This is a genomic window from Candidatus Kryptoniota bacterium (genome assembly GCA_036567965.1).
Classification (GTDB): Bacteria; Bacteroidota; Ignavibacteria; order Kryptoniales; family JAKASW01; genus JAKASW01.
Genome location: DATCTN010000021.1, coordinates 1 through 57,671, shown reverse-complemented (window position 1 = coordinate 57,671; position 57,671 = coordinate 1). Strand labels below are relative to the sequence as shown.

Here is a 57,671-nt window from a genome sequence, read left to right as displayed (position 1 = left end):
AGGGAGCTCGATCATCGTCGGAACGGTGTACCACATCTTCCATGAAGAGTTCGTAACCGACGAACAATTCTTCAAGCGGGCCGACAGGGACATCGAGCTTATGACGGCAGCGGGGATAAGTCATGTCATGATTTTCCCGATGAGCCAATGGGATCCCGATACCAAAGAGCTTGTGTGGACGCGCACCGATTACATCGTACGGAGGATCGAATCATGCGGAATGAAATTTGTTCCGTTGCTTCTCAAGGAGGAACAGTGCAGTCACTATTTCCCCATCTGGAAATTCAGTGAGATCGAAGGTCTGTGGCAGCAGTACAATCTGAAGAATGGAAATAAGAACAATAGAGAAAACGTGGACTTCGCGGACCCGAGGGTGTACCCGCTCGTCGAAGAATACTTCAAAGCTGTGATTGGGAGATACGGCAGCAGCCCCGCACTCGCGTTCTACAACATATGGAACGAACCTCATTACAGCTCCAACGCCGAACATGTCATGGAGCGGTACCGGAACTGGCTGAAGAAGAGGTATGGAACCTTGCCGGCGCTCCGGCGTTCGTGGGGGAAAGAATACAACAACTGGCTTCAAGTATCACCTTTCCTGAATGACAACTGGGACTCCTCAATGCCGCAGATAGATTGGAAAATATTCAGGAACGAACTGAATGGAATTCTTCTCGGTGAATTGATTCAGACATTGAGAAGATACGACAAAACTCACGCGGTCAATGCAAACTCCGTCGGGACGACCTGGATGAGCTTCAAGGATTTCGGGTCTTACGATGTCGACGACTTACCACTTGCCGACAAGAATGATATACATGGAATTTCTTACTACCCCGACATTTGGGAACGCGAGCATGGAAATGAGGAGGTCCCATTTTGGCTGCACAACCTTGCATTCAACGCAGTCAGGTGTTCGGCGGGTAACAAGGACTACATCCTAACGGAGCTCTTCACGAACGCCCAGAATGGTCTCGCGCTCAACGGTTACCTGACGAAGGACGCGGTAACACTTTTAGCGTGGACAGCTCTATCCAATGATTGCAAAGGGTTAGTCTACTGGAAATGGCGGCCATTTACGCGGGGCCGCCAGTCGCTCGGAAGGGGACTATGTCGCGTCGATGGAGAGCTGGCACCCCGAGGTGAAGCGGTCCGCGATCTCGGAGCTGTGGTCCAAAGGTATGGTGAAGTGCTCAGTCGCGCCCACCTTCGAAAGGCTGAGGTCGCCGTCCTTGTGGATGTCGTAGGTTTGATCAAGACACTCGAGCAAACCACTGAAATGGCTACCAACAAATTTATGTATGAAAGTTATGCGGGCATCTTCAAAGCATTCCATGAAGCGAATATCGTGACGGACATTGTCAGGATGGACCGTGGTATCGACCTGAAATCTCTTGGACAATACAAAATTATTTTTCTTCCGTTCCAGATCGTCATGCGGCGCGAGTGCGCTGAGATTCTCAAGGAGTATGTGAAGCTTGGCGGTTGGATCGTGGCTGATGCACGGACTGCGACGATTGACGAGCTAGATTTTGCCTACACTACGAGTCCAGGCGCGGGGCTCGATGATGTGTTTGGAGCGACACGGACCGACTGGATCGCATCTGATAAGAACTCCAGAATTCGCATAAATGCTGCCGTGAAGAAAGAGGCTTTTCAATTCGAGGGAAGATATTTCAGAGAGCATCTCCACCCGAGAAGCAGCGTGAATATTCTTGGCTCCTTTGTAGACAACGGAGAGGTCGCCGTGACTCAGAACCGTTACGGCAAAGGGAGGGCGATCCTTTGCGCGGTGCCGCTTGGCGCGAGTTACTTCAAGAGAACGGACAATCCAGTGAACAGGCTAGTCCTGAGCTTTGCATCGGTTGCGGGCGTTACTCTCGGAACTAAGTTCAATTCCAACGATCACTCATACCTAGATATAAAAGTTCACGAGACCGAAACCGCGCGAATCGTATATGTCATCAATTCGCAAGACACTCCGAAATCCGGTTCGCTTGAGCTGGACTGCGACGGTCTTGAAGTGCGCTCGGTGAAGGATATCATCTCCGACACTGAACTCCAGTTCGCGCGACAAACGTCGACAATCTCGGTCCCGCTCAAAATCCGTCAGTATCAGGTGGTCGTCCTCCTTGTCGAGTAAAGAATCATCCGCCGCAATACCTCCACTGATCAGACTTCTTCCTAATCGAGTTTGGAGAAGCTATCTGGGCGGCAAGCTTCTCGACCAGCTCGAGGGCAAAGTTGACGCGGATGATTCTCATTTTCCAGAAGACTGGGTTTGCTCAACAACTGCGGCGATAAATCCGGGGCGCAATGAATCCGTTAATGAGGGAATCTCAAGGGTGGCACTCGGTGAAAAAGAGATCTCACTGAAGAATCTCCTTCAGAAATTCCCCGCAGAAATTCTCGGGCCGACTCATTTCGCAAAGTACGGATCGGAAGCTCAATTTCTCGTTAAGCTCCTGGACTCGAATATCAGGCTTCACATCCAGGCACATCCTACGCTCCAGTTCGCGAAGAAGCATCTGAATAGCAATTCAGGGAAAACAGAAGCGTACGTCATTCTCGGAGTCCGAAAGGAGATCAGCGAACCTTACATCTATCTCGGATTTCAACATGCACCATCAAAAGGAAGATTCCGGGAAATCGTACTGAAGCAGGAGACAAGCGAATTGCTGTCGTGCTTTGAAAAAGTTCCAGTTCATGCCGGGGACGTATTTCTAATTCCAGGCGGAATGCCTCACGCAATCGGCGAAGGCATCTTCATGATAGAGATCATGGAGCCAACGGACTTCGTAGTAAGACTCGAGTTTGAGCGAGGAGGTTACATCCTGCCGGAGCCATCACGGTTCATGGGTCGGGACGTGAATTTCGCGATCGAAATGATCGACTTCACCCAAACTTCCGGAGAGGATGTGCGGCGAAAACATTTTTGTCCTCCAAGGATAACGAGAAGCGGCAAAGGCGGAATCGAGTACATACTCATTGATGAAAAGCAGACCCGGTGTTTTGAAGTGTTACAGCTTGATGTCACAAACAAATTCCGGAGGAGATCCGACTCGTTTCATGTGGGAATCGTGAAGTCAGGGATCGGTTCGATGGCAGCAGGAGGCCATCGTGAAGGTCTCAAGTTGGGCGACAGATTTCTCATTCCCTTTTCAACAAAAGAAGTCGAGTATAAAACAGACGAAGGCATGAAGATGATCTTTGCTTACCCTCCGAAATAGAAGTCTCTCCTCCGTGCCTCCCCGGGATTTTTTACATTGATTTAGTCCACATCCATCGTTCTTCCCGGTCAAATGAACAAATCTTTCCTTGAAACGGACGAAATTTGTTCTGATTTTATCTATTGCAATTAATTTTGAAGGTCAACTTGGGCAAGCGGTCAGGAACATGATCTCCAGAGAAAGAGTCCTCACCTCGTTGGACCACAAGGAACCTGACATGGTTCCATTCGACATGGGCGGGTCTGCGGTTACGGGGATTCACGCGAGCACACTATATAAACTCCGACAGGCTCTTGCACTCGATTCACCCGGCACTCCGGTGAAAGTGACAGAACCGTACCAAATGCTCGGAGAAGTCGGAAGCGATCTCATGGACTCGATCGGGATCGACGTTGTTGGATTAATCTCACGCAAGACTATGTTCGGATTCCCCAACAAAGGCTGGAAGGAGTGGTGCCTCTTCGACGGCACCCCGGTACTCGTCCCTGAAGGATTCAATACGGCGCCCGAGCCCAATGGCGACATTCTCCTCTACCCCGAAGGTGACAAGAGCGTGTCTCCGAGCGGGAGGATGCCGAATGGAGGATTCTACTTCGACGCTATTGTTAGACAGGAAGAGATTGACGAAAGTCGCCTGGATGTCCGCGACAATCTCGAGGAGTTCGTTCCTATATCGGACGAGGACCTGAATCATTTCAAAATGGGAGCGGATCGCCTTTATGCGGAAACAGATAAAGCGATCTTCGCAACATTCGGCGGTACCGCTTTCGGTGACATCGCGATGGTCCCCGCACCCTGGCTTAAGAATCCCAAAGGCATCCGCGGTATAGAAGACTGGTACATCAGCACAATCTCCCGCAGGGATTTCGTGTACAAAATATTCGAGAGACAATGTGAGATAGGAATACAAAACCTCGAGAAACTATTTACACAGGTCGGAAACAAGGTAACTGCCGTTTTCATAAGCGGCACAGACTTCGGAACGCAGAGGGGACCATTCATTTCCGTGGAAGCATACCGCGATCTGTATCAACCCTTCCATAGAGAAGTGAACAACTGGATCCACAAGAATACAGGCTGGAAATCCTTCATTCATTCTTGCGGGTCGGTATACCGTCTCCTGCCCGAGTTTGCGAATTCTGGTTTTGACATATTGAATCCCGTTCAGTGTTCTGCAGCCGAGATGGAACCCGCCCGACTGAAGTCCGAGTTCGGAGATAAGTTCACATTCTGGGGAGGCGCAGTTGACACACAGAAGACACTCCCCTTCGGTAAGCCGGCAGAGGTGGCATCCGAAGTACGTTCAAGGATAGAGACGTTCGCGCAGGGTGGAGGCTTTGTATTCAACACAGTCCATAATATTCAGGCCAGAGTTCCGATAGAGAATCTCATGGCCGTGATCGACACTTTTAATAAGTACAGGAAATACTGAATTTACAAATCGACTTCTTTCTCAAAGGACTACTAGATGAACCAGATTCTTGAACAACTGACCACCTGCATCGAGTTCGGGAAAATCAATAAAGCGTCGCCGTTTCCGCCGGCGATGAAAGGTCAGGATGGAGCGGATGAACTTTGTAAAGCTGCCCTGGACATCGGGATCAATCCGGAGGAAATCCTTAACGACGCACTGATTCCCGGGATGTCGAGGATCGGCGACAAATTTTCTCAAGGAAAAGCATTCGTGCCCGAAATGTTGATCGCGGCCAAAGCGATGACGGCAGCGATGAAGCACCTGAAACCCTATTTCGCGTCGGGCGAAATAAAACGGAAGGGCGTGTTTGTAGTCGGAACTGTGATGGGCGACCTTCACGACATCGGCAAGAATATTGTCGCAATGACTGTTGAAGGTGCAGGTTGGGAGGTAATCGATCTCGGAGTCGACGTCAGGAGCGAGAAATTTCTCGACGCGATCGGGAAATATCCGGACTGTGTCGTCGGGATGTCCGCCCTTCTGACAACCACGATGGCAAACATGGGATCGATCGTTAGAGGAATACGCGACAAATATCCTGAGAAGGTAATACTTGTCGGTGGTGCTCCCCTGTCCGCTGATTTCTGCGCGAGCATCGGCGCGAACTTTTACTCTCCGGATCCTCAGGGAGCAGTCAAGTATTTGAACCAGCTCTCAACCTGAAAGAAGATGCCGAGATGTTGAACCGCAACATGGAAGAATGGGTTAAGTCCATTCGCAATTCCCCGAAGAGGCTTGCTATACCGATAATGACGCATCCCGGAATCGAGATTATTCGGAAGCGAACAATCGATGCAGTCAAATCTCATGAAGTACAATACTCGGCGATTATCGCGATTCAAAAGCGATTCGCCCCCGATGCTGCAACAATGATGATGGATTTGACGCTCGAAGCAGAAGCATTCGGATCCGACGTGGATTTTCATGAAAACGAAATACCTTCCTTGTCAGGTAAGCTTCTCGAGGATTCGGCAGCCATTGAAAAACTTGTCGTCCCTTCTCTCAATATGGCGCGCATCCGGCAGCAACTGAGTTCCCTACAGAATGTGACAAAGACAATAACTGACAAGCCTGTGTTTGCAGTCTGCATCGGCCCCTTCTCACTCGCTGGGAGACTTTTCGGGCTATCCGAAATCATGACCTCCATCCTTATCGAACCGGAGGCGATATCAGTTCTTGTTAGAAAATGCTCACTGTTTCTCGCCCAATATATCCTGGAAACAAAAAAGGTTGGGGCCGACGGAATAATCATGGCTGAACCAGCTGCAGGATTGTTGTCTGCCGATTTATGCGACGATTTCTCTTCTCATTATATCAGAGAAATTGTATCTCAAGTACAAGACGGCAGCTTTCTATTCATTCTCCATAATTGTGGAAATACCGGGCACGTAACCCGATCGATGATCTCAACCGGAGCGGGAGGACTTCACTTTGGGAATAAGGTCGACTTGCTCGACGTGCTCTCGATTGTCCCTTCCAATGTTCTCGTGATGGGAAACTTGGATCCCGTCGGAGTCTTCAAATCCTCCACCCCCGACAGAGTTCACGAGTCAACCGCCCAGCTCTTGTCGGCAACCATTTCGAAGGGGAATTTCATAATATCTTCCGGATGCGATCTCCCGCCAGGCACGCCGGCAGAAAATGTAGCGGCCTTCTTCAAGGCAGTCAGGGAATTCAACGCCAAACATGAGAGGAGAGTAATTGACGCCTTCAGATATTGAGACATATTCAATCGAATCGAAAGACATTATCGTTTCAAAATCAGAGATCGCTATTGTAATCGGATACGGGCCTGCAGCCGCTCCTCCTCAGGTGAACGAGACAATCGAAGAAGTCCTCGAGGACGCCGGGATGTTATGCAAAGTGGTCGGCGGCTACAGGTTAGTCGGTGGTCTAGAATTCGACGACGAGCAAGGCATGCTTATTGCCGAAAAAAAACATTTCGAGACCAGAAAAGTCGTCTTTCAACAACTCAGAAGATCGGAGCAAATCGCCATTTTTGTCTGCACTGCGGGAAACGAAATCATCGAAAAATCCAGAGCGCTCATGAAGGAAGGAGATTTTCTCAAAGGATATATCTACGATGTTTACGGTTCCCTGGCGGTCGAAAGCGGGATGGATTATGTCCAGGAATCACTGAAGCAGTATGTTGGGAAGCTTGGCTTGAAAATCACGAACCGCTATAGCCCCGGCTATTGCGGATGGGACGTATCGGAGCAAAAGAAACTATTCAGTCTCCTTCCCGACAGGTTCTGTGGAATTGAGTTGACAGATTCTTGTCTTATGCGCCCCGTAAAATCAGTGAGCGGTATAATCGGGATCGGAACATCGGTTAAATTCAACCCTTATACTTGCAGCCTCTGCGAGGATTCAGATTGTCTCTACAGGAATCTGAGACGACGGGATGACTCTGTTGAGTAATTGTGAAAGGTGCTCCAGGTGAACAGCCTTGAACGATACCTCGGGATGTTAAAGGGCGAACGAGTCGACCATGTACCACGCATCCCGATAGTGATGCAGTATGCCGCCGAGCGTATCGGATCCAATTACGGAGAGTTCGCCTCTGATTTCCAAGTACTTGTTGAGGCGAACCGCAGGTGTGCGCGTGAATTCGGTTTCGACCAGCTCAGCGCGATATCGGATCCATACCGGGAGACGGAGGGATTTGGCGGGAAGATAACTTATGTTCGCGATGGTGTACCGCGCTGCACTCACCCACTTGAAAATTCCAAAGACCTGTCATTCCTTTTAAAGCCCGACAGCAAAACATCGACGAGGATGGCGGACCGGATTCGGGCCATTGAGGATTACAGACGACTGGATTCCAAAGATTTCTCGATTATGGGCTGGGTCGAGGGACCTGCAGCCGAAGCAGCCGACCTGCGCGACGTGGCGAATTTCATGATGGACACGATAGAAGACAGCGGCTTCGTCGCAGACCTGATGGACATTTGCACGCAAGCCGGAATAAGTTTTGCGAAAGCACAGGTAGCTGCAGGCGCCGACACAATAGGGATCGGAGACGCCGTAGCGAGCCAGCTTCCGCCCGAGACTTACGAAACTCTGATACAACAGAGAGAGAAGTTGCTTGTCGATGCGATACACTCGTCCGGAGCATTAGTCAGACTTCACATCTGCGGGAATATCACCCACCTTCTACCGGGCATCGCCGGACTCGACGTCGACATTCTTGATGTGGACCATATGGTGGATCTCGCGGCGGTTCGTGAGGCCGTGGGCCCGCGAGTTGCGATCAGCGGGAACATCGACCCCGTCTCAGGTGTCTTGAGAGGGACACCGGCATCGATCCGGTCACACGTCGTGAACTCGTACAGGATCGTGGGGAACCCGTTCATGGTCAATGCCGGATGCGAGATTCCCGCGGGCACGCCGAGTAAGAACCTTCTTGCGCTTTGCGAACCTTTAGATTACATGGAGACAACTCGTTGAACCCTAAGAATAAAATAAAGGCAAGAATCCTGGCCGGAGAAATCCTCATTTCGGACGGCGCATGGGGTACCGAGCTCCACAAGAAGGGTCTCAAGTTGAACGAGTGCCCCGAACTGTGGAACCTTGAACACAGATCTGAAGTCCTGGACATAGCGCGAAGCTATGTGAGTGCCGGTGCCGACATGATCGAGACCAACAGCTTCGGCGGAAGCCGAGTAAAGCTCCACTCTTACGGGCTGGCAGACAAGACTGTCTTGATAAACAAGACCGCGGCAGAAATTTCGCGCGAAGCGGCCGGCGACCATGTGTATGTCCTCGGTTCAGTCGGACCCACAGGAAAAATTCTAATGATGGAAGACATAACAACCGAAGAATTGTACAAATGTTTTGCTGAGCAGGCAGAGGCGCTTGCATCCGGAGGCGCCGACGCTATCGTGGTGGAGACCATGTTTGATATCGAAGAGGCGCGCTGCGCGATACAAGCAGCGCGTGACAGTACTACATGCGAAGTGATCTGTACAATGACGTTTGACGGGAATAAAGAAGCAGGATTCCACACGATGATGGGCACAACACCGGAAGCTGCAGCAGATGCGCTCATCGCCTCAGGTGCAGACATCATCGGAGCTAATTGCGGAAACGGAATCGAGGCAATGGTCGACATAACGAAGGAACTGCGGCGCGTCGACGGCACCATACCGGTACTCATCCAGGCGAACGCCGGTTTGCCACTAACGATGAACGGGAAGACGGTCTATCCTCAATCACCGGAGGACATTGTGTTGTGGATAAATCCGCTCATTGAAGCAGGCGCAAACATAATCGGCGGATGCTGCGGTACAACGCCTGAGCATATCAGGAAGATCGCGGAAGTCGTCCGATCGAGAAAGTGAAGATCGTTCCACGTCGAATCGAGGGGGAAATCGAATCTGCCGATTGATGATATTGATATCCCAGTCGGGAAAAGAAAGAACCGGGCATGACGATGAATGACTCTCAGGAAAATCAGAAAGACTCTTACTCCCTACTAATTACGTTGGTCGCGACACTCGGAGGATTGTTGTTCGGATATGACACGGCGGTCATATCGGGAACGGTGAGCGCACTCAACTATTATTTCGTACTCCCGAGAGGGCTGGCGGAAACGTCGGCAAATTCTCTCCTCGGATTCGCGGTCTCAAGTGCGCTGATAGGATGCATTATCGGCGGCGCGATAGCGGGATTCATGAGCAACAAATTCGGACGGAGAACATCGCTCCTTATCTCCGCGATACTTTTCATGATAACATCGGTAGGTTCCGCACTTCCGGAATTGGGTTACAAGGCAATCGGAACCGGCGGTTATTCATTTCTGACGCAATTCACCATTTACAGGATCATCGGCGGGATAGGAGTGGGGATGGCATCGCTTCTCTCCCCAATGTACATCGCAGAAATCGCGCCGGCGCGGAAAAGGGGCAAGCTTGTCTCATATAACCAGCTCGCAATAATTATCGGGATGATCCTTGTGTACTTCGTGAATTATTTTGTCTCATTCCAGGGAAACGAGGTGTGGTTGAACGAATCAGGCTGGAGATGGATGTTCGGTTCGGAAATAATCCCGGCCTGTCTTTTCTTCATTCTTCTGTTCTTCATCCCTGAATCGCCGAGATGGCTTATCATGAACGATCAAAACGAGAAAGCTCTGCGGATACTCATCAGGGTTAACGGAGAGGAGGACGCGCGTCGCATTATAGATGAGATCAAGAACTCCTTCGCGTTCAAGCAAGGAAGACTCTTGTCATTCGGGCTGAAGTTGGTGATGATCGGAATTCTTCTGGCTTTCTTCCAACAATTTGTGGGAATCAATGTCGTGCTCTACTACGGCCCGGAGATTTTCAAGAACCTTGGCAGCGGGACGAGCGCCGCGCTCCTGCAAACACTAATCGTGGGATCCGTGAATTTTCTTTTCACTATCGTCGCCATTACCACAGTCGACCGGTTCGGACGCAAGCCTCTTCAGTTGGCCGGGGCGGGAGTAATGGCGATATCAATGATCGGCCTCGGTTTTGTATTTCAAACTTCCAGCCTCGGCATCGGCGCGCTCGTGTGCATGCTCATTTTCATGGCCGGCTTTTCTTTTTCGTGGGGACCGATCGTATGGGTATTGCTGTCCGAGATTTTCCCGAATGAGATCAGGGGAAAAGCGATGTCAATTTCAGTGGCGGTGATGTGGATTTCAAACTATCTCGTGTCGTGGACATTCCCCATGCTCGACAAGAGCACATTATTGACACAGATGTTCCACCACGGGTTTGCGTACTGGGTATATGGTCTGATGGCGATTCTCGCCGGACTGTTCATGTGGAGAATGGTTCCGGAGACGAAGGGCGTATCCCTCGAACAAATGAACGCCCTCTGGAAAAAAAGCGGAACGAACTGATTTACCCGGCAGGATGCGCGCCCGGGACGAAATGTACAGAGCTTATCGGCCGGAGGAACTGTCCGGTTCATTGCCTTTCGACTTGTAGTAATCCGGATAGAGTTTCGCGGCACAATCGGGGCAAATGCCATGTGAGAACTGCGCTTCTGAGTGACTCTGTATATATCCTTCGAGCTGTTCCCAATAGCCTTTATCGTCGCGGATTTTCTTGCAGTTAGAACAAATTGGAATCAGGCCGCCGAGCGTCTTGATGTTTGCCAGTGCTTCCTGGATACGAACGTTCAGTTCCTTCTCCTTTGCGAGGAGCTGCCAAACACGCAATCGATAGATTCCGAACGCCACTCCGCAAAACAATAATATCATCAGGATGTAGAACCAGTAGGTTTCGTAAAAATGCGGCTTCAGGTTAAAACTGAATTCAGCTCCCGAGTAATTCCAAATTCCGTCGTTGTTGCACGCGATCACACGGAACTTGTATTCTCCGGGAGGAAGGTTAGTATAGTAGGCCACGCGTCGCGTTCCCGGATCAACCCAGGTGTTGTCATATCCCACCAGTTCATATTTGAACATCACCCGATCTGGAGCGGCAAGACTTAACGCCGTGTAGTGAAACTCAAGCTTGTCTGTCCCGGGCGGTAACACAACAGATCCGTGGTGAGGTACGGCCATATTGTCGGCAACGACCTGCTCAACAAGAACCGAAGGTGCAATTTGATTTAATTTGAACTTTCGCGGATTAAAAGTCACCGCGCCCTCGCGAGTCGCGAACCAGATATTTCCGTGCAAGTCTTTCCAGCCGGCAGGCTGCCAGAACCCGAAGCACTCTTCCCGCTTCATTCCGTCTTCGACGCCAAACACCTTCGTCTGGATACTATCGACGCGGCGTGCGGCGAAATCATTCAACTCCGTTAGCGAGACCAGTCCTACCCCCCTCGGGCTGCTGAGCCAGAGGCCGCCGTCATTGTCGCCGACAACACAGAATATAGAGTTAGTGAATAGTCCGACGCTTGTGTTGTACGCTGTGAATTTGCCGTCATGATAACGCGTTAAACCTCCCTGGGGAGAGCTGATCCACAAATTCCCCTGGTGATCGTCATAAAAAGAACTGTTCCAGTTTCCCGCGAGTCCGTCGGCGGTCGTGTAACCGGTGATCTTCCCTCCTTCAATTTTTACGAGCGAGTCTGCCGCTCCCACCCACAATATGTCGCCGCTCCTTTGCCAGTAGAAACACATGACAGCCTCTGCAGCGGGATACTCCGCACCGCTTGAAATCTTATACGGTGAGATCATCCCGTTCTTAAACCTGAAAAGGCCTGTGTGGTCGACATATATAATGAGGCTTCTACTATCTTCAGTTATGGCGGAGATCCACTTGACCGGGATTCCAGCTTCCGATTTATAGGAGGTCAGGATGCCGTCTTTGATGCGGTTGAGCACGCCGGTCTGGCCGATCCAAAGACTGCCGTCACGCGATACGTATGCGGGACCAACCGAAATGTTGTAAACCCTCGTCTCACCATTCTTCATGGCTGTGACACTCGCCCCCTGATCGCTCAGGAAATAGAGCGTACCATCTTGCGTCTCCAGAACACTGGATAGGTAATTGCTGGCGAGTCCTTCGCTCGTCGTGTAGGTGGTCATGTTTACGTCTTCGAACTGATTCAATCCGTTCGACGTACCCACCCACAGACTTCCTTCATTGTCTTCTTCGAATGAAGTTACATTGTTGTCGGTCAACCCGTCGTTCTGATTATAAGTCGTCCACTTTCCGCCATTAAACCTGCTGAGGCCGTTTCTTGTGCCGACCCAGATATTTCCATCCCGGTCCTCAAATATGGAATTGACATGGTAGTCTGGTAGCCCGTTGTTCATACCGAAAGTAGAGATCTTTCCATTTATCCAATAAGCGAGCCCGCTGTAAGACCCGATCCAGACACCTCCCCGCTCATCGGCAAGAAGGCATGTTGTTACGTCGTTGGGCAGGCCGTCTTTAGACGAAATATTTTGCATCCTGATAGATCCGGACTTATCCGTCAGCAAAGATTCCGGGAAAACAAATACGCCATCATGCGTTCCAACCCAAATCCTTTCGAGAGAGTCTTCACAAACAGCTGCAACGTAGTTCGGGCTTTCAAGGATCGGTTTGAAACCTCCTGCCGTAAATGTAAATAGCCCGATTGAAGTGCCAATGAGGAGATGTCCCGACTTATCTTCCATTAACGACCATACTTGAGTGTCGTAGAATCCCTGTTTCAATCCGTAGACAGACATGCTGTCACCACTCAGTCTGCGGAGTCCGCTGAATATGGTTCCGATCCAGAGACTTCCGTCGCTCGTCTGGCACAGCGCTGTCACTGTTTCCCTGTCACGCGGATTTAGTGGATTGGTCGGGACATTTGTGAAATTCACTCCGTCAAATCTAAACAACCCGGCCGAAGTGCCTAGCCATAAATATCCGTCGCTAGTGTGGAATGCAACGTTCACCAGATTTGCCGGAAGACCGTTCTGTCGCAGCCAGACATTGTGACCATACTGCGAAATTGTCTTTTGGGGATCTAAGGCATAAACTGCGTCCGTCATCATCGAAAGCATCGATGCAATCAAGAGGACGGTCAGGATAAGGCGCCTGATCAAGTCAGACATTCTCAATTGAGTGTGACCTTTCAGAAATTGCTGTCGTTCGGATTGAGACTTCACCCACGACGAACTTTGTTCTGGAAGCGGTTCCAAAAATATATGCACAAAAAAAGCCTTGTTGTCTTCTAAAAAGGTTGCCCGCATCGTTTACTAGCATCATCGGCATTCCCTTCTCAAACTTTAACACATGATTAATGATTCGGTGAATGTCACGTCTCGATTCATCACAGCTATGTCAGAAGCCTGCAATAGTGTTCACGACTACACCGGAATAACATGGGCAGAGGCCGATTTCGTGGCCGTCCGGTAGTCCAAGACTCGCGTCCATTTACTTAGACTTCTTCCAAATCAAACGCCCACCTGCCGCACCGAAGCACACAACAACACATCTTAGAGATTGATTCTGAAATATTCAATCTCTCCTCAAAATAAAAAGTGATATCCACTTTCGGGGAGGAGAGTTGAGGATCTTTCAAGCAATGGTCCATCTGGAGGCCGTTCAATCCTCTGATGCGATTGTTTCTTTCGCGATCCAGAATAATATTGATCCATAAACAGCATTCTCAATTTCGTCAGGACAAAGGATTGAAAGACCAGCTGCCTGAAAAAGACTACTCGAATCTCGAGCTGGATTACAGCAGCGTGCATCCTTTAAGAAATCTCCTTCACATATACAGGGGTCAATACCTGAAGATCGTCCTGTCGATCATCCTATTTGCCATAAAACACTCCCCCGTCTGGATCCTGCCGATCATTATCGCACGAATGATAAACATAATCAGCGACACGGCCAGATATACAATCCACGACCTATGGGTTGTCGGAATGATTTTCTTCGCGATAATATTACAGAATATACCGACGCACACGCTTTACGTGAGGGTCTTCAGTACCGCATTGAATACTATGCAATTGAATTTAAGATCCTCGATAGTGAGACGACTCCAGGAGCTCTCAATATCATTTCACGACAGTTTTCAATCCGGACGTCTGCAGACAAAAGTCTTGAGAGACGTCGAGACTCTCGAGATACTTTCGCGCAATCTGATGAATTCTGTTTTCCCGGCAATCCTGACGATCATCGTGGCATTCTCGGTAACCGTCTTCAGTCAGCCGTTAGTCGCGGTCTTTTATATAGTTTCCGTACCCGTTTCTTCCAGCCTTGTTTTTATTTTTTCAAAAAAGATGACTTCAAGGAACAGAGAATACAGGACAGAGATCGAGTCGCTCTCAGCGAATGTCGTTGAGATGATTCAGATGATCCCTGTTACCAGGGCTCACGCTGTTGAGGACGTTGAAGTGCGCAAGATGAATTCAAGGCTCGAGAATGTAAAACGCAAAGGAATAAAGCTCGAAGTGATCGGGGCTCTCTTCGGCGCGAGCTCGTGGACCTCTTTCCAGATTGTAATGCTCGTCTGCCTGATGTTCACCTCCGTGCTGGCTTACCGGAAAGTGATAACGGTCGGTGACGTGGTCCTGTTCCAAAGTTACTTCGCGATGATAGTGGGAGCGGTCAACCTGATACTTAATTCTTATCCCGATCTTGCGCGCGGATTCGAATCGATACGTTCGATCGGAGAAATCCTGGAGTCTCCCGACATCGAACAAAACGAAGGGAAGAAAGCCGTCACGTCCGTAACCGGGAGCTTCACATTTGAAAACGTTATTTACAGGTACCCGGGCGCCGAGCAGCCGGCGCTTAAAGGGATTTCGATCCAGATACCATCGGGCGAATCGGTTGCATTTGTCGGAGAGTCGGGGTCCGGGAAGTCAACACTCATGAACCTTGTCATCGGATTCCGGCGGCCCACGTCAGGCAGAATACTTCTTGACGGAAAGGATATGCAGGAACTCGATCTCAGGCGATACAGGCGGTTTCTTGCGGTTGTTCCCCAGACAACTCTCTTATTCAGCGGATCGGTGCGCGAGAATATCCTTTACGGCCTTGACGGCTTAAAGGACGCCCGGCTCTGGGAAGTACTGGAATTCGCAAATGCCGCAGAATTCGTTTCAAGGCTTCCGCAGGGTCTTGATACTGCACTTGGCGAGCACGGCGCCCGATTGTCCGGCGGACAACGCCAGCGAATCTCGATTGCCCGTGCGCTCGTCCGTGATCCGAAAGTGATCGTTCTGGACGAGGCGACATCGTCGCTGGACGTCGTATCGGAATCGTTGATCCAGGAGGCAATCCGAAGGCTCGTGAATGGCCGTACCACATTCATCGTGGCACACCGGCTCTCGACGATAAGGAATGCCAGCAGGATAATGGTAATGAAGAACGGCACCATCGTCGAATCGGGAACGCATGATGATTTGATTAACGCGAAAGGCGAGTTTTACAAGTTCAAATTGCTGCAACAATAATATTTCTGCTGATCGCAGAATTCTCTAGGGCGATTCCAAAGCCTCAGATCTAGTCGATTCAAGGCATTCCAATCTTCTTGATGATCGCCCTGTTCTGCTTATTGCAGATATCTTTCCCTTCGGCTGAGAACAAAAAATCTATCCGGTCTTTGTAGAATTCAGTTATCTTTCCACGAACCATCTTCAACGTGCTGTTAAGAAATCTATTTTGTTCTGTGAAACCCTCACCCAGAACCGCGATCGCGGAGGGGAGCCATCGCTCCGGAAACTCGCCCGAAAACTTTCCGCCTTTCCTATACTCGCCGATCTCCGAATCCAGCAGTTTCAGCGCGGCGGCCGGCCCTTCGTCGGTATCTTGAGAGAGGTTTACGTTCTTGAGATACGAAACCATCGCATCTTTGTTCGGCACAAGAAGCGCGACGGTATACGGAGATTGATTATTGTAAAGAAGAATCTGATCTATGTAGCGGGAGTTATCGGTGATCGCCTCCTCGATCCCTTCCGGGCTGTACTTCTCGCCGTCGTGACTTATCAGCAGACTCTTCTCGCGGCCCAGGACGAACAGGAATCCATCTTCATCAAGATACCCGAGGTCGCCGGTGTGCAGCCAACCGTCGCAGATAGTCTCGCTTGTCGCTTTGTTGTTGCGCCAGTATCCAGCCATCACGTTCTCCCCCTTCACCACGATTTCGCCTTGCATCCCTGCGGGCAGATCTCTTCCCTCTTCGTCACAGATACGCAGAGCAAGATCGGAGACAACGGTCCCGGACGAGCCCAGTTTATGCCGTTGAGGGACGTTCGCGGAGATTACCGGCGAAGCTTCAGTTAGCCCGTATCCCTGGAACATGGGAATCCCAATCGCATAAAAGAAGCGCTGGAGTTCGATGTCAAGCAATGCACCTCCACCTATGAAGAATTCGAGCCGCCCGCCGAAGCTCTTCCTGATTTTCCTGAAAATCAGAAAGTCGTAAAGGTCGTATTCGAGCTTCGTCATGAGCGATGCGTTCTTACCTTTGTTCCACCCGTTTCCATTGTAGGCATATGCGACTTTGAGCGCGCGCTTGAAGAGCTTCTCTATCCGTTCTCCTTTCTCGTGAATTCCCTTCTCAATATTCTTCCTGAAATTCTTCGCAAGAGACGGGACGCTCAAGAGGAAATGAGGTCTTGTCTCCTTGATGTTCAGCGGGATATTCTTCAATGTCTCCATCGGTGATTTACCAACCTGGACCGATGCGAGGCTCGCACCGTTGTACATGAGAGCGTATATGTTCGCCGTGTGAGCGAAGCAGTGGTCCCACGGAAGAATAGTAAGCGAGCAAAAGGACTCGGGTACGTTGAGGAGTTTGGATGATTGTTCGGTGTTCGATGTATAATTCCGATGAGTCAGAATAATCCCTTTCGGATCGGCGGTAGTGCCCGAAGTGTAGCAAATATTAGCGGGATCGTTTTCCGCCACGGACTTCCATCTGGCCTCGAACTCGCCACCGTAAGCCCTCAGGTAGGATTCGCCCTTGAGAAGCAACTCAGAAAAAGACATTTCATCATTGGCGCCTGCAGCTTCACCATCGAGAACGATGACTTTCTCTATCTGGGGAAGGTCTTTTCTAACCTGTCGAATTTTCCCCAGCTGGGCACCGGACACGATTATCATCTTAGTGCCTGAATGTGCAAGCCGGAACTTCAGCTCGGAAAGTTCTTCGATCTTCACAGAGAGAGGGACGTTGATGGCTCCGGCAAAAAGGATCCCGAGTTCGGCGACGACCCAATCATTTCTCCCCTCGGAAATAAGTGCGATCCTATCTCCCTTCCGAATTCCGATACTCATTAAGCCGGCGCCACACTTATGGACAACTTCCCGGATGTCCTGGTAGGTTGTCCCGACATACTTATCGGTTTTCTTTTCCCACAGCATAATGTTCGAGGAAAACTTTGCTACACTCATTTCGAAGAGGTGTGGGATTGTCTTCGGCGTTGAGTTTGTCATGATTCCTCAACCTCGTTTAATAATAGAATTATGGGGATAAAATTGCGGTTCAGTTTAGCAGGCTTTATAAGTTGCAAGATTCACCGAGATTTATTCCTGGCATTTTACGGAAAAATACAAGACATCGAGTCTGGGAGAATGTGCGCACCTGAATCCGCACACATCAACATGCTTATGCCTGGGGGGAAATGGGTGACCGATCCGATTTGGGATTTCATCAACCCAGTGGCGCCTTTCCCACTTTCATGAGTGCACCATAAAGTTTAGTTGCAGCGTTCGGGCTTCTGTTGGAGAGGTACTCATATTCCTTGAGTGCCTCTTTAAAGCTAAGGACGCCAATGTAGCACAATCCGAGTCCGAGATGAACGGTTGGATTTCCCGGTTCGATCGCATCTGCCTGTCTGAATATTTTTATTGCGCGCTCGTATTGTTTGAACTTCAAGCTCTCGTTCGCGAGAACCAGGTACTCCATGATTCCTGCAGTTGCAATGTGCCGTCTCGTCCGATTGAAAAAATCATATTTGAGATGGAGCCGGCCTCTTTTTGTGAGAACTGAGTAACCGGAGAATATAGCCACTCCTCCGGCGACGCCGCCAGCAAACTCCATGCTATCCACGAAATCGGTCAAGAAGATGACCGGGAAAAAGAGATAAACGAGAAAGAAGATCACAATCCATATTACCGGCGGGACAAGGTTGACAAGGACGGCGCGGTACAGGAGTTTTTTTCTCGCCCACAGGACCAGCGCTTTAGGAAATTTGTAGAAGAGAGGTAAGACGACCTGCATATTTATGAACGCCCCCAGAGCGAAACCCGAAACGATCTCGACGAAATATAAGACAGCCTCCTGTTCCATCGCAGATTAAATTAACATCCGGGAAAACAAAATGCATAAAGTGCCGACTGGCCCAAGAGCGAATTTATTCGCCGGCAGTAAGAGACCTACGTTGGAAGCATGCGTGTGCAACGTGCCAACTGCAGCCGACCGGGGAAATTACTTTGCGTTGTAGGTCGCTTTGATATTCCCGTTTCTGTCCACCAGGAGGAGAGCCGCTCTTCCGGGGGAAATATTTATTCTCACATTTGCCCCGCTGAGGTTATCATGGAAGCTGACCATGCTGTCATTAGAGCTTTCAGAAGTCAGGACATAGAGCGTTGCATTCGGAAGCCGTGTAGGACAAATAAGTATTCCCGGATCGTCGCAAGTTGTTGTGTAAGGTGCTGTTATTCCGGCTTTGTCCATCGCATACTTGTATATTCTGCCCACCGCGTCGAGCTGAGTCGACAATTCCAGAGGTAACGCAAAATAGAACAAGTGGCCGCGTCCCACAGGAATGTCAAGAAATGTGTTGTCGCCCGGGAGAACGCCGCGCTGCAAATAAGTTGTTATGTCGTCCGGATAGCTGAGTCGCGCAGAGTCACCCGGCCACCTGAGTTCTGCCTCACGCGACGTCAAGTCTTCGTATGAGTAATGGACGTCCCACGACTTGGTGCGCGAGGGATCTGCCAGCCAATGTTCGTCAGCGTCCGCACGTCCCGAGAATAGGACTGTTGCCCCGCTTGACACCTTGTCCATGAGTACGTCCCAGGCCTTCGTCGTTAAGATCCACGGAGATGGAACGATGATCAGTTTCGCAGGGGGCATTTGAGAAAGTTGATACTCGCCGACGACGAATGCTGATCCGCGTGCGTGCTGATAAAGCGCTCGCACGGCGTTTCCCTGTGCGAGAATCGAGAACTTTCCAAACGGAGACAGTTGAAGCGACTGCGGAAAGACTATGGCAATTTCAGGTTGCTCCACTGAGGTCGCGTAGCTTTCCGCATCGTGGGCAAAAGTGCCCAACCCTTTCATTACTTCCATCCAATCTTTGTAGGAGCCGTCGCGTCTCAGAAGGCCGAAGTCATCGCTTCGCGACCAGTCCCACTGGATCGTTCCGGCGTTGCCGCCGGCGAATCCGAGGACCAGTTTCCTTTCGATGAGCCCAGTCCCGCCGGCGTCATCCCACCTCCACCTACCATCCATGTTCCATACAGGTTGAGGACCAGTCTCTTCAATCAGGTTCGGCTTGAATGTGGTCTTTGAAGCCATCGAGCTCCACAGAAGCGCATCATCGTGCCACCATGTGTGATTGACAGTAAAGTCAACATCTGAGTTGGCCCAGAACTGTGCCAGCACACGATCAACGACTCCACCCTCGTCCTGACCTACGGTCACCAGTTGTTTGGATCCGGTGGAACGGATTGCCTGTATGATCGTATCGGTCCATTTGATGAATGCGTCCTGCGCGAACAGGTTAAAGTCCAACGCCCGGATGGTCGTTGTGTTCCCGTACCTCGAAAGCTCCATGTCGGTTGCGGCCGGGACGGGAACATTCTCAAAATTCCCCAGCTCAGCTGGCGAGACATGCCATGCGCTCGCAAGCGTATCGATCGAGGCATACCGCTTTTGAAGCCATTCATGCCATCCTGCCAGTTCGTTAGGATCGCCGTTTGGTGAGTTGCCCTTCCAAATCATTTTCGGATTACTGAAACTCGGCTCATTGATCAGGTCAAAGCTAAGAAACGGAACTGAGGAAAATCTCGAGGCGATTGTCTTGACGTACTCGGTTTCCGCATCGACAGCAACGGGATCGAGGTATGGGTTTGACCCCGGTCCAAGCATGTCTCCTTCCTGCCCTTGTCCCTGCTGCAACTCAACCTGGGGATCAAACGCGAACAGAGTGAATATCACCTGCATGTGGTGACGTGCGGCCGCGTCGAGGTAAGCCTCGATTGCACGAAGCAAGCGTTCGTCCGCCGCACCAGTGACCTCGTCGAGATACCTTGCACGGTTGAGCCATGTTCCTGTCCTGACAACTGTGATTCCCTGCCGTTCCATTTCGGTAAAGTCCCGTTCCCAGACATAAGCATTCCCTCCGAGACTGCCGCCGACAAAAAAGTCTGATGTGTTAGGATCGGTTGAAAAATAATTCGTACCGGTCATCAAATAAGGCTTGCCATCGCGAAGAAAATAATCGCGTCCTGCAGAGAGTTTGTCACCCGATTGGAGAAGCTCTTCATCCCGGACTTCGACACCTGAGGTGTACCTATCAAACGCCGTGTCACCGTGCGACAGTGTTGCCCGCACCAGGTACAGGCCGGGTTTATTCAGCGGTGAATGAAGCCCGATCTCCTCGTGCAGTAAGTTTCCGCAGGAAGTCGTCCGAGACTCAATCACCTTCGAACCTGACATGATTTCAAGAGTGAGTTTCGCGGGTTCACCGTTTCGAAGGACATCCACTGCTCCGGAAACATGTCCGCCCTGATCCACTGTGAGCTGCTGGATATCGAGCCAGATCCGAACGCCGCCCTGAGAAGCGTAAGCAGCGGCTTCGCGCATTAACTCGATCCCATCCCCCGAGGCCCAGTAGGAAGACTCTGAATCGAAACTCAGAAACACGGCTCTGCGTGCAGGTTGAGCTCTGCCCACGGCGTCGTCGGCGACGATCGGAGCAGCGAGCCGGTCGCCCTGCGTGTCGACAAGAAATCCGACTCCCCTATATCTCCAGCCGAAACCCGCGTTAGCAAAGACTTGTCTGGGATTGAGGGAAGCTTCATGGAAGAACGGCGCATCTTCATCCCACTTCAATTTCCACGGACCGTGCTCGGTAACGGCATACGAATACATTATTCCAAGGTTGTGCGAGTAAGTGTTTTGCGCATTCTCCGTACGCCATCCACCGCTATCATGGTACACCGGGACATAAAGCGGTCTTCCTCCGAGTATCAGCAGGTTGCCGTGATTCAAATGATCACGGATCGCGTCCCACGCATCAGCGGGAAAAGCCGAACCAAACGGCAAAACCAAAAGGTCGCCGGTGTGCAGATTGCTTTTGAGCTCGTCGAGGTTGACGAACCTCGCATCGGCCTGTGCAAATGCTTTCTCGAGCGATTCACGTGAGATAACGCCATTATCGACCGATGGGAAGCCCTTTTCATAAAATACGACGATCTTCCCGGAAGCCTGGATCGAGGTGAAGATAAGGAGAAGAACAACGTATGCGGTAGAACGAAGTAAATTCTTTGTCATGGCAGAATTCGCAGTTAGTTTCGTGATATGAGTTAAACCGACTGTGAAAGTTATGGACAAGAATTGGAAATTGCGAACGACCGGGTAGCGAGTCAAACTAAGGAGTTATTGCGACGACATGAATCTCCATGTCTGCGAACCTCCCGATGCTCATGCGAATCGAAAGGACAGTCCGGGCGTTAGAGTGAAGGCAATGAGCGAATCCGCGAAGCGCAGGATTTCCCGGCGATCAAGTTGGTTCCGAGACCTGTCGCGATTGCAACGCCACATTCCCGACAAGATCCGACTCCCTGAGCCTTGTCGCGAACAGCAGGCCCACGATAATAAGCCCGATCATTGCGAGCAGAGATGGTGTCATCGAGCCGGCGGGACCCACCCTAAAACTGTCCATGGCGAAAATGAATGCGATTCCCGATATCTGGCCCATGAGGAGGAGGAGACCGTTAGAAGTTCCTTCAGGTGTCGGCCTACCGATCTCCGCGCCATATTGAAACCCGATCGGTCCGCAGCTCAAAAGAAAGAATCCAAGCGCGAAACATGAAGCGTACAGAAGTCCGACGGTACTCGCGAAGGTAATGCCGAGCAGTCCCGGAACAGTGCCCGCCAACCCGAGAATAATGAACGGCACTCTCTTTCGATAACGGTCGGAAAGAGTAGGAAGTATTACGGCTCCGACTATGCCTCCAACGATCATGAGGCCGCCTGCATTCCCTGCCTGAGTTGCAGTGAAGCCCCGGGGACCAATTATATCCTCGATCCATGTTGTCACGCTGTTGAATACACCGAGTCCTACGAAGAAGATTGCCATGAGGAATATGAAGTTTTTCTTCCGCAGAATTTGTTTCATCCCGTCGAACATGAGCGCGCGTTCCTCGAGTTCAGGGGGACCCGGAGGAGTCGCGGGATGTTCTCGCGCGAGCAGAATGAATACTACGGCGGCGGCAATCGCACCGATCCCGTAGTACATCAGCATGTTGGTCATCCCTGCGCTTAACGCAAGGGGAGGTGTCAGAGCGAGGCCCGCAAGTATTCCGATGTACATTGCGAGTGAGCCGAGTCCAGACGCGGTCGCGCGTTCCTGGATTGGGAACCAGCGGGCCGCAACTTTTGTCAGGGCATTCAGGATAAATGGCTGTCCCACTGCCGTTCCAATTTGCGCGATCATCACGAGAGTGAAATTCGACGCGACCATTCCGCGCATCAAACCGAAGATGCCTGTAAGCGCCGCACCGATGCCCACTGCAACTCGATAACCGTACGTGTCGATCACCCATGAAGCCGGGATGGAAACGACAAGATAAGCAATCATGAAACTCATCGAGAGAAGTCCGATGTCGAGCTGCGAGACACCGTAGAATGCTGCGGCGGAGTCAGTGATTGGAGCGAATGTTATCCAGACCAACTGGTTAAATGCTGCGACCAGCATGTACACCAGCAGTATAAGCCACCGATAACCATATACCTTGAAAGCGGGCTTTTCCAATTGAATCCTCCTCCGGCAGGTCGCGGTCTCAGATTCCGCTGGCTGCCCTATTGATCCTGGTTCATTTCTGAAATATCAAACCTACTCAATCAAACGTGGAACCGTAATTCGAACGATGAAGCCGCCGGAAAAGAAGCCTGTTCATTTTGAGACTTTTTCCATCAACAAATCGAACCGAATAATTTATGCGCCCGTACGGCGATGTGCAAACGGAACTCGGGCAGATCTTGAAAAAAATATCCGACCGGTCAAATTTCTCGTTCGACCGACTATGCATGATATGTATGTTTAAACTATTAAGTAGCACTTGAAAGTCCCGCCTGAATCCATCTCTTATCATTTTACAAGCATCAATTTCTTCGTGGATAGAAATTTCTCTCCCGATACACCCTGTGCTGTGACCCGACAGACTCCAGCTCGCCGCATCATCAACAGATCGGAAAAGGCCGCCGTAAGTACCGGTGAACACCGTGTCTGATCCGGTTGTAAGAATAGATTGAACTGTACCACCGTAGGGTCCGAAGGTCTGTCTCCGGAAATATTGAGAATAAACTTAAGGAGCTGATACACAAATTGCCACTGCAATACCCAGGGACAGCTTGCCCATGACGATATTCCTTTCCTAATGTAAGATAGGATGTGATAACTTTGCGGAAGGCTGGTCAGAATCAAATGTCCAGGTCTCTATTGGCTCCATGGTTCAGTGATGTCGCAACTCGATGATTAGGAAAAAAGTCCTTCTCGATTAATAGTAGACAACCATTTCAAGACGAGGATGGTTCCAGTTGGAATAGGCTGGCTAACAGAGAGTCATCCGGGTGCAAAATGTGTTATGGTGATTATGTGGAAATGTGGAGGGGTGGGCGCCGCTGCATGTGAGGAGTAGTGCAATGCCGGGTGCATCACAATTCTATGGGCGGCCAATTGTGACGATCAGTATTTTACAATTTGGACAGGTGTTTCTTTGCCGTCTTGACGTTTCCATTCATTGGGTAGTCTTCCACGAGCTTCTGAAAAGTCTCTCTTGCCTTCGCCTTCTCCCCCATCTTCTCGAAACATCGGCCGATCATGAAGAGCGCGTCCCCTATCTTCACAGATCGCCTGGAAGTGAGTATTTTCCGGAATTCCTGAAGCGCTTCCCGATAATTCCGTGCCGCGAATTGCGATTCCCCGATCCAGTAATAACAGTGAGCAGCAATGTCGTCCGGCACTTTTTCAATCAGAATTTCCCTAAATGCCATTGCTGCATCGGTGTAATTTTCCGAATTGAAAGCCACCAAGCCGTTTTCGTACTTTACCAGTCTGGCAATGTTCTCATTTGCCCTATCGACATTTTCGTTCATCGGATAGTGTCTCACAACTATTCGGAAGGCCTCTATTGCTTGATCCCTTTTGCCCATTCTTTCGTAACATCGTCCGATCATGAACTGCGCGTCGCCCTTCTTCACAGATGATCCGAAACTGAGCACCTCGGTGAATTCCCGCAGGGCCTCCCCATATTCCTTCGCCGCATACTTGCATTCTCCGATCCAGTAGTGGCAGTGGTCAGTAATATCATCTGGCGGGTTCCGATCCAATATTTCTTGAAGCGCAACAGCCGCACCGTCAAAATCCTCGTGCGCAAATTCCCTCAATGCATTCTGGTAATCAGTGATCAAGTCTTTTCCTCCGACTGCCGATTTGTTTGGCGTTTTTGTTTCCGGCCACGTCATCTGCTTTTCGGCGGCCGCTACACCCTCCGCGTTTATCGCCTGTCTCAAACTGTCTCCCCTCTGTTTTGCTGCTGCCCACCTCATTTCCAATTCATTCAGTCTCGAAATCAATCTCTGCGCTTCGTCTTCCACGTTGAGATTGATCTTCCACCCCCGGTTTACAATTACAATTTCAAGAGTATCGATGACATCACCCTCTTGAGAACGATGCACGGTAAGGTCCAAGGGACCGTCCTCCTGCATCGCCCCGAGGAATTGAAGCTGCGTGGAATCCACCGAGAGGGTGTAATTCCCGGGTGCGATATTCATGGCGTAGAAACCGCCGTCGGCAAACGTATGAAGGGTATCGCCGTAAGTCCCTTCGGTCGATCGCAAGATGACGCGGGTTCCGCTTAACGGTGTACGACTTCCGTCTTTTTCAAGATAGACGGTTCCCGAAATCGTCCCTCCACGGTAAAACGGGATCTCGATTCGCTTGAATTGATTCGGGTCGGCAACAAAAGAGAACTTGTCAGTTGTCGGAACCAGATTAGGATCAATCTGCTGCCTGTCGACTTCAAGATTGTATCTGAAATAGCTTTCCAGCTGCGACACGTGTATGACACTGTCGCTTCCGAGTTCGACTTTCCCCATGCCATCTAGCTTGACACCTTTCGCGGGGATCAACTCATCGCCTGCATCATACACGCCATTATCATTGTTATCGACGAACAGTATCACATCGACGCCGCCCTTCCCGATCTCTTCTCGGTTTGAAAATGACACTCTGTTGCGATCGACTCCTACCGAACCGTAGAGCGAGTGACGCGAGGTGCTGGTCCCGCTCGATACATCAAAGACCGAAGATTCGCGCGTTACATCCAGGTCCATGATTAGTCCGGCCTCAACAGTTGTCAGGTGGGCAGCAACATTGTGCGTGACTCCCAGGTTGAACTGGAAGACCTGAGCGAACGTTTTCGAGGCTTGCAGGGTCACATCCTGGAAGGTTTTTGCACCCAGGTCGTAGCTTGCCTGCCCGCGCAACAAAAAAGCCCTCAGGAATGCAGGCAGAATTGATCCTCTTGGAAGTGAGTACATAGCTGTAACCGCGACAAGCCCATCGCCGGCAAAGTTCAACGGGCGCACGCCCGAACCGTTCGTCACCTCACTATAACTTATCAGCAGCTGTACATCGGTAAGACGCGTCGAGAGATCGAATCGCGGTGACAGACGTTTGCCCGGCTCCGCATCAATGTAATCCTCGGAGAGCCTGAACCCCGTGCCGGGAGAGATGAACGTGAGCGGCAGGTAGAGTGCGAGACTCGCGTTCTGTTGCGGCATCGTGCCGATGACCGTATCAGTCAACATGTATTTCGCGTACTGGACGAACACGCCCGCGTTCGAGGCGAAAAGAGTGTTTGCGTCCAGTCGATAATATGCGTCTGGCGCAAGATCCATATCGACAATGTATTGTGAGAACAATCGGGATGAGAATCCACCATGATAGATGAGTTTCCCGAGGCCGCTGTTGAGACTCTGCTCGAGGCCGCCATTGATCGTCAGCCAGTTGGTGGCGCCGAAAAGAAAATTGGCATCGCCCAAATACACATCCTTCGCCGCCACGGTACTCTCATCCGCCTTCCCGGCTTGGATGTCGTAACTCAGCACGCCGCCCGGCACAAACGAGAAGGGGACTTGAACCTGCTTCTCCTCCACGTTGATGTCGCCGTATTTAGAGAAGGTTTTCACTGCCAAGCGCATCGTCCCGTACATAAGCGGGAACTGGAAGCGGTAGTATCCCGCCGCATCTGCTCGCTGGAAATCGATGAGGCGATCGTTAAGATACAACTCGACATCGGACTCCGGCTCTGTATATCCGTCAACCACGTAGTTGTCAAACATGACTCGCGGTTCAACCGGTTCGTTCGAGAGTGCGATGCCGGTGACCCTCGGGATGAACTCACTGCTTGTGAGGATCTGACCCGCCGCGAACGAGCTGAAATATTTATTCTCCCGCACGACATAGCGCCAGCGAACGTCGCTGTATGATGGGGTCTGGCCAGTGCCAGCGATAAGGCTCCCCTGCACATCGCCTCCCGCGACTTCTCCTCCGCCGGTAAACGTCATGCTGGTTGCCTGCGATGAGAGACCGTTCAGTGAATTAGTGATGTTATAGTCCAGCACTGCGCCGTCGATTAGCGAACGCTCGCGATCGAACCTGAGCGGATATTTCACCGGCACCACGGCGGTGCTCATCGTCTCCGATCGCTCCAATAGAGTTCTCCTGCGAACGAGTGCGGGGAGTTCTTTGTCAGTCTCGGCGATTATCTGAAGCCGGTTCATATTAACTGTGCTGTTGACGCCGAAAATCTCTCCGAATTTTTCCGGGGACATATAGATATCCATGTCACCTTTAAAAATCTCATCCGGTGCAAGTCCGTATCTTTTATCACCAAGCGTAACAATCCTATTTACCGGATCGATGACCAGCGGAAATTTTGAAGAGAGGTACGTTCCCTTTATGACGTTTTGTCCCTCGATCGTAAAATACACTTCGAAAATGTTGAACAATTCCATAACGGGAAGGTAAATCCTGTCGTTCTTGACGGCCACCGATATATTGTAACTTCCCAGTTCTTTTAAAGTGAATCCGAAGACAACTTCTTCATATTGCGGAGATTGTTGACTCAACGACTGAGACGGCGCAAGGAAAGAAAAGGCAGATGTCATGCCTAGCACCGCGAGGACGACTCCCACAGCGTGACGAGATTCTCCTGACATGGGCAAGTCACACACTGGCGATGTATCCCAATTCAACCCGCAAGCTGATTGTCCTGACAAGCATTTGCCGGTTACACTCTTTCGTCACGCCTCGGTCACCGTACGACACGTTTTAAGGTAGTCCGTCGACCCTTCAAGGCATGCTGTGAAACGCTTTAACACCTTAATTGCGACAAGCCCTGCCATAGGCGGGGTGAGCTCAGCGATGAGGCGCCCCCTCAAGATTCCAGGCATCCTCGCCCAAAATTAGTGAGCGGAATAGCTGCAGTCTGCAATCTGGCTCCTAGTATGGGATTGCTTCGGCCGAGATCTGCAGACTCGCAATCACGAATCTGCATCGCGCCCATTACGGAAGATTCACTGTTACTTCTTTTGATACCGGGAGTGTCTGCAGCAGGTCCTCCGCTGAGACGTCTGAGCGTTTCGTCTCATATGTCAGCACTAACCGATGCGGCCCTTTTCCTGCCTTGGACAGGTCAAGTTCCATCTTGTCTTTCATTCTAAAATAGATTGAGATGGTTGATTCGAATAGTGCTACCCTTTCATTTGCAGGAGAAAAAAGCTCCGCTCTGACGCTTCCGATGAAGGGTGCAGTCCCAGTGCGCTCGACATCCGCAACAGCCTCAAGCGTATCATTATTGATCAGAGTGCTTACGTCGTGGATTGTCAAGCCTGTCGAAACATCTCCCTTTTGATAGAAAACGGGAAGTATCTGATTAAACCTGAATCTGACTTGAGCTGCTACCGAGTCGCTCTGTTTTCTTTCGATCTCTGCAGATTTTTGATTCGAAGTGACTTTTACTCTTGTAAAATAAAAAGCATTCCTAACGGAACCGTTCGTGCGCACCTGAAATCTGACGGTCTGCTCTTCGCCAGGGTTCAGAGTAAAAGCTTTCGGATATGCCTTTATAAATGGATTCAGGGCATAAGCTTGGGCTGCAATAGTATCGTTGTAGTTCATCACCGGGTTCCCTGCACTGTCTGCGCCCGGATACCCAAAAGTGAAGTCTATGCTGATTTCCTGTGGGGTTGAAGAGTTGTTCGTTATGTAAAGGTTGCCGATGCCGCCTTTGCCGTGAATGAAGACTGACGACGGAGCTACACTAACCTGGGAGTACGAAGCTTCTACTCCGAAAGAAAACATTATCAAATTGATGATTGTCGCTGCCAAAGCTGAACTTCTGATCATGTGTTTCATGAGCGTCCTCCAATGTATTCTAAGTTAAACCGCCGGACCCGATGCAATTGACACCTGCCACCGAGAGAGCATCCATATGAACGAATCTCTGAACTTGGTAAAAACAAGGGAAGCCCTCTGCAAAAGGGCCTCCCCTCGCGCCTTTCATTCAACTGGAAATGAATCGCGCATTACGTCTTCTTCACAGTACATAATCGACGGTGAAGGTCACGGTGCCGGTGTATGTTCCGGCCGTCTGGGCTGCTGGAACAGGGTTTGACGTGCCCTGCTGGTACAGATGACCGCCTATGTACAGTGGCATTGCTGTCGCCCCCAAGGGTATGTGCGTCGTTCCGCTGGCAACTGACGTAGATCCCACCTGAGTGGCCCCATAGGAAACCAACGGGGAGTATGTCACAGAATGGGACGCGCCATCACTCAGGTCTTGGGTTGTCCAAGACACAGTGACGTTCGCACCATTACTTCCTGCGACCGTGAATCCTCCGAGCGTGGCACTTGCTCCGACGTTTGTCCAACTTGATGCTGCTACGGTTGGATCTATCGTCGGTATCTGCCCCACGTTGATATTACTGAAGTCAACATTTGCGGCAGAAGCAAGGGTGATTGTAGCAAAGATATTCGCGCTTGCGTTAATATTCTGGGTCTTCGCATAACCCGTTTGCGCGAAAGAGTTCTCGCTGCATATCATCGTGACAATCGCGATGAGCGCGGCGAATTGCAGTTTACGCAACATAAGTACCTCCTTTGTACTTGGTTATTTGTTGTTCAAAATTATTTCTTCTCTTTGCGGAAAAATCTTTCCTCAAGGATCATCTTTCCTAGATGAACTCGACAGTTACGGTCGAGATCGGCAACGGATATTCATTTCCCATTTCCTCCTTTTGCTGATGGATTAAAAAAAACACATATGCCACAAAAAGTGGATTCCTTGTCTTCATAGAACGTTTCAATAAACTGTTGTTCCTTAACCGGAAGTCTATGGCACTCTTGTTCGTGATTGTAGCTCGCCTGAAATAAGTAGTCCCATCGTTCAAGTAACCGCAAGTGATCCGTGGTGAATTCGGGTTCCCGTCTCTAATCAGCCCGGGAGTCGTGACCGTCACGAGAACACTTATGTTTTCGTACGCTGAGATCGCGTAACCTGAGCTAAGGCTCACGGTATCGCGCTCACCAAATTCTCCGGAGATAAGGTCTTTGAGAAAAGGCGACTCCTCAATAAGCAAACCCTTCATCCCCGCATCCATCTTTGATATGCCCACTGACGATTCGACGTTCACTTTGATCTTGAGAGTCGGTTTTACCTGGGCCTCGCTCTCAAGTGGAATCCCGGCAGTCAGTGTCATTACTGCAATGGCCAGCACGATCACCCATGCGGTGACCGATCCGTAGCTTGTCATATTACTAGCATCAATATGTCGTGTAATCAACGCTGACATTGATCGTTCCCGAATAAATTCCAGGTGTAACATTTCCCACCGGTCCCAGCGAACCATAGAGAAATAGATATGCTGTCGCGGAGGGAGGTGTATAACCACCGTGCGCTGGTGTCGGTGGCGGAAGTGGTGTACCCGATGCCCGCCGAAGCATAGGCAGCGTAATTGCCGTAAAACCTGAAGGTACCTGGACCGCAACTGCTTTTGCGGCTGACACAGTGTCTGATCCAAGGTTCGAATACGCGAATTGACAGTTGAATGATACCTGGTTGCCCGGACCACCCGCACCGACGGTGAGATACGAAGGAGCCATAATCGTTATCGTAATATCCCTTGTGGCATCTCCGACGATTTGGATATACTGTGACTCGTTGTCGTTCAAGGCGATAGTCACAGTCTCATTGCTGTTGCTGACGATTACAGGCTCTTTGTCGTTGAAGTTCAAGTCTCCGCTGACGTTCAAAGTGATGCCCTGAGAAGTTGTATAGGCTCCGAAATTTATTTTTTGTGCCGCTCCCTGGCGGCACTGAAATACGGTCAACAGAAGTATCATTCCCATCTGTTGGATTGTGCGTGCGAGAGGAGTCATGGGAGGTATTCCACCTCGATAGTAAGGTCCATCGCATAATTACCAGGGATGATGTCTTCAATGCCCGAGAGTTGACCTCCAATCCAGACATAATACACGCCCCGGTCACTCAGCCTGATTTCATTGTTCTGTGTGAGGAGGGTCGATTCGCTCTGGACATCGGACGAACTTCCGCTCAGGTTGTACGTGAAGTATAGCTGCGATTCGCCACTCTCGTGCTGGAGAACAGATTCCATTTCGTTCGTCACTCGCACTAGACCGTTAGGATTGCCGACTATCTTGATTTCTCCGGAACGCGGGTCGGTTTGCGGATTCAGGACAATTTCAGTAGGCGAGAGAGTGGAAATATCGAATTCGAGATCTTTCATCACGATCATGTCGAGATTTCCTACCACAGTTGCAGTAGCAGTGATCGTTGCTATTGCCTGATGCGCCTTTAGCGATTGAGCGCAAGCGACGGCGCACGTCAGCACGCATACCGTGATGAGGCATCCGAAGAATCTTGTCATCGGACCAGGACCATCTTTTTTGTTTGCACATGAGTTCCAGCAATCATACGGCAAAAATAGACACCACTCGCCGCGCCCCTTGCGGTCCATGTAACTAAATATTTGCCCGTCGGATACTCCCGGTCCGTGACGGTGGCGACCCTCTGACCCAGGACATTGAACACCTGGATCGTTACTCGAGTGGGGGACGGAACCCAGAAAGAAATGTTCGTGGACGGATTGAACGGGTTCGGATAGTTCTGTGCCAGGTCGGGAGTGCTGGGCAAATAGCCCGCGAAATCGTTGCGCGCCGAAATTGCGACACGGAAACGGATCGATGTACCGGCGCCCTTCGACAACTTAGAGACAGGCACGGTATGTACGACCGGCCGTGGCAGCACAGCCGGCGATCGTTGGGTAGATGCAAGACTAGATTTCTTCTGCAAGAAATTACCGCCTGACGGAACCAGATCGGGCGGCGTGTTGTATCGAAATGTCAACTCGCCCTCCTGTACCATGTTGTAGGCTTTGCCCGTGGAATCATCCATGAGCGCGATACTCCAACCGGACGGAATTTGTCCTTCGAAAGTCCAGCGCAGCGTGAACGATCCGTCGAGCGGTTGTCCTCCTTTTGTTCCCCCGACGTACAGTGGCAAGATGAATGGATCAGCGAAGCCGGTGTCCGGCAGATCCTGAATTTGCATCGCAGGCTGGCCTTGTCCGGCGACGGAATACAGAATCAAATACTTGTCGGACGGCGGGACTAAACTAAATGCGTCGTACGGATCGTACGTCAGTTTTCCCGCATCTCTGAACATAAAGTACGCTTGGGTTTGTATTCCATTGCTTAGGAGATCGAGACGAAGAACAGGCGGCCGGGCCGTGGAATCGCTGGCAACCTTCACAAGAGAATGCACCGGCGATGAATCCTTAGTCAACTTTTTAAGTGGACTCCCCTTTGCCGAATCCATTGCTATCTTCCCGAGAAAACTGCCGCCGGTCGACTTCACACCATTGTCGCATTTCAGAGACGGACCGGCGCCGTTCGCCTTTACCCAGAAAGCCTGAAATGGCGCAACAAGTCCGCTGCCGAGGTTCCCGGTTGTCCCATTCCAGGTCTTGTATCCACCGCTCGTGTCGGCCGGATCCCAGATGTAAATAGTCCCATCCATATTCGCCTTTGTCCAACCCGGAGAAGCATCCCAGTCGATCGTCGAGGGAGTCGGATTGCCGACAAGGTTCCATCCGTAATCCACGGCATTAGTATCGACGTACGTTGTGTCTGACGGCCCGCCGGCTGATCGTGTGGTGGCAGTTACGCCAAAATCAAATGCCGTGGTCAGTGGCTGCTCCGTACCCGACGCGCTCATCGTGAGTGGAAGTACGTCACTATAATTGATGCTGGCGGTATCTGATCTCTGTGCCCCGTCGAACACATAGAACATATAGCCTCTACCGAGCGCCACGCCATCGGAAGTCGAAGATGGATCTCTCCACGCCTGGAGTGAAGAGCCCTGGCTCGTCTCATCCCACCAGAGGAGGTTGGGTTGTAATGAAGGATAGCTCGAACCCGTGAAGCCCTGTGTGACGAAAGGAGCTGCGAACATTGAACCGACGGTGACATTGTCGGGAGACGCCAGCATTCGCCATCCTGCACTCCCTGCGATATTGGTTTGCGCCTGAAGCGTCGGCGCGCTGCTGCTGAGATTTACATAATTCGAACCGGACTGAAGAATTATCTTTCCAGTTCCGGTTGTTGTAATGGATGCGCCGGATCCAAATGTAAGTACAGGCCCGGTTGGAAGATCTAAACTCGAGCCGTTGCTAATTGTCATTGAGCCGTTAATGGTGAAACTTCCAGAACCACCAAGCACTACGCCGGATGAGTTACTGACGATTACATTATTGAAGTTCTGGGCTGACGCCGAACCGCCCATATGCTGCAATGCCGTGCCGTTAAATGTCAAGGTTCCTGATCCCGCGGAAAAGGTTCCATTGTTGGTCCAGTCACCGCCGAGCTGAAATGTTCCATTTCCGCTGGTCGTGCCGCCGTTTGTATAAGACCCGCTGAGTTGAATAGTCCCGTTGTTCGCTATTGTGCCGCTCGCGTTTCCGACATCCATAGAGACGACGAAGGCGCCAGAAGTCAGTGACACAACGGCGCTGTTGTTGGATAGCACCTGTCCCATCGAGACATTCGGGAGCCAGATCAACAAAGCACCGACTAGATATGGTGCTATTGAGAAATTAAACTTTCCGTCGGCTTTGATTAGTTGAATCAATCTTTCAAGTGTCCTCAATATTCTTCCATCTGCCGGGCCGCCTCCGTTTGGGCGCCTGAATCAAATATGCATTCACAACCAGATACCGTTCACGGAGCAATTTTGACAGCAATAATCCTGGTTGCATTGTTACCCTGGCCGTTCCCAGTTAATGCCGCTTTAATCAAACCATTCGCTACTGAAGATGTCCCTTGAACAGATACCGTGGTGCCGGCTCCAGTCGTCACCGTGCAAGTCATTGTAATAGTCGTCGCGTGAGGATTGACTCCAGGATTGTGAGCCTGACCTGACGCGTAAACTGTCGTACCATCCCAAATCCTGGCGTATTCCACGTCAGCTGTCCCGTTTGCTTTACCCATTGTAATTGACCCGGTGATGAGCCAAGTACCTGCGCCCGGGGTTATGGAAGCGCCAGTGTACCATGTTCCTGCCGTCACCATCGTGACATCAGCACCAAGGGCGCCTGAGGAAGTCGTCGCCGTGATGGGCGCTTGCCAAGTTGGTGCGGCACCGGTCCCCGTCAACACCTGACCAGTGGTTCCCACAGCTGTAGATGTCGGCGTCGCCCCTGCACCGCCTCCGATCACAACTCCGTTAGCGGTGAGAGCAGCTGAAGAGGCAATTGTTCCCGCAGCCGTAAATCCGAGTATTCCTCCCGAGTTTCCTGAGATTAATCCTGTTCCGCCCGCGGCAACGCCCAATGTTCCAAATGTCATTGCGTTAGCGCCACCTCCACCACTTATTAGTGGCTGACCGGATGTGCCGGCGCTTGTCGGAAAATTGAAGTTGTAAGTGCCGGCTGCTGTCTGGGGCTGCATGGTTATCACTCCGCTTGTACTTCCCGCCAACCCCATAGTGCTCACAATCGGAGTTGACGTGTAAGAAGGCGCGGCGCTTGCGTTGGACCTATTACCCAAAATAGAGTAGGCTCCGGCATTTGAAAGAGTGAATGACAGAGCAGGCGTGCTTGTTGGTGTTGCTACCGATGTCGTGAACAACGGACTTAAGGTGCCAGCTGAAAAAGTAGTCACCGTACCACCACCACTAGCTGCAACAGTAGCCCATGTTCCATCGCCGCGCCAGAAAGTGGTGCCGGAAGCGCCTGTTCCGCTATTAAGATTTGTAACAGGTAAGTTGCCGGCAACGTCTGCGGACAAACTGACTTGACTGTAAGACGGGGCTCCGCCGGCGTTGCCATGTAAGACTTGTGTTGTTGTTCCTGCAGCGCCTTGTACAACCGCGGTACCGTTTGAGATCATGATGGATGATCCCGACAGTGCGGCACTCGAATTTGTCCCGCCGTTGGCGATAGGCAAAGCGCCCGCACTGCTAGGCAAAGAACTCAGGAGCGACCAGCTGGGTGCTCCCGACACAGTGTTCATCAGGAGCGCACCGGTCGTACCTCCCGGCGTCAGTAGGGAGACTGCACTTGTTCCGTTGCCATACATCAGGTCGTTTGCTGTAATCGACGATAGACCAGTGCCGCCATTTGCTACACCAAGAGTAGAGTTGGTTGCGGAAATCGCAATCCAGCCGCCGTCGTAATAATAAAAGGATTTGGTACTCACATCATAAACCAGAAGCCCTTCCGCCGGACTACTAATACTGGTTCTATTCGCAGTAGTCATCCGAGGTGCCAGGAATCCCTTGAACGTTCCGGACGAATATCTCAGCTCAAGTATGGCCGTCGGATCAGGAGTGATTGTTGTTTCGCTGATTCCTACTCCTTGAGCGAATGAAATCCTTCCGAAGAGGATCAGGAATAAGCCCGCTTCAACGAGTAATTTTCCGAAGCAAACTTTGCGTGCCTTCCCTTCGCGGCTCAGTCCTCCCGCGCAAGAGGAGGGTGCTAACGGCATAGTATTCATGACCGATCTCAAATTGTTATACTCCTTCTGCGTATCATTCAAATTACATTCACGATGATTCTGCGCGTTGAAATTGTCAGCCTTCGAGGTGGACTATCTCGACGGTCGTAACATTGTTGAATTCTCTCTCCACGAGGGACCTGATTCCGTGTTTACGGAATTGCATCCCGAAAGTGGCCGCTCTCCCCAAAAATTTCATTTGAAGTGTAAATCCGCCCGACACGTGAAAAGTTATTCCCGCATTCCGAAAAAGGTCGACACCCCGTGCGAAACAAGAATCAAATGTCTTCTCGATCAGACCGTCTTCGACTTGTGCGGAAGGAAGCACTATCAAAACGATCGCTGCACTCGCTCTGCATCTGTCTTGTGCGATGGATACAGGCAGTCCTGCGACGAAGATGACAGAGACGAATACGAGGATTATACATAACATGGTCCTCATTGCTGCTACCTCATTCTTATCGTGGTAGTCTCTTGCCCCAGGATCAGATCCCGGACATCTGTCGCCGGACTTCTCCGTCTCATGAAATCACGCAGCACTTCGATCCCTCATATCTCATACCGCCTGCACCGATAGTAATGGAGGTCTTGAAGTGAATTTGTTGGGACGTGTATTGAAATGATTGGAAGAGGGATTGAACCCGCGGCGCAGGCAGCCATCGATGGCCGATTGTAGAGCGTCACTTCGGGGGGGCTGACGTCCGCCACAGGCGAATTCTTGCCCTCCCTTTTGTTATTTCTTCGCCCGGATACGCAGTTCTTAGGGGCTCCTTTGACAGTTTGCTTGTCCACACCCTTTTCCTGACATGATCACACTTCCACTAAATTTATCCCCTGTACCCGTCAATAGCAAATTATGATAATCTTGGGTAGCGGCCTACTTTGACGCTACCAATATGTCCCATCGTTGAGTGCTCTATCGCATTTGAAAATGACACATTGTTATTCACGAACACTCCTATGCCGCTCAATTATTCTATACGAGTATGTCCCGTCAGAATTATTTATATGTCGGGATGGCGCAAAAAGCGCTCACGGCATGCCGCAAGGCGGCATCGGGAATCCAAATGGAAAAGAGGAGATGGATTCCCGTCCCGACCTCGGTCGGGATCCCGACATACAAATATTTCGACGGGACTAAGAGCACGTCCCTACGATCTGACCGTCGATCTTGCATGCGGACGGGAATGACCGTGAGAGAATTTGTCGATGTCAAATCTGTTTGAAAAAGCCCACTACCTTACTTTGGAGTTGTTGCAGTCCTATTCCATTCATCCTAACATTGGACAACGGGATTTAAATGTGCTTCGGATTTCAGGTCCTCAAGAGTGATTTTCTCCGATCCAATTCCGCGCCGGTCGTTGCGAGAGCGTTCGCACCTGTGACGGCATTAGACCTGATGATCATGTTTTGGTCTTCTGCTGTAGCAAGTCATTTCCCAATCAGCCAAGCATAATTCTGTAAATGGATTGCCCGTCGAGGAAGTAGTTATCACGGGTTAGAAAAGACACATGTCGCGCATTTTTGTCATGATTGAAGTTTTTAGAATAGCCCGCGTTTCTTAATTCTGACTTGCAGAAAGTTGGAGACCTCCGGACCAAAGTCCAGCCACATCGGAATACAACTTCTTAGATTTGAAGCTGCGCTATCTCATGATCGATATCGCAATATCCCAGCCGCCATCGTCAATGTTACACGGAACCTGTCATCGACAACTACGATGTCTGCCTTCTTACCCTTCGTTATGCTTCCGGTTTCCTTGTCGATTCCAAGTGCACGCGCCGCGTTCAATGACATCATCTTAGATGCGTCAGGAAGATTAATCCTCGCCGCGGTTGTCAGGAATCTAAGAGCATCTTCCATAACCAGCGTGCTTCCTGCAAGCGTACCATCATCCGCCCTCACAACACCTTCTTTCACGACCACTTCCCTTCCTGCGGATGTGTACTTGCCATCTCCTTTTTCAGTTGCCCTGATCGAGTCGGTGATCACGAGTATATGATCCGGCGATTTCAACTTTACCGCCAATCGAAATGTCTTCGCGTTAACATGAATCCCATCAGCAATCAACTGCGCGTCGACACAATCCGAGAGGAGTGCCTCCGTAAGTATTCCAACTTCCCGGTGGTGGAGAGGCGGCATGCTGTTGAATAAGTGAGTAACCTGCGTTACACCTCTTTCGATCATCCTTGCCATGATGTCGCCGTTCGCCTTCGAATGGCCGACCGAGATGGCGATTCCATTCTTAATTGCGTGATCGATAATAGGATCTATGCCGGGCAATTCGGGAGCTACGGTCATTAGCTTGATGTGACCTTTTCCCGCCGCAGCTACCTTCTGCCATTCCTCAAAGTTGGGCGCTTCGATATACTTTTCCTGATTTCCGCCGGTCATCGCCCTGTTGATGTAAGGACCCTCGAGGTGAATCCCGATTATATTCGTCACTGTTTTGTGACTCTCGAGAAATTTCGCCATCCGTTGAACTGCCGGAAGTAGTAGAGAATGTGAAAGTGGAGACAATGTGGCGAGAAGCGTCGTAACCCCGTGCGAGAAATAATATTCAGATAGTTGTGCACAAGTATTGTCATCTGTATCAACAAAATCATGACCCCGCCCGCCGTGCGTATGGAGGTCGATGAATCCGGGCATAACGATTCTACCAGCGCAATCGAGAATCTCAAATCCGGCGGAAGGAAACTTGGCATGTTCGGTAAGCGCTTCACTTATCGTTCCATCCTCGACGAGAAGTGTACCACATTCGATAACGCTTGTTGGAGTTACAAGCTTTCCGTTTACAAGTGCATAATTGTTTTTGCTCATGACTTAAGAGAAGTAATCCTTTAATGAAATCCGGATAATAATTGTAAAGCCCGGACAGAAGATCAGTTCATTCTCCCTGTTCCGGATGCTCTGGAGATTGATACGTACTCGAATAACATTATACACATGTGAGTGAAAATACAACTCGCACGGTTTCAAGCGAAGTAATCTCCCCAACGGAGGAAACAATAACGTCCTCTTTCCTTTCAGCCTGATGTCTCCTGAATACTTAGGACTAGCCATCGATAGACAACCTCGTTTCGTCAGGACCCTGCACATCCTCTTGCATTTCGTTCGCTCATGATGTAAAGTCTTGCAGAGGATCATGGCAATACAGACTTGCTGCTTGAAAAACCTTGGAAGAAACTTCATCCCCGCGCGACCCGAAGATCGAGAGAAATCGAAATGAGAAACAAAGTTTCGACCACTCTAGTCTTGATTATTCTTCTTTCATCTTTACTCGCGAGCTGCTCCAGATTTGGACACGCGGGAGCGTTCATCCAGGCCCGACCGGTAACATGGACTGTATTGCCTGACAGTGTCGACCCGCTTTTTGCTTACGAGTTCAAGTGCGGAAACAAGTCCTTGAAAGTGCGTACAGTTGCCGGGCCGTCCTGGGGACTGGTAGGGATTCCCGCCATACCTTTTTTCCCATTCTGGGCGGGAACGCGGAGCAAGTTCTTCTATGATATCGAAGTCTCAACATCAGATAGTGTTCTTTTGGTTGAGCCTCCGAGGGTTGCGCTTCGAATAAACGACAGATCGGAATTGATATATCCGGTGGAGGTTTTCCACGCCCAATCGAATCTGCAGAAGCTTCCCGAGGAAGGACTGTATCACTGGGATGTAAGATTTCCACGCCGACATGAGATCCTCGCAACTTATTTCTACAAGTTCCCGTTGAACATCAGCTCAGCAGACTCGTTTGATGTCGCTTTTCCTGAGGAGTATCAGGGCTGCAAGGTGGCAACGATCAAGTACCTCTACCAGTCAAAGTTTTTCTACATACCTTTTTATGTTCCGCAAGATTGAAGGACTGCTCCCAATTCCTGAGTGCGTGCAAATATAACTTGACGATCTTTTTGACTGGTCAAAGTGCCCACATTTAATTCCGATTTAGCACTTTTCTCTTATCGTCAGCATCGGATTTATCAAATTTATACGAGCACCGGTGTCGTTTTGGTCACTCGAGTATATAGTGGTACAGAGCGGTACCCGCTGAGGTAATGTTTTGGTTACTCTGCTCTCTCCCTCTATTCCTGGATGCAACCGCTACACAAAAAAAGTCCCGCCACCAATGATGATAGCGGGACTTACGAAACGAAGAGACGAATGAGTTACTCCATGAGCAGTTCGCCGAAAAGATCGGCTGATTTCTGCCAAAACAATTTCATCATTTTGTCATCAACATTTTCTTCGTGGATACGTAATTTCCCGAAAAAAGCCGATAGAAGTAGACGCCGCTGGAGAATCTCGACGCGTCCATCTTCACGCTGTATTCACCCGGATCTTTGGTTTCGTTTACCAGAGTTGCTACTTCTTCACCGAGTACGTTGTAAACTTTCAGACTAACCTGGCTGCGCATTTCAACCCGATAGCTGATCGTGGTTGATGGATTAAACGGGTTCGGATAGTTCTGTAACAAACTGAAACTGCGTGGATCATCCGCGGCATTCTTTTCATGGACAGCCGTAACGGCGGAATATTGAATGAGATAATCGGTGTGCGCGTTGCTATCAGGCTTGACCCGCTGGTTGAGAACCATTCCGACTCCGTGCGCGTAATAATGGTATTCCAGGAAGACGACCTTCCCAAGACTATCATAGTGCGTTTCACTTTGCATGACGCAATTCGTAAACGTCCCTGCAGGCGTCCCAACTGTCGCGGTGTCGCTGATAGTGGAATCTACCATGAAATAGTTGCTATACGGATACCGGATCGAGTAGCCAGGAACAAGACCCTGAGTGGGGAAAAAAGGGCCCGGGCTAGGAAGGATGGTTGCCGAATCTATGTCGGATGATTCTTCGCCGACTGCCGCGACAAGTATATTCCTTGCCGAATCCTCACTGAGCCAGAGGACATTGAACACATCGCTGAAGATACCATTATCTGCTTCCTCACTGTCCTTTTCCCTGAAATAGACTTTTCCGGAAATGGAATCTGTTCCTTCAATGGTGTGCGTCGTAGTTCTCGCGGCCCACCCAAGTGGACCTTCATCAGCATGGAATTTCAAGTAGTTTCCTATTCGCAGCGGCAAATAATAATCTGACCCTGTCTGGGCAAAAACATTTTCAAATGCAAGAAGAGTCGCGCAGATAAACAAAACCGGGAAAAATGGTTTCACAAGCATCTCCTAATTTTTTCTGAAGAATAATTGTAAATGACGATTCGCCCCCTTATTTCAGGAGCAAGAGTTTTTGGATTGCATTAAAGCTCCCGGCTTGCAGCCGGTAGAAATACACACCGCTGGGTAAGCCGCCCGCATCAAAAGTTACCGAGTGACTTCCCGCAGCTTGACGCTCACTGACAAGCGTTTTCACTTCCCTTCCAAGTACATCATAAATTTTTAATGTAACATGGCTGACCGCTGAGAGCTGATAGCCGATAACTGTCGACGGGTTGAATGGGTTCGGATAGTTCTGACCTAACGAGAAGATGCTGGGCGTTATGCTTTTATCACTTACTACTCCCGTTCCACCGTTGGTCGTATGGCCGATGACGCCATAGTCGCCCGTAAACCATCCGTTGTTCGCATCCAGGAAGAAAATACTAAAGATCGCACTGTTATTATTCTTATCCCTATAGCTCACCGTCCAGCTTGAGCCACCATTGGTAGTGTGCAGGATTACCCTGTCGGGACCTTGATCCTGAATGCCGTCGTTTGTACCAATCCAACCGGTATCCGCATTCAAAAAGAAGAGGCACTTACTGTTTGATTGAGGAGCAATGCCAGTATTAGTGATTGAAGTCCAACTCGCACCGCCATCAGTTGTTCTCAAAATTTTTGCATTTCCACCAACCGCCCAGCCATTATTTAGATCGGTAAATTGCACGGCATTAATACTCCCGGGCGATTTGTCTGTATATTGCGTGACCCAGTTAGCTCCCCCATTCGTGGTGCGACGAAATAATAAAGATGAATCCTGTGAGTTCGAGGGTATAAGCGACCAACCGTTACTTGCATCCACAAAATAGAAACCACCCACAGTATCGGAAGCAACCGAACTCCAACTATTTCCACCGTCAGTACTCTTCCGCAAACTTCCACTTCCGTTGGAAAGGTTATAGATAAGAGCCCAACCATTGTTTTCATCGACGAATTGAATTTCCAATCCGACTTCGCCCGAGTCTGTAGATATTATTTTCTTTTCCCAGGTGCTGCCTCCGTCGGTAGTTTTGTGAATCACAGCACCATGGCCATCACTGAATCCCTTGCCTATGGCGTTGATCTTCCAGCCATGAGTTTGATTGACCCAGCTCATGGTGACCGACGGATCAGAAAAACTCCACACCGTGTCGGATGGGAACGGCGTCATGACGGACCAGTCTGTTCCGGCGTTTGTTGTGTGCAGCAATTTGCCGTCACTTGCAGAAATCCAGCCTTCGGTGGAACTTACAAATTGAATTTTGCCGCCACCCGCTGTATCTGCTGTACCGATTGTGGGATTCGTTTGATATTCCCATGTTTGGGCTTCGGCAGCTGCCGTCACCACTAGGGACATGAATAGCATTATTAAATAGTCGAATAAACTCTTGAACATGACCCGTTTCCTTTCCCAAGCGCAATTGATTTTAACCGGGATTCCCGTCACTTCAGAAGCAGTAGTTTTTTCGTTGCACTGTAACTTCCAACTTGTCCCGTAAGGGATCCTGCGGAAAGCCTATAGAAGTATACTCCGCTAGGCAAATAGGAGGCATCAAAAGTTACCGAGTGACTTCCTGCGTCTTGACGCTCATTGACAAGCGTTTTCACTTCCCTTCCAAGTACATCATAAATTTTTAATGTAACATGGCTTACTGCTGAGAGCTGATAGCCGATAACTGTCGACGGGTTGAATGGGTTCGGATAGTTCTGGAAGAGGGAAAATCCTTTTGCCACCTCCACCCGGTTCTCCTTCACAGCAGTTAACAGCTTCACCTTGACATAGCTGGTGGCTTCGTCGGGGTATGCTGATTCAGGTTCAAAGGACGTCGGAAATGTGGTCGTATCACCGCCGGTCGCCTTTACCAGAAGACTATCTCCAATGATTTTCCATATCCCAAGATTTCCTAACTTACCATTGCCGCCGTACCATGATATGTGATGAGGAGTGACCGATGTGTCGATGGCATAACCGGCAGTCATTGCAGTATCAAAATCCATTTTCATGGTAACGACAGAGCTACTGTTAAAGTAGTACGTCAGCACATTTGCCGGTCCGCTTGCTTTCGCCCAGGTCCCGAGTAAAGGACCACCCCCGACGGATAATGGTTCAATAATTCTTCCATACACGTCGCCGTCCGTCTGATTCATATCCACTCGTGTAGCGCCTAGCGTGTAATGCCCGTTCGAGAAACCGGATACACCTCCAAGCGCCATCTTGCCGCCAAGGGTGTCAAACACAATGAATGCGGTATCAACCGGCACGCCGGTAGTGCAGAAGTACCTTCCGATTACTCGTATAGGTCCCGCCATCTCCATCCAGGTTGCAAAATAGTTTGTTCCGTCAAACGCAAGCATAGGATTAAACGGAGCCTTGGTCGAATCGCAAATCGTCATCTTATCAGGTGCAACCGTCCCCGAAGTTGAAACGAAACGGCCATAGAGATTCCATGTCACGCCGTCTGCAGCCTGGTCGTGAAAAGCCACCAGATATCTTGAACCATCAAACGCCACCGACACCGGATTATCGCTCGCATTCTGACTGCCGTCTATCAAGAAGTTGGAACCGACGAGGGCACCCTGTTTGCTGACAAACTGGCCATAGATAAACTCATGGACATCCGAACCTTCGCACCATGCCATCAGGTAGTTTGTACCATCAAATCCGGCTGCCATGTCCCGCGCATAGTTGCTGCTGATTTGGACTGAGCCGCCTACGAGGTTACCTGATTTGTCTATGAGTTGTGCATATAGATGATCCTGTTGATTACCACCCTTCTCGTAAAGCAGGAGATAATCTGTATCTGTAAAAATAAGTCGGCCGCGCCCCTGTCCGAATTTTATGTTAACTCCTGTGGCAATGGTGAATTGTGTCCCCACCAGACTTCCGGAGGTGCTTATGAATTGTCCGTGAAGATCCCCGATGCCGTTCGTATCGCCGCCGGCAAAGAACGGGAATGGATCGGTCCACACCGCAAGATAATTCGTCCCATCGAAAGCGAACATTAAACCGGTGCCGGTCCCTCCGAATGAGAACCTGGGGCCATACAGAGCACCGCCGGCGGCGAGGAACTGGGCGGTAAGATCATTATGGTTTGAAACTAGCCCGATTAAATAGTGTGTGCCATCAGAGGCGCCGCCCTGACCGAATGTCGAGTCGGTGCCTACTGCTATTGGAAATTCCTGCGCCACGGCAGTACTCCGGACAAAACCGGCACAAATAAGTATCATCAAAATGGTAAGAGAATTTTTTCGCATGATGTGTCTCCTCTCGAGAGTTACGAGCGGCAAAAAGGTGGGAGTGATGCGCCCCGACTTGAGCCGTTGTTGTGCTTCGCTGCATTTGACATGCGACCTATCCTCGACTCACGGAATCCAGAAGGAGGTCGCCTTTGTTATTATGGACGCTGCCCGTCTGACATTTGAAGATACTTCCCCAGTCCGTGAACTGCAATCCACTAAGCTTTCTCCGGAGCAGGATGTGTGCTCGCCCACAGATCAGCATAATGACTTCCCCTGAATGCGCTCAAATTATTAGGAAACATATAAAAGTCCCAAAACAAAAATATTTCCACAACCACTTTCGCCGCAAAATAGTACCCTCATCTTCCCCGCTAGCTGCTTCTGTTCCACCCTATAAGTTGAACCTAAACGGGCAGGACATTATCTAAGATTACTTCGGATGGGACCCAAACGGTTTGTGAGACAGACTACTTTTTGATTCAGTTCAGAGTTTTTCCGGTGCAACCAATATTTGTGTGCGGGCACCATTTCCCCCTGTTGCACATCCAGCATGCCAGCTTACCTCCCGGTGAAAGCATACCGTGTAGTCGTCAACTGGCGGGTAAATACTCGCGGCATACTCACCAGTGAACTAAATGCACAGCAGCTGAAGGGGTGTTAATCGAAGTGTAACGACTTAGCAACATCTTCGACGGTTTTACGCTCATTCTTCCAAAGATCTTCGCGCCCTTTTTCTTCTTCTGCTTGCCCTCGTGCATATTCGGAGTAATCTTTATTGGCAGCAGCGACCGCCTTTTTCAGAATCGGCAGATGTTTGGCAACATCCTGCAGGGGACAGTGCATCACCAGAAATGCTCTCTCAACACTTGTATCCTGTAATGATAGCGCTTGTCCCACATTCAACGCCTTCCACTCCCGCTCAAATACCGTTCTCCACCCCTGCGTCGGAATTCCTGATAGTTCAAAATAGACCTGATATAAACTGTCTGATCCAATCAATGCACGGGTCTTGTCTGTGTTGAGGCCAACAATCCGCATCTCAGCCCCTGATTCTACCGTAGAACTTTGTTCAGTCTTAATCATATGTCATCTTCCTATAGATGTGCGGAACAAATCTTTCGGTACCTTGATTTGCCATAAAGCCAGGTTGGTGATCCACCTTTACTATTGATGAATCATTGAATCGGCATTGCAAGGCACGTCTTTTCAATAAGGTCTATTATTTCAGACCTCCAATGTCTTGTGGCTCGAGGAGGCCATGCTTCAGTTGCTCGTTTTTCTTCTCTCTTTTAGCCGCCTTCTTTTCTTTCTTGGTCTTGGCCGGCTTTTTCTTCGAGTCCCTTTTGCCCTCTTGACCTTTGCTCATGATCTTCTTCCCTTTCGGTTTAGATTAGGATCCCGCAGCGCTGTACTATTAGTCCCTGAAGTGATGAAACCTTTCTCATTATGATACCCAGAAATTTAACATCGCAAAGTAGGGCAAAGGGACGAAAAAGGGATTACATCCAGGTGGGGTCAATAATAGCCAAAAGGTTCATGGCAATTCCTCATTGCAGCGATTTCATCGGGCCGTGCCCGGGACAGGACTCTTCCAAAGGTGTCCTCCGATCCAAAGGATTTCGTCGGAAAGGAGTCTTTCACGTCCCGAAGGTCCAACCGCAGGTCACTTCGTGAAGGACTCCTTCGGAGGAAAACAGAAAAAATCGACGGTGGACCGCCTCACTTGTTCTGCCCGTGGCCCTCCGGAGGGATGTACAACTTGATTTCCTTGTAGAAGTTTGTGTTGTTGCCGCCGCTCGTTTGCAGTCCGGCCATGAAGAGCAGGTTCTGAGGGTCTGCGTGGTCACCTTTACCGGACTGGTATTTGGTTTTCGTCGTCTTGCCCGCGACTAAAGCTATCCTGCCGATCCTCTCATGTGCATCGTCGATGCGGGCGGAACACACGTGAAGCTGGGCCTCGACCGCTCTCCGTAGCGCGTCGGGTGCGTCTTTGTATGCCTCTATCTGCACCGACACTAACGTGTCGTGCATGGCAGTCCGGAGATGGCTGGACTCGGCCTGCAGTGAGTCGGTCTGCACTTTCAGGTCGTGAATCGTATTGTAGAGAGACGAGACATAATAACCTCCGAAGCCGCCTCCTATTCCGAATATGGCGGCCAGAATAAAAGTCACTTTCCAGTTCACTTCGATCTTCGTTACCCGGTCCTCGAGACTTTTCATTTGTTGTTGTACAAGAATGTCTTCCGGTCGATCCTTACCCATAGCGCCCTCCGAGATTGATGATCATATGAAAAAAGATGTCGCTCTATCTCACCTTACCTCTGCGTCCCAAGCTACTGCAGCTCTGCTTGATTCTGCCCGGTCGAAGCGGAGCTTGGAAAGAGGGTTTCCCCCCAAAGGAGTCCTGCGGACAAGCAGGAGCTTAGGAAAAAGAGAATCCGTGCCTTCGCATCGATTAACAATCTATTTGTCTCTCGAGTTTGACCTTTTAAAAGTGTTAGGCGAAGTTGGGCGTCGCCAGAACAGATGTTGCGAGAGGGATACTATATTCTCGTCAAAAAGTCTCGACCCCTTGCGGATATTGAATTCATGAGTCGTTAGAACTATGGGATGAATTAAGATGTGGTGGAGCAGGGTAAGCTGACACAGTTCCCGGAAGATATCGAGCCTTTGGTTTTCATCTGACAAGATAACAAGAATATCAACATCAGATGTGGGGGTGCGGCGTCGCACCTGACTTCCAAAAAGGAAAATATGTTGAATTGAAACAAACTTGATGCCCAGTTGTGAGACTTGACCTATCAGTTGGTTTACATCATTGAGCCGTTTCATTGATGACCTCCTCCAGCGCAGCTTTAATCTGGTTCCGGTTCTCCTCCACGATTCGTTCCAAAGCGTGTCTTTCAGACTTCAGATAGTCACGAGTTCTCATAAACTGCTGTTCAAACAAGGCTTTTTCCACTGCATCGTGGTTGCCACTCTGTTGCTGCATTTTGGAAAGCTCAGTGAAAGCCTCATCAAGATCATTTATCGATCGGGTTACATTTTCGCCAAAGTTTTCATTTTCAGTGAATGGGGTAACGTATTGAGTATAGTTTGTTAAGTAGTTGATCGCTTCGGAGAAGATGTCATAGTCAATAGCTCCTGTAGCGTGTGGCAGAGCGAAATTGAGCATGTGGAATGTGTCCACACAAAGATCAAGAAAGTAGAGGTTCTTTTCCATCGCGCTGATACTTGATTGCAGTCGTCTGATATCCTCAAGACGTGCTTTGATTGTCTCGGACTGGCTGAAATCTGTGAAACTGCGATGTAAGAGGATATTCATGAGTAAGGCAAAAATGCCTTTCCATTTCTTGTTTTCATTCTCAAGGATCGATGGTTTAATCTTTCGCAATGTCCATAGGATGATCTTATCGGGAAGAAAGAGCAAAGCCACGATGAGCAGGAGAATACCATAGAACAGGGACCTAACATTGTCCAGAATGAAATTCAAAATGTTCTCAAGCATGGTTTATCTTTCGAACCTTCCCCTGCGCCCAATTTCGCCTAACGTTTACCAAAAAGAAGTCGTTGCTTTCGCCCGCTATAAATGTCGCGCAGCGCCGAGTCATCGGGCGAAAGCAATGAAGCGACCATCTTGCATATATAATGCGGAGCGTCTCTTTCGTGCTTGTTAGTTGCAGTTTGCGGCGGTTAAGTTTCATCGTCGTCATTATTACCGACGGCACCCTGCTTCCGCATGAAATCTTGAAGAGGCTCGTAGGGAATGCGCTTCAATTTTCCGAAGTTCGTGTCTTTCTCGAAGTCCGAATCTTTAAGAGTAAGACCATCGCGAAACTTGGACATACTGTTCTTCTTGACCACCTGAGGGATGCCGTTGTGCCATCTGCCCCCACCTTCCTTGAGACGGTTGTCTCTTGCACGGATGCAGCGTATCATTGAAAAGAGTGCGAGATCAACAATTACCGGGTGGCATATCCCTGAGAAATCCTGTAACTGGACAGCGAGCAGCATCAGAGCGTCCTTGGCCGAATCAACATTGTACAATGTAACGTTCTCCTTCAGCCTAGCAGATGGTTCCCTTCGTGTAGGAGGACGTTTGAACTTAAGATCGGTGTTATCTACGAACAGCCCCTTCAGTTCAACACGGTAACCAGATTTATGTATGTAATCTGGATACTGCTCACGTTCGCCAACCTGGCCCGGGAATTTCGATAGACCAATTTGCTCAAGCTTTATACGATTCTCTGGTGAAGTTGCGAGCAATTGGATTTGAGGCAAGGCTGCGTCGAGGATGGTATTTACGATTACTGCGATTTGACTTGGTTCAAAGCCGGGAAGGGACCTTTCTGGCAAAGCCAACCAGTCCACTCTTAAGCCAATTAAAGGCTCGAATTCTTGCTTTAGTGATTTGAGTTCATTTGCGGTGATGTCGGCCATTGTGTTTTCTGAGTAAGTGAATTGATCGCGAGGGAGACCTTCCGATAGTTTTGCCACTCATTCATCGCAAGCTCCTTCAATTGATTATGTATAGATACTCTAGTGCTGAGAGGTGGAACAGTTATAGGAGTTTCAGCAAGAAGCTCTGGGTTCAAGCGGGGTCTTGTTCCACCCGATCCTAGGGGAAGATTGTCCAAAAAGTGATGGGAGCGAAGATAAGCTAGCCAGTAATAGGGAAGGTCGTCGTTGGGCGTTATGACAACGAACTCAGACTTTACTGGGAAATGGATCGGCCCCTCTTCGTCGATCCAATCAGCCATAGGTGTGACGATTATGTTCCCAAGGTATGCTCTCATCGTACCGAAGAGCAAAGCGTTTTCCCCCACAACAGCGGATGCTAGCTTACCGTGCCGAGCTTGCGGGCGCAAAGCAAAACTAAGGTAATGTCCCTCGGGAATATCTCGGTACTCAATTGGCTGGAAGGCCGTTTGTTCACCGACGATTCGTTTCAGAGGCGGTCTTGCTACGACAGCAAAATCATGAAGCGCGTGTTTGCTGCCGTTTCGTTTGTACACGTGTGGATCCCAGACAGCCCGTATGAACTCACTGTACTTGATGATAGAAAAGAAGTATTTGCCGTTCTTGTGCATAATGGAGTTGCGACTCTATATTCCTAAAATCTTCTGAATTTCCTTCTGCTCCACGAGGGCTTCTAGATCGTTCGACTCTGGGAGAGACGCATTGCTGTTCAGTTGCACGCCAGCATTGGGAACCGAAGCGAAGAACATCTTCCTCCCGTTAGTTGACAACAATCCCTTCTTGTTTAGAAGGACTATATCCGCTCTGGTGGAGGTACCTGCGGCTAAATGGAATACGCCTTCTGGCAAGCTAATTACTCCGAGCAAGTCCCACTTCTCTTCAACTATGGACCTCATGGACGCGTATTCACTATTTGCAATGAGAGAATGGGGAAGAAGACATACGAGCCTCCCTCCAGGTGACAGTAGCCTCAAAGCAGTGTCTATGAAAAGAGCGTCGCTGTTGCGATACCCAGCTAGGAACAATTCGCTCTGAAATTGCTCGTTGTGAATTTGAAGGGAGAATGGGGGATTGGCCAAAATGTAGTCTACGCGTCCGTACCAACTTGCGAACTCCTCATTCGGGTCGAAAATATTGACGTTAAGGAAATATTTACGATGCTTCTTAGGGGTGGAAAGGGATAGAATGAGGGTGGTAAGTTCGACGAGCGATCCTTCAACATCATTGGCCACTAATGTGCAGCTTTGCGCGTTCCAGAGTGTTGAAGCTTGGGAAAGAAATGTCCCGCCACCGCACGTGGGATCCATTATTACTGGACTTCCGGTTCGAGGCAGGAACCTTGCCATAACCGCCGCGACTGACCTTGGTGTGAAAAACTTGCCTGAACCTTCACGAAATCTCCGGCCAATGAAAAACTGATACCAATCAGGAAGAGAGTGACCGTTTGGATCGCGTTGAACCAGCTCAGACAGAGTTAAGACGAGTCGCTGATCGTGAGCCACCTTTGCATAGGATTCAGACCACTTCACGACGACGCTTCTAGGTATCGCTCTCAGTGCGTCGGAATATATGTCATAGTATTGGAAAGCGAGGGAATAGAAAGCTTGGTCGCCTTCCACGCCGTGCCTCCGCAACGCTTCCGCCAATCGCTCTTGTTGCTGATTAGGTCTCTTCCAACTCATGATCTTATATGTGTAACCGTAAGCTACAGTAATCTGACGACTTTTTCATGCGCTCAGCCGGCCGCAAATTGCAGCTAGCGTTTGCGCAATCACCTCGTCGCGCGCTCCTTTCCCGGGGTAATGTGATGAGCCCGTGATGAACCACGCACGATAATATATATATCAATCGAGGGTCGCGATTGCCGTCGTTATGCGGTCGTGCACGGCGGCTAAAATCGATTTCAAGACTCAATTGAGTGCCGTGAGCTGTTAAAATACATTCTTCGTAAGCCATTCGGCTCCCTGGATGAGTTCTTCTACCTGCTCCTCTCTAGGCTCGCTGTCCTTTTTGTGTACGCAGAGGTTTCGCAAGTCGGCCAGAAAAGAAGTCTTGCGCCATGTAGAGGTGTCTATGATAGATGCAGCCTTCAGCTGGTCATTAAAGTCGGCGATGCTAGGATTTTTCTTGTTCACCTTTATTGCATGATTAGCCGCTACTTTCTGCAGATGGCCCTCGATCAGCACGCCCATCAATGCTCCAGCCGCTCGCATGCTCACCTTTGCAAGCTGTCGGGCAACAACTATTTCTCCATCCTGCAGTTCGGCATACAGCTCACCCTCCACGTTTGATAATACAGAGTCAATCCTTTCGGTTAGTGAGTTCAAAATGGTGAGCTGGTTCAGGAAACATTTCAGGGCTTCGTCACGAGTGTCAAACTCGAAATAGTAAGCCTTAGAGGGGGCGACCCCCTTGAGGTAATCCTGGATGACGTATGTTCCGTACCCCAGAGACTTTCGCTTAGGGTCTATCTCGTAGTAGCTGCGGAACTCCGAAAGACGGTCTTGGGCAATTAAGGCGACGCCTGGGAGCGTTTTCGTGTACCAGCGTTGATAGGCATACGCGAAATGCTTGTCTTCTTTCTTTTGGAAAGCGAGGGCAAGATTAGCACCTTCTTCATAAAGGGATGTGAGTTCCGCCCTTATAGTTTCTCGTTTTGTCATAGAAGCTTTCACGTTCCTTCATTTTCGGTCAGTGCTGGCGACCGTGCATGAAGCCTAATGGATGCAAAAACACATATATGTGTTTTTATTTTCCCCATGCATCCGACAGCTCTATTTGTCTTATCTGTCATACCAGCCGCTCACTCTCGCTCTTCGCGCTCCACCATCCGTTCCATCATCCCCCACCCGCAACTGATGTGTAAAAGGTAGCCGGTACAGGAGGCATTGTCAAGCTTCCCGGCGCCTGCCATGGCACCCGATCCCTCCGAAGCGCCTCGCAGGCACTCCCGACCACCTTCGAGGTGCTCCCGAATACCTCCGGGCTACTCTGTACCACCCCCAAACCGATAGGGACTGCCTCTAAGGTCCTTCCGACCACCCGAGAGCCGCTCCGCACCAACTCCAACCCGGTTCCGGTTGCCTCCGAGGCAGTCCCGACCACTTCTGAGCCGTTCTATACCACCTCCAAGCCGGTTCTGGCCGCACTCGAGGCACTCACGACCACTTCGCAGCCGCTCCGTACCACCTCCGAACAGGTCTCGACCGCCTGCAAGGCACTCTGTGCCACCTTTGAAGCACTCGCTACCTGCGAATTGACTCTTTCACAATGCAGATCTTTGCCCGAAAGTCTCTGCTCGTTGCTCCCGGAAAAACATATCGACTCCGGAGCGGACTTTCATCCACCCCGGAGCCTTTCGGGACAAGAAACCGCCGCACCTTATAGTCAGAGGGGCGCGGCGGCTCTCCCTACTTCTGACCCGGGGTCGGGGGCTGCTGCCTGGACTTCTTGAAGAACGCGGCCATCTTTGCCGCGATCGTGTCCATGCCTGCAATCTTGTTCTTGTTCATCTGGACTGACGCGTAAACGTCGAGCGACTCCGACATCGCATCGCTCCTGGCCGCGAAAAAAGTGTCCGATACCGCTTCCGTCAACTCCAGTAAGTCACTTAGAATCGGTGACAGGTCTTTCTGAAGCTGGTAGTCCTTATTGAATTCCTGAAGGTTGAAAACACCTGACATGATCTCCGGATGCGCGGTCGTCACACCGTTTGCCAGGTCCAGGAACGGCTCGTAAGCATTCCCGACCTTGACAAGCGCCTGTTTCTCTTGAGGTGATAGTGTCACGAGCGCCGGAATGGACGCCTTTAACTGCACAAGCGCCGCCTTAGCAGCTGCCTGTTGCTCCGACGTCAGCGCCGCCGATACGAGGTTCTGCGCACACATGTTAATCCTCCATTGATTTTTCGCGAAGCGTTCTTCGACCCTGTTTTCTATATGAAAAGCCGACCGACCCGCTTAGACCGGCCGGACCACATAGCCACGGGGCTTGCGAAATGCCAATAGGAGCCCTCTCTCGAGTTCTCCCAGACAACACGTCAATGTAGGTTGGTTATGTCGGCCCTCTGACCCGCCAACATCCGTTTCTGAAACTATCTCAAAGCCCGTCCGCAGATGCTCTCTCTTAATAATCCCGCGGACCTATCTTGAATATATAGGGTAACATGGCACATGTCAAGAAGAGAGTGGAAGTTAATGGCTGAAGAGGAGAGGAGATGAAAATCCGCTAGGGGACCTTCTACGTCCCATGCTCCTGCTTGTCCGAGGTCCCGAAGGTCCAGCCGTAGGTCACTTCGTGAAGGACTCCTTTCCGACGGAATCCTTCGGATCGGAGGATCCTTTCGGGTAAGTGACCTGCGGTCGGACTTTCGGGAGAACATGCACGATCTTGCGGCAACGATAATGTGTCACTGCCGAACCACGTTCCATGTTGTTCACTTTTTCCGCCATGGCTTCCTGTACTCTCATGCAACCAGTTGAGCATTTGGCTGTCTAATTGATTTTACTTATTCGAAATTTTAGGCATTCCGATTGAATTGGATATAAATAATTATTGTACTTTACATGTTATTGCAAAAACAGATTTCATAATTGAATCGGAAATGGAAATGCTTGAACTCCCAATATTTGTTCCAACAAAGCCGTACTTTTGAGTTGGCCCAGCAGGAAGATGAGGAGATATCGTTGAATCGTAAATAAAACTAATAGCATTACCATTAATTTCTGGTGATCCATATGATCCCGGACCAATGGCTTGAAGTGTTATATCGATTGTGTCCCCAATATTCATTAGAACTGTTTGACCATTGCTTGAGCTCAGCAAATGGTGTTCAGATGTTGATGAATTATTATTTGTTGGATTGTTATTACTGCATGAAATAAAGCATATAATAACAAAAACCAAAGGAACTACTAATCTACGATCAAAAAAAGACTCTTGACCACGCATAAAATCCTCCTCAATTCAAAATAATAAATTAGCTCATTTCTTTTTCTTATTGATGCCTATCTCGGTCGCTTACTGGCGGTGTTGCAGCTAACGGATGGTGGAACAAAGTCGTGCCGCGCTCCTTCTTTTATTATGTGCGTGCCATGAAGCAAGCTCCATGATATACAAATGCGGAGCGTCTTTTTGCCGCGTGTTATGCGACGCGCCGTCATTTACATCAACGTCAACTCCCAAACGGACCTCGCAGGTCTTGTTGCAGAATCAAGATCAGGGGTTTCATCTCCACCTTCTTAGAACCACAATACATGTAACCATTAGGATCAACCGTAATCGTGTCGCCTCTGTTAACTTAATGGTCTATCTCGAACGCAGTACGCACTTCACGGTGGCCAATGATAGACACAAAGGGCATGCCTTTTTTATTTGGAGGGCGGCAATAAAACCGTTGCCCCTTGTAGTAGACTTTCAGGGAGTCGGGATACAATGTGACCTCTTCATTACCATTGAATGTCTGGTAGAAATCGAATACATGCCCCTGCCAGACTTGCAGGTACGTATCCATCTTTCCACATCCAAGTTCAACAAAAAGAGTGTCGGATGACCCTGAAAGAGGAATGTTGTAGAAGGTATCACAACCTATAACAATCAATGGCAACACGAGCAGTATGGCCAATATGGCTCGATGACTATTCATGATGACTTCCTTTTGACTTCGCGGCGGCGTGATGCATAACTACTCGGTTAACGTATTCGTTAATCATTCTCATTCAGCATGGTTAACGGACTCTTTCGTTTATCTTCTCTTTGATTGTAATCCACGACATATTCCCACTGCCCTTTTGTCGATGGGAGAATGTAAGTGCCCTCAGAGTAAAGAGCAAACGAACGGCCCAGCTCCCTTATTATTTACCAGAGCCTAGCTGTAACGCGCTACGATCATTTACTAGTTCACCTGCGCGGCTTCACCTACTAATGAAACGCCCTCCATTTATTTCATAAAGTTGGTGACTTTTTCGGCAATGCTTCAGTATCTTCCAAGCTTTACGCCAATCGTCACATTGACTCCGCTCAGATCCTGATTGGTAACTCTGGACTTAGCAATACTGTGATTCTGTTCGTTGAGCCCAAAGGCCAAGGAATAACTCAAACCAAGTACAAGTTTTGCAATCGTCGTAACATTCAATTCAGCATTCAGTTGTGGCTCGACAAAGTAAAATGCTGTCCCGCTCGTGTTGAGAAAGTTATCTAACATATTGGTTTTGGCATGCTCGTAGTCCTTTACTGTTCCAAAGCCAAAGCCTATCTGCCCACCGTAATGAAGGAGCTTATCAGCTTCGGGAATGTATTGCGCCACTAAGTGAAAGTAACTGTAGTTAGTAACATTGTGGCTGAGATTTGCGGCAACGCCAATGCCAAAGACGTACGTACGGTTTACTACTGCGCCCCAGTTTACGCCAATAAGCGAACCTACGTCCTTTTGAATCGAATTTGTTTTGAGTTCTAATGACCACAAAGAACCAAGGACGCTGTTGAATCCACAAGAGTTTCAGTTCCTTGTGCTTCGGCTGAGTTCCAGATAAAACAAATGGCAGAGACAATGACGAGGGTACTCACAACAACTGAGTTATTCAGTCTCATGATATAGTCTCCTATTTTTGTTAGTGGAAATGGAATTCAGGTTTTATGCGCCACAGCACGTCCATTAAGATGCACGCTTGCTTGCAAGAACGTCTGTGTCAATCACGCCGTCCTCCTCAGGTAATAATAATTTGATAACATGAAAAGCGGGCCGTCCCACTGGGAAGTGATAAGATATGCAGCGTGCTTCGCTAGCATGTTTGCGGTGGAACAGCCCGTGGTAAAATCCTAATAACCTTGACTTACTGCATCAAGCAGTTAGACGCTCGGAATTGGGACAAGTTTCTTCTCATGTTCAATCAAACGCAATGGGCGCACGCAAGCATAGACATAATCCAAATCTAGATTGTAGATCAAAAGAACCTGTTCACTATTCTGCTAGTACCCGAAGTAGAAAGATGTTTGAGACTTGATGTATAGTTTAAGGTGTTGAGGCTCTATTGCTGCCACGTTGTTCGTGGTAGGAACGAAGCAGCTGCTCTAGACAAACAAGCTTAACGTGATGGCAGGTCCCGAATAGGACCTGCTATTTTTTTAGCCATTTCTGGCCGGTAGGCCCTGAGACACTACAGCGTTAATCCTTTTGTTCAATAAATCAATGAGTGATTGCTTTATATATTAACTCAATTCCGGTTTGTTTTCCGAGATTCCTACTGTACTTCTTTTCCCGGAGATTATTCCAGTGCTCCATCACACCCAAACTTTTGCATCGAACACTATCACCTTCGGGATCGTAAAAGGTCTTTGAGGGCGGATCGTTAGCCAATGCAGCTTCAACAAGGTAACTGTCCGCGTAAGAAATGTCGATCATGCCAGGCCATTCGGAACTCAAGAAGTCAAGTCCGACGGCGTCTATTGCTACACCATCCTGGGAGATAAACAAACTCCCGGGCCAGTTGTTATTAAATGGCTCCATTCGCCATTTCGGAGTTGGAATTCCATTCACCTCTTTTGAACCATAGATTCCATCTATCATAAATAATACTGTCTTCTCGCCTAAATCTTTGTGGCCAAGATAATCGACAAATGTCATGTATTTTGGTTTTCCACTCTTATCCTGACTGAAATTATCGTGAAAATTCTTTCGGTAGTCTTTATCGATGCTGGTAGCTCCATAATAATTTTTAGCGCAAAGAGTAACGCCCTGCCCAATATGTCCTTTAAGAAGCGCCATGTTGATAACATAATCGGCTTCTATAACACACTTCACGAGTCCGCGTGCAAGTTTCCCGTTATCGACTGAGTAATGAATAGCATTTTGCACATATTCTGATTTCACCCTCCCATCGCCTCCGACATTATCCACGAATATAACTTCACGAAATTCGGAGTGGCATTTATTAAAAATATCATCGGTAATGAAGCGGCTTGCGTCGAATACGGTAATATTTCTCTGAGGAACATTGGCGGTAAGAATCAAACTGCGCAGAAGCGCATATACGAGTTGAGGTGAAGCATTAATGTTATTGTTGTCCACATGTGCATCCGTATTATTCTCATTTATTTTGATCGCAATCTTCTCATTTTTACTAAATCCTTTATCAATATTTCTTTTCGTTGCATTAAAATACCTGAACAGTTTATCCCATGCTTTATCTTCCTGTAGTTCACCGGTAAGAGAAGTGAGTGCAGCAACAAGCATCCTATTTACTTCTATCTGAGAAGTGTATTTGTCATCCCACCAATATCCGTTGACACCATCCCATTTCGCGACCAGAGTATCGTGAACCCAAACAACTCTTCCGGGAAATATTCCTCTTGCAGTGCCTATTGGCTTGTTGATACCCAAAACCATTGCAGCATTTGTTTGCGCATACAACACTTCTTCTTTCTGACCTGAAAGAAACAACACAAACAAAAAGAAAATCACAAGTATTTTGCATTTCGTTCCCAATTATTACCTCCTTGGTTGACATCCGGTTAAATATATTTTGGAATTAACAGCCTGAAGTTATCCAAAACCCAATCTGCACCCGACCGAAAAACGGCGTCCGTTTGATATTAGCTTCTGCTTTTACGGTTCGGTCGACCTCCATGCTATTGAGAGAATGAACGAATTAAGTGCGTCTCGTTCTGTCGCCCAACGTCCAGCGGATCCCTTGACAATAACTAAAATAAATAATCCGATATCATCATACAATCCGTCAGAGGCATTTGTGGCCGCTCTTTGGTCTTCACGAAGCTTTGGCAACCATGTGTCGCTCCATGCTTTTGTACGTTTGGACTCCCATATGATGGTACCACATTGCTGACCTAATTGGTTCACAACCTTCCGCAGTACGTCACCACCATGCTCGCCTTTGGGCACTGGCTCAATTAGATCGTCCGGAAACTTGGAGTGCAACAGGTTTTCCAACACGAGCTCTTGAACTTCTCCCTGGAGCTGCTCCGAACCCTGTTCAGCCTTTCGTTTCAGTTCTTCGATTTGCTTCTGCATAGAGGTGACCTGCCCCCGATTCATGTGACAATGTGAAGTTAGTGATCCGGTAACGTATTGGCAACCTGACGCGGATAAAAAGCATCTGGAGCTGATGGCCTGTAACCCAAGGAACTATGTGGTCTAACAGTGTTGTAATGGGTCCTCCAGCCTTCTGTGACTACTCTTGCTTCCATGACTTTATCGAATACCTCCCCATTGAGTATGACCTGTAACTTGCAAGAAACACTAAATGTCATCGAGAAACGCGGCGCACGATTGTCCAAAAAGCTCTGAAGGCCGACATGGGCTTCTCTAGA

General features: G+C 49.6%; 42 protein-coding genes and 2 pseudogenes (1 of these 44 running past the window's edge). 11 read left to right on the top strand and 33 right to left on the bottom strand.

Going from position 1 to position 57,671, the window contains the following annotated elements; genetic code table 11:
• The 9 genes from VIS48_08530 to xylE form a co-directional block, all read left to right on the top strand.
• Window positions 1-2,143: the 3' portion of a beta-galactosidase gene (locus VIS48_08530; GenBank protein HEY9166190.1), read on the top strand. It extends 14 nt beyond the left edge of the window; only the last 2,143 of its 2,157 coding nucleotides appear in the window; the start codon falls outside the window, past its left edge; the stop codon is at window positions 2,141-2,143.
• The gene (locus tag VIS48_08525) at window positions 2,133-3,230 is read left to right on the top strand and encodes a class I mannose-6-phosphate isomerase (GenBank protein HEY9166189.1); all 1,098 of its coding nucleotides are present in this window, start codon (window positions 2,133-2,135) and stop codon (window positions 3,228-3,230) included. The genes VIS48_08530 and VIS48_08525 overlap by 11 nt, the downstream gene beginning before the upstream one ends.
• Before the next feature lie 217 nt (window positions 3,231-3,447).
• The gene (locus VIS48_08520) at window positions 3,448-4,662 is read left to right on the top strand and encodes a uroporphyrinogen decarboxylase family protein (GenBank protein HEY9166188.1); all 1,215 of its coding nucleotides are present in this window, start codon (window positions 3,448-3,450) and stop codon (window positions 4,660-4,662) included.
• Between the two features lie 36 nt (window positions 4,663-4,698).
• A complete protein-coding gene (locus tag VIS48_08515) occupies window positions 4,699-5,367 on the top strand; it encodes a cobalamin-dependent protein (protein HEY9166187.1) in 669 nt (222 codons plus the stop codon).
• A gap of 14 nt (window positions 5,368-5,381) precedes the next feature.
• Window positions 5,382-6,425 (top strand): uroporphyrinogen decarboxylase family protein, encoded by a 1,044-nt coding sequence (locus tag VIS48_08510; GenBank protein ID HEY9166186.1) that lies wholly within the window; start codon window positions 5,382-5,384, stop codon window positions 6,423-6,425.
• Window positions 6,406-7,125 carry a vitamin B12 dependent-methionine synthase activation domain-containing protein gene (locus VIS48_08505; GenBank protein HEY9166185.1) on the top strand — a complete coding sequence of 240 codons (720 nt, stop codon included), beginning with the start codon at window positions 6,406-6,408 and terminating at the stop codon, window positions 7,123-7,125. Before VIS48_08510 ends, VIS48_08505 begins: the two co-directional genes overlap by 20 nt.
• Before the next feature lie 18 nt (window positions 7,126-7,143).
• Window positions 7,144-8,154, top strand: coding sequence for a uroporphyrinogen decarboxylase family protein (locus VIS48_08500; protein ID HEY9166184.1), 1,011 nt, complete (start codon window positions 7,144-7,146; stop codon window positions 8,152-8,154).
• Window positions 8,151-9,047, top strand: a complete 897-nt coding sequence (locus tag VIS48_08495) for a homocysteine S-methyltransferase family protein (GenBank protein ID HEY9166183.1) — start codon at window positions 8,151-8,153, stop codon at window positions 9,045-9,047. Before VIS48_08500 ends, VIS48_08495 begins: the two co-directional genes overlap by 4 nt.
• A gap of 92 nt (window positions 9,048-9,139) precedes the next feature.
• Window positions 9,140-10,576, top strand: a complete 1,437-nt coding sequence (gene xylE / locus VIS48_08490) for a D-xylose transporter XylE (GenBank protein HEY9166182.1) — start codon at window positions 9,140-9,142, stop codon at window positions 10,574-10,576.
• 42 nt (window positions 10,577-10,618) lie between these two features.
• Here the strand turns inward: xylE and VIS48_08485 are convergent, their stop codons facing one another.
• A complete protein-coding gene (locus VIS48_08485; protein ID HEY9166181.1) occupies window positions 10,619-13,219 on the bottom strand; it encodes a two-component regulator propeller domain-containing protein in 2,601 nt (866 codons plus the stop codon).
• A gap of 579 nt (window positions 13,220-13,798) precedes the next feature.
• Here VIS48_08485 and VIS48_08480 point away from each other — a divergent pair.
• Window positions 13,799-15,577, top strand: a complete 1,779-nt coding sequence (locus VIS48_08480; protein ID HEY9166180.1) for an ABC transporter ATP-binding protein — start codon at window positions 13,799-13,801, stop codon at window positions 15,575-15,577.
• A gap of 58 nt (window positions 15,578-15,635) precedes the next feature.
• Here VIS48_08480 and VIS48_08475 read toward each other — a convergent pair whose 3' ends face one another.
• The 14 genes from VIS48_08475 to nagA all read right to left on the bottom strand — a co-directional run bounded on the left by VIS48_08475 (window position 15,636) and on the right by nagA (window position 38,263).
• On the bottom strand, window positions 15,636-17,561 hold the full coding sequence (locus VIS48_08475) for an AMP-binding protein (protein ID HEY9166179.1): 1,926 nt from the start codon (window positions 17,559-17,561) through the stop codon (window positions 15,636-15,638).
• Window positions 17,562-17,778: 217 nt separating this feature from the next.
• Window positions 17,779-18,417: a tetratricopeptide repeat protein gene (locus VIS48_08470; protein HEY9166178.1), complete on the bottom strand. Its 639-nt coding sequence runs from the start codon at window positions 18,415-18,417 to the stop codon at window positions 17,779-17,781.
• 138 nt (window positions 18,418-18,555) lie between these two features.
• Complete coding sequence (locus tag VIS48_08465; protein ID HEY9166177.1) at window positions 18,556-21,630, bottom strand: cellulase family glycosylhydrolase; 3,075 nt, start codon at window positions 21,628-21,630, stop codon at window positions 18,556-18,558.
• Window positions 21,631-21,859: 229 nt separating this feature from the next.
• Window positions 21,860-23,113, bottom strand: a complete 1,254-nt coding sequence (locus VIS48_08460) for an MFS transporter (protein ID HEY9166176.1) — start codon at window positions 23,111-23,113, stop codon at window positions 21,860-21,862.
• A 941-nt stretch (window positions 23,114-24,054) separates the two neighbouring features.
• Complete coding sequence (locus tag VIS48_08455) at window positions 24,055-27,534, bottom strand: tetratricopeptide repeat protein (GenBank protein HEY9166175.1); 3,480 nt, start codon at window positions 27,532-27,534, stop codon at window positions 24,055-24,057.
• Window positions 27,535-27,931: 397 nt separating this feature from the next.
• The gene (locus VIS48_08450) at window positions 27,932-28,783 is read right to left on the bottom strand and encodes a hypothetical protein (protein ID HEY9166174.1); all 852 of its coding nucleotides are present in this window, start codon (window positions 28,781-28,783) and stop codon (window positions 27,932-27,934) included.
• 181 nt (window positions 28,784-28,964) lie between these two features.
• Window positions 28,965-29,516, bottom strand: coding sequence for a hypothetical protein (locus VIS48_08445; GenBank protein HEY9166173.1), 552 nt, complete (start codon window positions 29,514-29,516; stop codon window positions 28,965-28,967).
• Window positions 29,517-29,601: 85 nt separating this feature from the next.
• Complete coding sequence (locus VIS48_08440; GenBank protein HEY9166172.1) at window positions 29,602-30,180, bottom strand: hypothetical protein; 579 nt, start codon at window positions 30,178-30,180, stop codon at window positions 29,602-29,604.
• Between the two features lie 10 nt (window positions 30,181-30,190).
• Window positions 30,191-30,805, bottom strand: a complete 615-nt coding sequence (locus VIS48_08435) for a hypothetical protein (protein HEY9166171.1) — start codon at window positions 30,803-30,805, stop codon at window positions 30,191-30,193.
• Complete coding sequence (locus tag VIS48_08430; GenBank protein ID HEY9166170.1) at window positions 30,802-31,314, bottom strand: hypothetical protein; 513 nt, start codon at window positions 31,312-31,314, stop codon at window positions 30,802-30,804. Before VIS48_08430 ends, VIS48_08435 begins: the two co-directional genes overlap by 4 nt.
• Complete coding sequence (locus VIS48_08425) at window positions 31,311-33,593, bottom strand: T9SS type A sorting domain-containing protein (protein ID HEY9166169.1); 2,283 nt, start codon at window positions 33,591-33,593, stop codon at window positions 31,311-31,313. Before VIS48_08425 ends, VIS48_08430 begins: the two co-directional genes overlap by 4 nt.
• 71 nt (window positions 33,594-33,664) lie before the next feature.
• Window positions 33,665-35,443, bottom strand: a complete 1,779-nt coding sequence (locus tag VIS48_08420) for a hypothetical protein (protein HEY9166168.1) — start codon at window positions 35,441-35,443, stop codon at window positions 33,665-33,667.
• A 76-nt stretch (window positions 35,444-35,519) separates the two neighbouring features.
• Window positions 35,520-35,885: a hypothetical protein gene (locus VIS48_08415; GenBank protein ID HEY9166167.1), complete on the bottom strand. Its 366-nt coding sequence runs from the start codon at window positions 35,883-35,885 to the stop codon at window positions 35,520-35,522.
• 1,208 nt (window positions 35,886-37,093) lie between these two features.
• The gene (nagA, locus tag VIS48_08410; GenBank protein HEY9166166.1) at window positions 37,094-38,263 is read right to left on the bottom strand and encodes an N-acetylglucosamine-6-phosphate deacetylase; all 1,170 of its coding nucleotides are present in this window, start codon (window positions 38,261-38,263) and stop codon (window positions 37,094-37,096) included.
• Window positions 38,264-38,668: 405 nt separating this feature from the next.
• On the opposite strand from nagA, the gene VIS48_08405 reads away from it, so the two are divergent.
• On the top strand, window positions 38,669-39,295 hold the full coding sequence (locus tag VIS48_08405; GenBank protein ID HEY9166165.1) for a hypothetical protein: 627 nt from the start codon (window positions 38,669-38,671) through the stop codon (window positions 39,293-39,295).
• Between the two features lie 361 nt (window positions 39,296-39,656).
• Here VIS48_08405 and VIS48_08400 read toward each other — a convergent pair whose 3' ends face one another.
• From VIS48_08400 to VIS48_08315, 18 genes and pseudogenes are all read right to left on the bottom strand, one after another.
• Window positions 39,657-40,607 carry a T9SS type A sorting domain-containing protein gene (locus VIS48_08400; GenBank protein ID HEY9166164.1) on the bottom strand — a complete coding sequence of 317 codons (951 nt, stop codon included), beginning with the start codon at window positions 40,605-40,607 and terminating at the stop codon, window positions 39,657-39,659.
• Window positions 40,608-40,659: 52 nt separating this feature from the next.
• Window positions 40,660-42,024, bottom strand: a complete 1,365-nt coding sequence (locus VIS48_08395) for a T9SS type A sorting domain-containing protein (GenBank protein ID HEY9166163.1) — start codon at window positions 42,022-42,024, stop codon at window positions 40,660-40,662.
• Between the two features lie 47 nt (window positions 42,025-42,071).
• Entirely contained in the window at window positions 42,072-43,883 is a 1,812-nt protein-coding gene (locus VIS48_08390; protein HEY9166162.1) for a T9SS type A sorting domain-containing protein, read from the bottom strand.
• Between the two features lie 642 nt (window positions 43,884-44,525).
• Window positions 44,526-44,951, bottom strand: a complete 426-nt coding sequence (locus tag VIS48_08385; protein HEY9166161.1) for a hypothetical protein — start codon at window positions 44,949-44,951, stop codon at window positions 44,526-44,528.
• A 136-nt stretch (window positions 44,952-45,087) separates the two neighbouring features.
• Window positions 45,088-45,234 (bottom strand): hypothetical protein, encoded by a 147-nt coding sequence (locus VIS48_08380; protein HEY9166160.1) that lies wholly within the window; start codon window positions 45,232-45,234, stop codon window positions 45,088-45,090.
• Between the two features lie 353 nt (window positions 45,235-45,587).
• Window positions 45,588-46,130, bottom strand: a complete 543-nt coding sequence (locus VIS48_08375; GenBank protein ID HEY9166159.1) for a hypothetical protein — start codon at window positions 46,128-46,130, stop codon at window positions 45,588-45,590.
• 553 nt (window positions 46,131-46,683) lie between these two features.
• Window positions 46,684-47,376, bottom strand: a complete 693-nt coding sequence (locus VIS48_08370) for a hypothetical protein (protein HEY9166158.1) — start codon at window positions 47,374-47,376, stop codon at window positions 46,684-46,686.
• 185 nt (window positions 47,377-47,561) lie between these two features.
• The gene (locus VIS48_08365) at window positions 47,562-48,308 is read right to left on the bottom strand and encodes a hypothetical protein (protein ID HEY9166157.1); all 747 of its coding nucleotides are present in this window, start codon (window positions 48,306-48,308) and stop codon (window positions 47,562-47,564) included.
• Window positions 48,272-48,958, bottom strand: a complete 687-nt coding sequence (locus VIS48_08360; GenBank protein HEY9166156.1) for a hypothetical protein — start codon at window positions 48,956-48,958, stop codon at window positions 48,272-48,274. The genes VIS48_08365 and VIS48_08360 overlap by 37 nt, the downstream gene beginning before the upstream one ends.
• 15 nt (window positions 48,959-48,973) lie before the next feature.
• Window positions 48,974-50,029: an N-6 DNA methylase gene (locus VIS48_08355; GenBank protein ID HEY9166155.1), complete on the bottom strand. Its 1,056-nt coding sequence runs from the start codon at window positions 50,027-50,029 to the stop codon at window positions 48,974-48,976.
• A 249-nt stretch (window positions 50,030-50,278) separates the two neighbouring features.
• Window positions 50,279-51,010, bottom strand: a complete 732-nt coding sequence (locus VIS48_08350; GenBank protein HEY9166154.1) for a hypothetical protein — start codon at window positions 51,008-51,010, stop codon at window positions 50,279-50,281.
• A gap of 747 nt (window positions 51,011-51,757) precedes the next feature.
• On the bottom strand, window positions 51,758-52,234 hold the full coding sequence (locus tag VIS48_08345; GenBank protein ID HEY9166153.1) for a hypothetical protein: 477 nt from the start codon (window positions 52,232-52,234) through the stop codon (window positions 51,758-51,760).
• A gap of 664 nt (window positions 52,235-52,898) precedes the next feature.
• Window positions 52,899-53,297: a hypothetical protein gene (locus VIS48_08340; GenBank protein ID HEY9166152.1), complete on the bottom strand. Its 399-nt coding sequence runs from the start codon at window positions 53,295-53,297 to the stop codon at window positions 52,899-52,901.
• 349 nt (window positions 53,298-53,646) lie between these two features.
• Complete coding sequence (locus tag VIS48_08335; GenBank protein ID HEY9166151.1) at window positions 53,647-53,991, bottom strand: hypothetical protein; 345 nt, start codon at window positions 53,989-53,991, stop codon at window positions 53,647-53,649.
• A gap of 330 nt (window positions 53,992-54,321) precedes the next feature.
• The gene (locus VIS48_08330) at window positions 54,322-54,810 is read right to left on the bottom strand and encodes a hypothetical protein (protein ID HEY9166150.1); all 489 of its coding nucleotides are present in this window, start codon (window positions 54,808-54,810) and stop codon (window positions 54,322-54,324) included.
• 720 nt (window positions 54,811-55,530) lie between these two features.
• The gene (locus tag VIS48_08325; GenBank protein HEY9166149.1) at window positions 55,531-56,829 is read right to left on the bottom strand and encodes a DUF362 domain-containing protein; all 1,299 of its coding nucleotides are present in this window, start codon (window positions 56,827-56,829) and stop codon (window positions 55,531-55,533) included.
• Window positions 56,830-57,093: 264 nt separating this feature from the next.
• Window positions 57,094-57,381, bottom strand: a pseudogene (locus tag VIS48_08320) (DUF2130 domain-containing protein).
• 71 nt (window positions 57,382-57,452) lie between these two features.
• A pseudogene (locus VIS48_08315) lies at window positions 57,453-57,578 on the bottom strand (integrase core domain-containing protein).
• Window positions 57,579-57,671: the final 93 nt, after the last annotated feature.

What these genes read in the sequence shown, in the direction of transcription:
- VIS48_08520 (HEY9166188.1), top strand. Translation starts at nt 3,448, where the DNA reads ATGGTTCCATTCGACATGGGCGGGTCTGCGGTTACGGGGATTCACGCG.
- VIS48_08515 (HEY9166187.1), top strand. Translation starts at nt 4,699, where the DNA reads ATGAACCAGATTCTTGAACAACTGACCACCTGCATCGAGTTCGGGAAA.
- VIS48_08510 (HEY9166186.1), top strand. Translation starts at nt 5,382, where the DNA reads ATGTTGAACCGCAACATGGAAGAATGGGTTAAGTCCATTCGCAATTCC.
- xylE (HEY9166182.1), top strand. Translation starts at nt 9,140, where the DNA reads ATGAATGACTCTCAGGAAAATCAGAAAGACTCTTACTCCCTACTAATT.
- VIS48_08485 (HEY9166181.1), bottom strand. Translation starts at nt 13,219, where the DNA reads ATGTCTGACTTGATCAGGCGCCTTATCCTGACCGTCCTCTTGATTGCA.
- VIS48_08475 (HEY9166179.1), bottom strand. Translation starts at nt 17,561, where the DNA reads ATGACAAACTCAACGCCGAAGACAATCCCACACCTCTTCGAAATGAGT.
- VIS48_08470 (HEY9166178.1), bottom strand. Translation starts at nt 18,417, where the DNA reads ATGGAACAGGAGGCTGTCTTATATTTCGTCGAGATCGTTTCGGGTTTC.
- VIS48_08465 (HEY9166177.1), bottom strand. Translation starts at nt 21,630, where the DNA reads ATGACAAAGAATTTACTTCGTTCTACCGCATACGTTGTTCTTCTCCTT.
- VIS48_08455 (HEY9166175.1), bottom strand. Translation starts at nt 27,534, where the DNA reads ATGACATCTGCCTTTTCTTTCCTTGCGCCGTCTCAGTCGTTGAGTCAA.
- VIS48_08450 (HEY9166174.1), bottom strand. Translation starts at nt 28,783, where the DNA reads ATGAAACACATGATCAGAAGTTCAGCTTTGGCAGCGACAATCATCAAT.
- VIS48_08445 (HEY9166173.1), bottom strand. Translation starts at nt 29,516, where the DNA reads ATGTTGCGTAAACTGCAATTCGCCGCGCTCATCGCGATTGTCACGATG.
- VIS48_08440 (HEY9166172.1), bottom strand. Translation starts at nt 30,180, where the DNA reads ATGACAAGCTACGGATCGGTCACCGCATGGGTGATCGTGCTGGCCATT.
- VIS48_08435 (HEY9166171.1), bottom strand. Translation starts at nt 30,805, where the DNA reads ATGACTCCTCTCGCACGCACAATCCAACAGATGGGAATGATACTTCTG.
- VIS48_08430 (HEY9166170.1), bottom strand. Translation starts at nt 31,314, where the DNA reads ATGACAAGATTCTTCGGATGCCTCATCACGGTATGCGTGCTGACGTGC.
- VIS48_08420 (HEY9166168.1), bottom strand. Translation starts at nt 35,443, where the DNA reads ATGAATACTATGCCGTTAGCACCCTCCTCTTGCGCGGGAGGACTGAGC.
- VIS48_08415 (HEY9166167.1), bottom strand. Translation starts at nt 35,885, where the DNA reads ATGAGGACCATGTTATGTATAATCCTCGTATTCGTCTCTGTCATCTTC.
- nagA (HEY9166166.1), bottom strand. Translation starts at nt 38,263, where the DNA reads ATGAGCAAAAACAATTATGCACTTGTAAACGGAAAGCTTGTAACTCCA.
- VIS48_08405 (HEY9166165.1), top strand. Translation starts at nt 38,669, where the DNA reads ATGAGAAACAAAGTTTCGACCACTCTAGTCTTGATTATTCTTCTTTCA.
- VIS48_08395 (HEY9166163.1), bottom strand. Translation starts at nt 42,024, where the DNA reads ATGTTCAAGAGTTTATTCGACTATTTAATAATGCTATTCATGTCCCTA.
- VIS48_08390 (HEY9166162.1), bottom strand. Translation starts at nt 43,883, where the DNA reads ATGCGAAAAAATTCTCTTACCATTTTGATGATACTTATTTGTGCCGGT.
- VIS48_08385 (HEY9166161.1), bottom strand. Translation starts at nt 44,951, where the DNA reads ATGATTAAGACTGAACAAAGTTCTACGGTAGAATCAGGGGCTGAGATG.
- VIS48_08380 (HEY9166160.1), bottom strand. Translation starts at nt 45,234, where the DNA reads ATGAGCAAAGGTCAAGAGGGCAAAAGGGACTCGAAGAAAAAGCCGGCC.
- VIS48_08375 (HEY9166159.1), bottom strand. Translation starts at nt 46,130, where the DNA reads ATGGGTAAGGATCGACCGGAAGACATTCTTGTACAACAACAAATGAAA.
- VIS48_08370 (HEY9166158.1), bottom strand. Translation starts at nt 47,376, where the DNA reads ATGCTTGAGAACATTTTGAATTTCATTCTGGACAATGTTAGGTCCCTG.
- VIS48_08365 (HEY9166157.1), bottom strand. Translation starts at nt 48,308, where the DNA reads ATGGCCGACATCACCGCAAATGAACTCAAATCACTAAAGCAAGAATTC.
- VIS48_08360 (HEY9166156.1), bottom strand. Translation starts at nt 48,958, where the DNA reads ATGCACAAGAACGGCAAATACTTCTTTTCTATCATCAAGTACAGTGAG.
- VIS48_08355 (HEY9166155.1), bottom strand. Translation starts at nt 50,029, where the DNA reads ATGAGTTGGAAGAGACCTAATCAGCAACAAGAGCGATTGGCGGAAGCG.
- VIS48_08350 (HEY9166154.1), bottom strand. Translation starts at nt 51,010, where the DNA reads ATGACAAAACGAGAAACTATAAGGGCGGAACTCACATCCCTTTATGAA.
- VIS48_08345 (HEY9166153.1), bottom strand. Translation starts at nt 52,234, where the DNA reads ATGTGTGCGCAGAACCTCGTATCGGCGGCGCTGACGTCGGAGCAACAG.
- VIS48_08340 (HEY9166152.1), bottom strand. Translation starts at nt 53,297, where the DNA reads ATGCGTGGTCAAGAGTCTTTTTTTGATCGTAGATTAGTAGTTCCTTTG.
- VIS48_08335 (HEY9166151.1), bottom strand. Translation starts at nt 53,991, where the DNA reads ATGAATAGTCATCGAGCCATATTGGCCATACTGCTCGTGTTGCCATTG.